This window comes from Micromonospora sp. NPDC049282, assembly GCF_043197045.1.
Classification (GTDB): Bacteria; Actinomycetota; Actinomycetes; order Mycobacteriales; family Micromonosporaceae; genus Micromonospora.
The window spans coordinates 1-57671 of record NZ_JBICSL010000022.1; the positions used below are offsets into that span (position 1 = coordinate 1).

Sequence of the window (57671 nt, forward strand, 5' to 3'; positions counted from 1 at the left end):
GCGGGGCGCGGGGGCCTCTACGCGGCGCCGGACCATGTGTAACGACCGGCCACCCACCGTCATTCCCGGGGGGCGCGGGTCGGCGGCGCGGGGGTACGCTCACCTTCCTCGGTCGTTCACCCGGTTACAACGCCGCGCACCCCCCGACGATTCCGCCGCCAGCATGCCGCCCACCACCGCCGAACCGGACATCGCACCCACCCGACGCGATGAATGGAACACCACAGGTGCCTCCAGACCTCCGCAAACACCCGCCACGCTCCACCGGGGATGTGGCCTCACCAACGGAAGGCGATCTTGCATCACGTGGGCCGCACCTGCAAGATCGGCGAGGTTCGGGCGAGGGCGTGGGCGAGGGCGGGGGTTCGCTCTCGCGCGTTGTGTCCGTGCGGTGGCAGACTGCGCCGTATGGGCGATACGACGGCGACCCGTCATCTGGTGCTCCTGCACGGCATGGGCGCCACCGGCGAGGTGTGGCTGCCGTGGGCGCCCCTGCTGGAACGCCGCTGGCCCGGCCGCTGGCTCGCCCCCGACCTGGCCGGCCACGGCTGGTCGCCGCCGCTGCCCGGATACTCGTTCGCGGCCCTGGCGCAGCGCGCCGCGGAGGGCCTCGGGCCGGTCCGACTGGGCCCGAACGACCGGCTGGTGCTGCTCGGGCACTCGCTCGGTGGCGTGGTGGCGCTGGCGCTGGCCGCTCGACAGCGGGGCCTGCCGGTCGACGCCGTGGTCGGGCTCGGCATCAAGGTGGCCTGGTCGCCGGCCGAGTTGGCGAAGTCGGAGGAACTGGCCGCCCGGCCGGTCACCTGGTTCGCGACCCGCGACGAGGCGGCCCGTCGCTACCTGCGGGTCGCCGGGCTGGCCGGGCTGTTCGCCCCCGACCATCCGGTGGTCGACGCGGGGCTGCGCCGGGAGGACGGCCACGGTCACCGGGGCCACCCCGGTGGCGACCAGCGGGGGGACGGCCGCTGGCGGCTGGCCATGGATCCCGGCGCGTTCGCGGTCGGGGAGCCCCGGCTGCCCGCCCTGCTGGCCGCCGTCGACGTGCCGGTGCTGCTGGCCCGCGGCGAGCTGGATCCGATGGTGACCGACGCGCAGCTCAAGGAACTGGGCGTTCCGGTGGCCACCCTGCCCGGACTGGGCCACAACGCCCACGTCGAGGACCCGGCCGCGGTGCTGGCGTTGCTCGACGCGTACCTGTGAGCGGTCAGACGGCCGCGCGTGGCGCGGGGACGGCGAAGTCCGGTTCCAGCTCGCGGCGGGCGGCGTCGAGGAACGCCTCGGCGTAGCGGTCGGCGGGGAAGTCGCCCAGGTAGCGGCTCCGGGCGGTCCAGCGCCCCGCGGCCTTCGGGTCGGTGTCGAGCAGCGCGGTGAGCACGTCGTCCACGTTGGACATGTCCCGGCGCAGCACGTAGCCGCAGGCCGCGAGCGGGAACCGCTCGACGAAGTGCTCGCCGTCCGCGCCGGTGTCGGTGACCGCGTACGGCTTGCCGGAGTAGAGCCAGTCGGAGATGACGCCGGAGACGTCGGAGACCAGCGCGTCGGCGCGGTTGACGCACTCGGTCAGCGTCAACTCCCGGGCCGCCGCCGCACCCCACAGGTGCGGCCGGCCGGTCTTCGCCCGGTCGGCGGCGAGCAGTTCGGTGAGCCGGGCGAGCTGCCGGGCCGAGGCCGGGTTCCGGTCGGTGTAGGGGTGGGCGCGCAGGATCACCGCCGCCCCGCGGTCGATCAGCCGGCGGATCAGCGTCTCCGCCACCGGCAGCGAGCAGTAGTTGGCGTCGACGTGGTGCCCGGTCCAGGTCGGCGTGTAGAGGACGGTCGGGTGCGCCGACGCGGGCGCCGGCTCCCGGCGTACCTCGATGGCCTCGACCTGGGGGCGGCCGACCACGACGAACTTCTCGGCGGGGATCTCCACGCCGGCCCGGGCGTACCTGTCGATCGCCGCCGGTCCGGCCACGAAGATCTTGTCGAAGATCGCGGACACCGGGTTGGCGCTGGGCGCCTTGTCGCTGTCGCCGTGGTGCAGCTGCACGTGGGTGAGCTGGTGGAACCGGATGCAGTGGGCGTTCTTCGCGCCGTGGTTGACGTAGAAGGCCACCCGCAGGCTGGGCACCAGGGCCTCGTCCAGGGCCTTCAGCGTCGGGCAGAGGACCACCGGCGCGCGGGTCGCGGCGGCCACCGTGGACAGGAACTCCGGCTCACGCAGCACCACCAGGAACGGCCGACCGATCCGCTCCAGGTAGGGCAACCACATGGTCACCTGGTATTCCGAGCCGGGCGGGGCGGAGAAGTGCAGCACGAACTCCGGCTGGTGCCGGCGCAGCGCCCGGCCGATCGGGCCGCCCCCGGCCGGCGGGCGGAACCGGCGCCGGGCCAGGTCGAGCGCGGTCGCGGCGCAGCCGGCGCCGACCAGCAGCGTGGCGGCCAGCGGCAACCAGGCCGGCAGGACGAGAGCGGCGGCGAGCGCGACCAGGGCGAGCAGCACCAGCAGGGCGTCGCCGAGCCGGGCGGCGACCGGCGGAGCCCAGGTGCGGACCGGCAGGTTGGCCGCCCGGATCTCCAGCGCGCCGGCCTGGCGCAGCGGGCCGACCAGCAGGACCAGGCCGAGCAGGACCAGCGCGGTGGCGGCCAGCGCCGGGTCGAAGCCGTCGTCGGCCCGGCGGGCGTAGCCGACCAGGATGCCGGCGGCCACCAGCACCGTCTCGACGAGACCGTCGGCGCTGGGCCGGACCCGGCGTTCCCAGGCGGTGGCGGCCAGCGCGGCGACCGCCACGGCGAGCCCGACGCCGGTGGCGCCGGTGAGCGCCACGACGAGGAACGCCAGCACCGCCAGCCCGCTCGTCAGCACTCGGGCGGTCAGCTTCCGGACCAGGTCACCACGCATCTGGCTCGTCCCGTCGATCAGGCGTTCACGTCGGTGGGCAACTGCTCCACCGAGTGCGCGCCGGGCTGGGCGGGCACCGCGGCCACCGGCTCCCCGGGGGCCCGGCGGACGTCGACCACCTGGCCGGTCAGCTCGGAGATGAGCACGTCCAGGGAGGCCTGGGCGACCGCCTCGGAGGCGAGCAGCGTGTGCTCCGGCTCCTCGCCGAACGCCTTGGTGCGCATCGGGGTGGCGGTGCGCTCCGGGTTGACGCAGTTGACCCGTACGCCGAACTCCGCCCACTCGTCGGCGAGCGCCTGGGTGAGGTTGACCAGCGCGGCCTTGGTGGCCGAGTAGAGCGCGTAGCGCGCCCGGCCGCGGGTGTAGGAGCTGGACGTGTAGAGCAGCAGCTGGCCCTTGGTCTGCTGGAGGTAGGGCAGCGACTGCCGGGCGATGGTGACCGGACCGACGAAGTTGACGTGCAGGAGACGGTCCATCGTCTCGTCGTCCATCTCGGCGAGCGCGCCCTTCTCCAGGATGCCGGCGGTGACCACCACGTGGTCGATCCGGCCGGTCGCCTCGAACGCGGTCTTCAGCGCGGCGGACACGTCCTCGGCGCGCTCGACGTGGGTGCCGGTGGTGGAGCGGCTGAACGGGAAGACCTGGGCGCCGTAGCGGCGGGCCAGCTCGGTGAGGTCGTGGCCGATGCCGTAGCTGCCGCCGAAGACCACGATGGTCCGGCCGGTCAGCTCCTCGGCGTAACTGCGATGGTCGGTCAGCCGGGGCGCCTGCGCGGCGGCGAGCTGGAAGAGCTTGTCGGCCAGGTGCACGTCGACCGGGTGGGTGACCTTGATGTTCTCGTCCGAGCCGTCGATCACCTTGATCGGCGTGCCGGGCAGGTAACGCAGCACCACGCCGCAGTCGTCGGTGGCGGCGAAGTCGGGGTCGCCCTCGGCCCGCCGGTAGGCCTCCCGGATGGTGCCGGAGCGGAACGCCTGCGGGGTCTGGCCGCGGCGCAGGCTGGACCGGACCGGGATGTCGGTGATGCACTCGTCCGCGTCGACCTGGATGATCGTGTCGGCCGAGGGGATCGCGACGTCGACCGCCGAGTAGCTCCAGAGCGCGTTCACGCACTCGCGCACGATCCGGGCGCTGAGCAGCGGGCGGACCGCGTCGTGGAAGAGGATGTTGACGTCGCCCTCGCCGACCGCGTCGAGCGCGATGCGGGTGGTGTCGTTGCGGGTGTCGCCGCCCTCGATCACCTTGGTGACCTTGCGGAAGCCGGCGCCGGCGACGATCCGCTCGGCGTCGGGCACGTGGCCGGTGGCCATCAGCACGATGATCTCGTCGATCTCCGGCGCGGCCTCGAAGACGGCAAGCGTGTGCTCGATGATCGGCTTGCCGGCGATCTTCAGCAGTTGCTTCGGGATGCCCAGGCCGAGGCGGGTCCCGGTCCCTCCGGCGAGGATCACGGCCACCGTGCGCGCGGGTCGCCAGGGTGCCGGGCTCGCCGGCGCGGCGTCCGGGGCGGTGGGGTGGTCCTGCGTCATTGCCGTTCCTCACTCTTCGTGGAAGGGGATCGGTGCGTCGGTGACCGGTTGGTGAACTTTGACCGACGGACCAGCAAACCTTAACGCGGACGGCGGAGCGCACCGCTTCGGGCGGGAGCCCGGGCGGTGCGCTCCGACGGGCTACTTCTGGTTCTCGTACGCGTCACAGACCTCGTCGGTGGGGCCGTCCATCTTCAGGACGCCGCTCTCCAGCCAGATGGTCCGCTCGCAGGTGTCCCGGATCGTGCCGATGCCGTGGCTGACCAGGAAGACCGTGCCGGCGCTGGCGCGCAGCTCGCGGACCCGCTCCTCGCTGCGGGCCCGGAACTTCCGGTCGCCGGTGGCCAGCGCCTCGTCGATCAGCAGCACGTCGTGCTTCTTCGCGGCGGCGATCGCGAAGCGCAGCCGGGCGCCCATGCCGGACGAGTAGGTGCGCATCGGCAGCGAGGCGAAGTCGCCGCGCTCGTTGATGCCGGAGAACTCGATGATCTCCGGGGCGAGCCGCTTGACCTCCTCCGGCGCCATGCCCATGGCCAGGCAGCCGAGCACCACGTTGCGCTCGCCGGAGAGGTCGTTGAGCAGCGCGGCGTTCACGCCGAGCAGGGACGGCTGGCCCTGGGTGTAGACCGCGCCGCGGGCCGGCGGGAGCAGCCCGGCGATGGCCCGCAGCAGGGTCGACTTGCCGGATCCGTTGCTGCCGATCAGGCCGATCGCCTCGCCCTGGTAGGCGGTGAAGCTCACGCCCTTGACGGCGTGCACCTCGCGGATGTTCGGCGCCTTGGTCCGGGAGGCGATCCGCTTGAGCGCGGAGACCGGGGTGGTGCCGCCGGTCGCGCCCTTGTGGATCCGGTAGATCACGTGCACGTCGTCCACCACCACGGTGGGGATGCGGCCCGAGTCGATCACCGGGCCGGCGTTCACCGGCAGGGTCTGCTCAGCCACGGCCGTACTCCTTCTCTCCGCGCCAGAAGTAGATGAACCCGCCGGTACCCACCACCACGGCCCAGCCCACCGCGAGCAGCCAGAGCTTGGTGGGGGAGGAGACCAGGTTCTGCTGGTGGGAGTCCAGCAGCGCGTGCCGGGCCAGCTCGATGAAGACCAGCGGGGGGTTGCACTCCAGCAGGTTCGCCGCCCACTCGGGCAGGTGCTGCCGGAACAACCTGACCGGGTAGAGGACGCCGGAGGCGTACAGCCAGGTCCGCATCACGAACGGCATGATCTGCCGCAGGTCGGTGACCTTCGAGCCGATCCGGGCCATCACCATGGACAACCCGATGTTGAAGATCGTCTGGAGCAGCAGCATCGGCACGATGAACAGCCACCGGAAGGTGAGCGGCTCACCGGTCAGCAGCACGATGGCGGCCAGCACGACCATGGACATGAGCAGCTGCTGGAGCTGGACCAGGGTGACCGTGATCGGCAGTGCCGCCCGGGGGAACTGGAGCGCCCGGATCAGGCCCAGGTTGCTGGTGATCGCGCTGGTGCCGTTCGACACCGCGGTCTGGGTGAACATGAAGATGAACACGCCGGTACAGAGGTACGCGATGAAGTTCGACACGTTCCGGTGCTGGGACAGGATCACGCCGAAGATCAGGTAGTAGACCGCCGCGTTGGTGAGCGGGGTCAGGACCTGCCAGAGCTGGCCGAGCTGGGTGTTGCTCAGCGAGGATGCGACCTTCGCCCGCGAGTACGCGGTCATGAAGTGCCGGTACGCCCACAACCGGCGGGCGTACTCAGCCAGTGGTGGGCGCTCGCCGGCGACCCGGAGCCCGTACCGCTGGGCCAGTTGGGCCCGGGTCAGTCCGGATTCGGGGTCGGCCACCGCGGTGTTGGCCATGATCAGGCGCTCCGATCTTTCGTGCCGATGGGGAGCAGTGCGGTGAAGACATCCAGCGTGGCCGGGCGGGGAGGAGCCGCCTCGCTGCTGCATGGAAGGTAGTCCACCGAACGTCGGGACGCAACCGTACCGTCGTTGCGCTACATTGTTCCACGTGACGACCGAGAAGAGGCGTGCCCCGGCCGGCGCGGCGGTGCTGCGCGGGGAGATCACCAGTGCCATCCGCGCCGCCGTGATGCAGGAACTGGCCGAGGTCGGCTACGGACGCCTGTCGATCGAGGCGGTGGCCCGGCGGGCCGGGGTGAGCAAGACCGCCATCTACCGCCGCTGGCGCTCCAAGCTCGACCTGGTCCTGGACATGGTCTCGGCGGTGGCCGGGCGCAACCTGCCCCTGCTGGACACCGGCAGCCTGATCGGGGACCTGGAGATCCTGCTGCACGTGATGGCGCGTGCGTTGCGTCACCGGCTGGCCGCGCAGATCATTCCGGACCTGCTCGCCGAGGCGGCCCGCAATCCGCAGATCGGGGAGAAGCTCCAGGCCGCGCTGGACGACTACCAGCAGGCCATCGGCCGGATCCTGATCGGCCGGGCGGTCGAGCGCGGCGAGCTCTCGCCGGACACCGACCGGCGGGCGGCGGTCGATCTGATCGTCGGGCCGATCTACTGGCGGATGGCCATCTCCCGGGCGCCGCTGAAGACCGCGGAGGTGCCCCGGATGGCCGCCGCGATCGTCGCGGCGCTGCGAGTAGCATGCGTGGGGCCCGTCCGCGACGAGGTGGAAGTGTGATCACGACGAGGTCGCCGGCGCCCACCCGCCGATCATGAACAGCGCGAAACATCCGGTCGGACACTGAGCGGGAAATCAGCGCCTGCCGCCCAGACCGTTACCATCCCCCGGAACGTCCCCCACAGTCACGCGTCGACAGGAGGAAGCCCCATGGTTGGGCCGCATCCAGAGTTCATTCCCCCAGCACGACCGATCATCGGCGAGGCCGAGATCGAGGCGGCTGTCCGGGTGCTGCGGAGCGGCCGGGTCGTGCAGGGCCCCGAGGTCGCGGCGTTCGAGGAGGAGTTCGGCGACCTGGTCGCCGGGCGGCACTGCGTCGCCGTCAACTCCGGCACCTCGGCCCTCCAACTCACCCTGATGGCGCTCGGGTTCGGCCCGGGCGACGAGGTCATCGTCCCCTCGTTCTCGTTCGCGGCCAGCGGCAACGCGGTCCGGCTGGTCGGCGCGGAGCCGGTCTTCGTGGACATCGAGCCGGGCAGCTTCTGCGTCGACCCGGAGGCGGTCGCCGCCGCGATCACGCCGAAGACCGTGGGCATCATGCCGGTGCACCTCTACGGCCACCCCGCCGCGATGGACCGGATCATGGAGATCGCGCAGCAGCACGGCCTGGCCGTCGTCGAGGACGCCGCCCAGGCCCACGGCGCCGAGCTCAACGGCACCCCGGTCGGCGCCTTCGGCACCGCCGGCTGCTTCAGCTTTTACCCGACCAAGAACATGCACTCCCTCGAGGGCGGCATGATCACCACCGCCGACGCCGAGCTCGCCCGCACCCTGCGGCTGCTGCGCAACCAGGGCATGGAGCAGCGGTACGCCAACGAGATCGTCGGCGCCAACATGCGGATGACCGACGTCGCCGCCGCGATCGGCCGGGTGCAGCTCACCCAGCTCGCCGACTGGACCGAGCAGCGCCGCGCCAACGCCAAGTTCCTCGACTCCGCCATCACCGGCATGGTCACCCCGCCGGTCGCCGACGGCGCGAAGCACGTCTACCACCAGTACACGGTGCGGGTCCGGGGCGACCGCGACGCCGCCCAGGCCCGCCTCACCGAGCTGGGCATCGGCAACGCGGTCTACTACCCGACCCCGATCCACCGGCTGAAGCCCTACCTGACCCAGGACGGCACGCCGGGCCCGTGGGACCTGCCGGAGACCGAGCGGGCCGCCGCCGAGGTGGTCTCGCTGCCGGTGCACCCGTCGCTGACCCCGTCCGAACTGGAGCGGATCGCCGAGGGCGCGAACCTGGCCGGGGGTGCCCGATGAGCAAGCTGCGGGCCGGCCTGATCGGCCTCGGCGCGATGGGGCGCAACCACGCCCGGGTGCTGTCGAACCTGGACGGTGTCGAGCTGGTCGGCGTCGTCGACCCGGCCGGCGACACGACCGGCACGCTGCGCGCGCCGGTCGTCGGTGAGGTGAGCGACCTCATCGCCCTGGGCGTCGACTACGCGGTGGTCGCCTGCCCGACCGCGCTGCACGAGAGCATCGGCCTGGAACTGGCCGCCAACGGCGTCTGCGCGCTGATCGAGAAGCCGCTGGCCCAGTCCGTCGAGGCCGCCACCACGCTGGTCGAGGCGTTCGAGGCCGCCGGCCTGGTGGCCGGGGTGGGGCACATCGAGCGCTACAACCCGTCGTTGCAGAGCCTGCGGACCCGGCTGGAGGCCGGTGAGCTGGGCGAGGTGTTCCAGGTCGTCACCCGGCGCCAGGGCCCGTTCCCGCACCGGATCGCCGACGTCGGCGTGGTGCTGGACCTGGCCACCCACGACATCGACCTGACCGCCTGGGTCACCGGCCGGGAATACACGTCCGTGTCGGCGCACACGGTCTCGCGCAGCGGCCGGCTGCACGAGGACATGGTGGCGGTGGTCGGTCAGCTCAGCGACGGCACGATGGTCAACCACCTGGTCAACTGGCTCAGCCCGCTCAAGGAGCGGTCCACGGTGGTCACCGGCGACAAGGGCTGCTTCGTCGCCGACACGCTCACCGCGGACCTCACGTTCTACGCCAACGCCGCCATCGACACCGAGTGGGAGGCGCTGCGCGCGTTCCGGGGCGTGGCCGAGGGCGACATGGTTCGCTTCGCCATTCCCAAGCGGGAGCCGCTGCTGGTGGAGCACGAGCGGTTCCGCGACGCGGTCGAGGGCAAGGAGAGCGACATCGTCACCCTCCGACAGGGCCTGCGGACCGTCGACGTGGCCGGTGCGGTGCTGCGCTCCGCGGCCGAGGGCGTCACGGTGGCCATCCCGCCGGTGGCCCGGAGCTGACCCGTGAAGGTTCTGATCGCCGGCGGCGCCGGCTTCATCGGCAGCACCATCGCCTCGGCGTGCCTGGACGCCGGCATCACCCCGGTGATCCTGGACAATCTCAGCACCGGGCGGGCGGAGTTCGCCCAGAACCGCATCTTCTACCGTGGTGACATCGCGGACTCGGCGCTGATCGACCGGATCTTCGCCGAGCATCCGGACATCGAGGCGGCGGTGCACTGCGCCGCGCTCATCGTCGTTCCGGACTCGGTCGAGCACCCGCTGCGCTACTACCGGGAGAACGTCGGCAAGACCGTCGAGTTCCTCGACGCGTTGGTCGCCAACGGGTGTGGCCGGTTCCTGTTCAGCTCCTCCGCGGCGATCTACCGACCGGGGGACGACTTCGCGGTCGACGAGAACTCCCCGGTCGCGGCCACCAGCCCGTACGGGGAGAGCAAGGCGATGGTCGAGCGGGTGCTGGCGGACAGCGCCCGCGCGTACCCGCTGCGGGTGATCTCGCTGCGCTACTTCAACCCGGTCGGCGCCGACCCGAAGATGCGCACGGGCCTGCAACTGCCGCGCCCGTCGCACGTGCTCGGAAAGATGATCGAGTCGGCCCGCACCGGCACCACGTTCCAGGTCACCGGCAACGACTGGCCGACCCGGGACGGCTCCGGCATCCGCGACTACGTGCACGTGTGGGACCTCGCGCAGGCCCACGTCGAGGCGCTGCGCCGGTTCGACACGGTGCTCGCCGGCGACCGCCGGTACGAGGTGTTCAACCTCGGCACCGGCGACGGCACGACGGTGCGGGAGCTGCTGGACGCCTTCAACACGGTGCTCGGCCGGCCCATCCCCACGGTCGTGGCGCCGCGCCGGCCGGGTGACTCGGCCGGCACCTATACCCGCAGCGACCGGGCCCGGCGGCACCTCGGCTGGGAGCCGACGCTCTCCCTCGCCGAGGGCATCCAGCACTCGCTCCAGTGGGCGGAGCTGCGGGACGAGTTGCTCGGTCCGGCGGACGACGCGGCCGGAGCGGCGCGCGTGCCCGCCCCGCGCTGAGCCGTACGGAAGAAGGGCCCCACCGGTTGCGAACCGGTGGGGCCCTTCTCGCCTGGTGCGGTCAGGAACCGAGCAGGAGCCGGTCGAAGTGGTGCTGCACGACCGACCAGTCCCACTCGCGCAGCGCGTACGCCGACGCGTCGCGGCCGGCGGCGCGCCAGGACTCCTCGGTCGCGGTGGTCTCCAGGATCCGCTCCACCGCCTCCTCCGGACTGCCGATGACCCAGCCCTTCGGGTAGAGCGTGCGGGCGCTGTTCGGCCGTCCGGCGAAGAACGGCCAGTCGCGCACCACCGGGACGGCGCCGCTGGCCGCGCCCTCCATGAGACCGCAGTGGCAGCCCTCGCGCACCGACGAGCTGATGATGACGCCGATGTCGCTGAGCATCTTCGGCACCTCGTTGGTGGGCCCGAGCCGGCGCACCGCGCCGTCCGCCTCGAACTCGCGCACGTCGCGGTTGAACGCCTCCAGGTATTCCCGGCTGGCCACGCTCACGTCGGGGTTCATGTCGCCGCCCACCAGCAGCAGCCGGTACCGCTCGTCGCGCCGACGCAGCAGCCGCAGCACCTCGATCGCCCAGCGCGGATCCTTGGCGACCTGGCTGATGCCGACCATGCCGAGCTGGAAGCGGGCCTCCGCCGGCTTGTCGATCTGGAACCCGCGCAGGTCCATCGCGTTGTCCAGCACGTGCATGCGCGGCCCGTCCGGGCCCTTCAGATAGGGCACCAGGGTGGTGGTGAGATCCCGGATGTGGTCGGCCACGAAGACCAGGTCGTCGATCCGGGAGAAGTCCACCATGTACGGCCAGCGCGACAACGCCTCGTAGCTGTGCAGGCGGACGATGATCCGGGTGGTGCCCGGGTCCACCATGGTGAACAGCGCCGCCGGAGCCACGCACCAGTCCACGAAGACCGTGTCCGCCCAGTCGAGGTACGGGCGCAGCCGCTCCTCGGCCTTGTCGCCGTAGGGCGTGGAGTCGGCCGACAGGCGGTGCTCCAGCATCGGCTTCGACGCCCAGGTCACGCTCTTGAGCGCGGCGTTCGCCGCCAGGTCGACGAACCGGACCTCGACCCCCGGGTGGGCGTCGTAGTAGGACCGGATCAGCTTCAGGAAGTTGTCGTTGGCGCTGGTGGCGATCAGCAGCCGCAGCGGTCGGTCGGTCGGCGGCGACGCCGCCGGCTGGAGCCGTCCCCGCGGACTCGCCACCGTGGTCGCCGCCAGCGAGCGGCGGAACGGTGCGACGAACCCCTCCGGGTCCTCGGCCAGCGGGGAGGTGAGCTGGTCGATGTGCAGCACCCGGTCGAAGGCCAGCGTCATGGCCCGGTTCAGCAGGTCCGCGGCGGCCACGTTCTCGTCCGCCCGGTGCCGCTGGTCGGCCACCTTGAGCAGGGCCTCGACCGCGCCGTCCAGATCGCGCGGCGGCATGCCGGCCTTGAGCTCGCGGCTCGCCGCCTCGCCGAGCATCCGGGCCCGCGCGGCGGGCTTGCGGAGCTTGCTCGCCGTGGCGGTGAGGACCATGGCCTCACCCTCGGGCCGGTCCGCCCAGGCCATGCCCTTGGCGACCTGCCGGGCGACCTTGGTACGCACCGAGTCCGGCATCTTCGGCGCCTTCAACGCGCTCAGCCAGAGCTGGGTGCCGGCCTTGCTGCGCATGATCGGTCGGGCGGTGACCGCGTTCACGGCGGCCCGCGGAGCACCGCTGATCAGCCGGTTGACGCTCTGCCGCACCAGGGTGGTGGAGGGGATGCCGTTGGCCAGGCGCTGGAGCGGACCGGTGCCGTGGCGGTCCTTGCGCTCGGTCAGCGCCTGCACCGCCGCCTGGATGCCGTAGCGGGCGTCGGCGGACCGGTTGCGCTGGGCGAACCGCCACACCGTGTAGACCGCGTGCGCGTCGAGCGCGACCAGGACGTCCGCGGTGCGGGCCTGTTCCCGGGCCCAGGGCTCCCGCCGGATCCGGCTCCACACCCGTTCCCCGGGCACCTGCCGGGCCAGGGCGCGTGTCGGCGAGTCCTTCGCGATGTCCGCCGGCAGCGCGCACACCCCGTCGAGGTGGAGGTCCTCCGCCATCTCGTCCTGGTTCAGGGCGCCGACCAGGTAAACGCGGGCGCCGGCCTCACGCAGCCGCTGCACCGCCGTGCTCAGAATTCCCGCCTGCGGGGCCACCCCCGTCACCAGCAACACGTCGCTCATGCGCGCACCCCACCGGATCGTTCGTCCTGCTCCATCGTCGCGCCTGCCTCCGACGGACGCACCACCGCGCCGTTGACCGGCAGGTCGTGCGGTTCCGCCAGGGCGTGCGCCGCCAGCTGCGCGACCGCGTTCCGCATCAGGATCTCCCGGGTGAACGGGTCGGCGTGGTGCCGGACCCCGGTCCGCTGCTCGTCGGTGGCCTCCACGACCATCCGGGCGGCCGCGCGGAAGCTCTCCACCAGGCGCAGCTCGTCCAGGCCGCAGGCGCCCGTCCACAGCGGGTGACCGTCGAGGACCCGGGAGGCGTCGTGGTCGACCTCGTGCACCGAGATGATCGGCAGGCCGGTAGCCATGTACTCGTAGACCTTGCCGGAGGTGACGTACCGGCCGCCGATCAGGATCAGCACGAGGGCGTCCCAGCGACCGTACGTCTCGGCGACCTCCGCCTTGCGCACCGGGCCGCCGAAGGAGACGCCGTCGGCCGCCGCCTCGCGGATCAGCTCGGTCAGCCCGTTCGCCTCCCGGTTGGCGCCGGCGCCGATGTGCCCACGGATCTCGAACCGGGCGTTGCGCAGCAGCGGCTCCTGCTTGCGTGCCTCGCGCCACGCGTCGAGCACCACGCCGAGCTGGTGGGTGGTGTAGTTGACCGTGCCCAGGTAGCCGAAGGTCAGACCGGCCTCCGGATCGGGCCGGCGAGGACGGACCGCCGGGACGCTGTCCCGGTCGTAGCCGTTGCGGACCACGTGCACCCGGTCCGCGACGTGCGGGTAGCGCGCCCGGTAGTGGTCGGCGATCGGGTCGTTGACCACCCAGAGCGACTGGCAGTGGTCCAGGATCCGGCGCTCCCAGAGCCCCGCCTCGGAGTCGGGGGTGAAGGCCTGACCGCCGTTGACCACGTCGATCGACCAGCCGTCGCGGAAGTCCACCGCGTACGGCACGCCGTGCTGCTCCCACAGCTTCCAGGCCGCGGCCAGGTTCACGTACGGCACGCAGCTGGCCAGCAGCAGGTCGGCCGGGTGCTGGCGGTGGACGTCGAGGACCGCCCGCTCCAGCGCGCCCCGCCAGCTGCCGAAGACCGGCTCCGGGAAGATCCGCTTCTCCCGCTTGCGCAGGTTGGTCAGCCACTTGGCCGGGCGCAGCGCGCGCTCCTCGCTGAACTGGCGGATGTCCGTCTCGAGGTCCTCCCGGGCCAGCGGCAGCTCCACCACCTTGATCTCGGGATCGACCTGGTCCAGGAGGCTGTAGTCGAGGCCCGAGTCCCGCTCCCAGGAGGCGGCCGTGATCGTCACCACGGTGACGTCCCAGCCGATCCGGCGGAACTGGTTGGCCGTCTCCCGCATCCGGTAGGCGCAGCTCTTGGCCGCGGGCGGGAACCCGATGGCCAGGTAGATGAGGTGCGGACGACGACCGCGGCCGGACGTGGGGCGGCCGTTCGCGGCGGAGTTCGACATGTCGAGGGATGGCGTCATGGTCGGGCGAACACCCCGAGTCTCTCGGTCGGCGGGCAGGGTCACTTCGCGGCGAGGGTCTCGACGACCCGCTGGGCCGCCCGGCCGTCGCCGTACGGCGTGCCCTGGGCGGCGGTGGGCGCCGGTCGGGTGGCGATCTCGATCCATTCGGCGCGGGAGTGGGCGGACGGATCCGGCACCAGGCGATTCCAGTCGTCGGCCAGGGTCTCGACCCACTCGGTCTCCGGTCGCAGCGTGGTGCACGGCCGGGAGAGGAGGTACGCCTCCTTCTGCAGGCCGCCGGAGTCGGTCACCACACCGGCCGACCCGAGCACCGCGGCCACCATGCCGGCGTACGGCAGCGGGCGGCCGACGTGCACGGCGCCGCGGCCCAGCTTCAGCCCGTGCTCCTCGGCCTTGGCCACCAGCCTCGGGTGCGCCAGCAGCGCCACCGGGACGGGCAGGTCGGCCAGGCCGTCGAGCAGGGCGGCGAGCCGCGTGCGCGAGTCGGTGTTCTCCGCCCGGTGCAGCGTGGCCAGGAGGTACGGCTCGTCGGCGCGGATCCCCTCCGGCAGCGCGGGCGCGGGGTGCCGGCCGGCCAGGACGGCGTCCCGGACACCGAGGCACACGTCGACCATCACGTCGCCGACCATGACGGACCGGGCGGCGAGCCCTTCGGCGGACAGGTGGCGCATCGCCTCGTCGGAGGGCGCGAGCAGCAGGTCCGCCGCGTGGTCGGTGAGGATGCGGTTGTGCTCCTCCGGCATCATCCGGTTGAAGGAGCGCAGGCCCGCCTCCAGGTGGGCGACGGGCAGGTGCAGCTTGACCGCGGAAACCGCACCGGCGAGGGTCGAGTTGGTGTCGCCGTAGACCAGCACCCAGTCGGGCTTCTCGGCCTCGAAGACCGGGTCCAGCGCGGCGAGGGCCTTGCCCGTCTGCACGCCGTGCGAGCCGGAGCCGATCCCGAGGTGGATGTCCGGGTCGGGGATGCCGAGTCCGGAGAAGAACACGTCGGAGAGGTCCGCGTCGTAGTGCTGGCCGGTGTGCACGATCCGGTGCTCGTGCTCGGTGCCGGCGAACGCGGCGGCGATGGGAGCGAGCTTGATCAGCTGAGGGCGTGCCCCGACGACGCTGATGACCTTCAACTGAACGACTCCTCGTGTGATCTCGTGAAAGGCAGCTGCGCGTCGGCAGGCGCTGTCCCTTGAGTCAGAGACGAATTCTGCCTCAGCCGGACGTGACCGCCAAATTCCCGCACCGAGCGCGAGGCAAGTGTCAACCACATGTCGCCTGGCCGTCACCTTCGCGCCGCGGCCGGTGTCGCGACGTCGGCCGTCGGTCGACCCGTAGGATTCGCCGGTGTGACGACGGCACATCCCACCGGCAAGCCCACGAGCAGCCCGCCCGCCGCCCCGCCGGAAGCTGTGGCCGGGAGCGGGACCGCCCCGAGCGTACCGCCGGCCGCGTTGGCATCGCCGACCCCGGCGGCCACCCGCGACCCACTGGTCACCGACGCCCCGCCTCCCCCGGACCGCCGGTGGTGGTCGGGGCGCCGCCTCGTCGACCTGATCGTCGCCGTGGCGTTCGTGGCCGGCGCCCTCTGGGTCACCGGACGGGGGTGGCTCGACGTCGACGGTCGGCTGCTCGGCAGCCGGCCGGACGACCAGGGGTTCAACGAGTGGATGCTGGCGTACGCCGCGCACGCGGTGAGCAACCTGGAGAATCCGTTCTTCACCACGCTGCAGAACGCGCCGGACGGCGTGAACCTGATGTCGAACGTGGGGATGCAACTGCCGGGCATCCTGTTGACGCCGGTCACGCTGCTCGGCGGCGCGCCGCTGTCCTACCTCCTGCTGATCACGCTGAACCTGGCCGGCACCGCCTTCGCCTGGTACTGGGTGCTCGACCGGCACCTGACCGGCAACCGGGCCGCCGCCGTGGTCGGTGGTCTGTTCTGCGGATTCGCCCCGGCGATGGTGACCCACTCCAACGGACACCCGCACATCACCGCGCAGTGGCTGGTGCCGTTCCTGGTGTGGCGGATCGTCCGGATGACCCGGTCGGTCGCTCCGGTCCGGGACGGCCTGATCCTGGGGGCGCTGGTCGCGACCCAGTTCTTCATCTCCGTCGAGATCCTCTTCCTGGTCGCCCTCGGCGCGCTGATGGCCACGGTGGCGCACCTGGCGCTGCGGCCCCGGGAGACGGTCCGGCTGGCCCCGCGGGCGCTCGGCGCGCTGGCGGTGGCCGGCGGGCTGGTGCTGCTGGTCACCGCCTACCCGCTGTGGATGCAGTTCGCCGGGCCGCAGCACCGGATCGGGCACCCGGGCGATCCGGACGTCTACACCCTGCGGGTGCGCTCGTTCGTGGCCTACGCGACGGAGTCGATCGGTGGCGGGCCCGACAGCGCCCAGGGGCTGGCGCCGAACACCACCGAGCAGGCCAGCTTCTACGGCTGGCCGGTGGTCGTGCTGGTGGCCGCGGCGGTCGTCGGGCTCCGCCGGGAGCTGGCCGTCCGGGTGCTGGCCGTGGTGGCGCTGGTCTCCGGCGTCTTCGCGCTCGGCTCGACGCTGAGCTGGGGGCCGGAGAAGAGCGACGTGCCCGCGCCGTTCGCGCTCCTGCGCGACCTGCCGATCGTGGATGCCATGGTGATCGCCCGGTTCGCGCTGATCACCACGGTCGCGTTCGGGCTGCTGCTGGCGCTCGCCGTGGCCCGGCTCGACGGCCTGGCGGCGCGGGTGCCGCAGGTGGCCGCGCCGCTGCGCCTGCTGACCGCGGCGGCGCTGGTCGGCGCGCTGCTGCCGATGCTGCCGACGCCGCTGCCGGCGAAGGGGCGGGTGCCGGTGCCCCGGTTCGTCACGTCCGGCGAGTGGCGCGGGCACGTCGCCGAGGGGCGGACGCTGGTGCCCGTGCCGGTGCACAACATGACCTCGATCAACTGGGGTTCCGCGGCGTTGACCGGCTTCGCCGTGCCGCAGGGCTACTTCCTCGGGCCGACCTCGCCGACCGACGACACCGGTCGCTGGGGCACCCCGCCGCGCCCGACCGCGGTGCTGCTCACCGCGATCGGCGCGGGTACCCGGCCGCCGACGGTCAGCGCCGCGGAGCGCGACCAGGCGCTGGCGGACGTGCGCTGGTGGCGGGCGGACGCGGTGGTGCTGCCCCGGCACGCCCACGAGGCCGAGCTGAAGGCGTTCCTGGACGCCTGCTTCGGGCCGGGGCAACGGGTGCGCGACGTGTGGCTGTGGGACGTGCGGCCGGTCACCCGGTGACCGGCGGCGGCGGTCAGGGCGAGGACGGCCAGACCAGCAGCAGGTAGCCACCGAGGTAGGCCGAGGCGGCGGTCATCCCGAGCAGGATGATCACCGCCCGCGCGGGGCGGGCGGTGGCGAGCCCGCGGGCCACGGGAAGCAGCAGCGCGAACGCCGGCACCAGGAAGCGCGCCTTGGAGTTGAAGTATCCGGAGGCGCCGATCGTGGTGATCAGCAGCAGCCCGCTGTACGCCAGCAGCGGCCAGGGCTGCCGGTCGACGACGCTCAGCGCCATCAGCACCAGGCTGGTCGCCAGCACCGCGACGATCAGGTAGAACTGGAGCTTGGCCGGCTGGTCCAGCGTGACCCCGGTGAACTTCAGGGTGCCCGCGCCGCCGTCGAAGGTCGAGTGCCAGCCCTCGGTCTGGATCCGGAACCAGCCGTCCACCCGCCCGGTCCGCCAGCCCACCCAGCCGACGTAGCCGAGCCAGCCCAGCGGCGCCAGCAGCAGGGCCACCGCCGGACGCCAGGTGCCCTGCCGCCGCACCAGCGCGATCAGCCCGGCCAGCATCACCACCGGGATGATCGCGGTCGCGGTGGGTCGGGTGGCCCCGGCGACGAGGCAGAGCACGCCGGCGGTGAGCCACCGGCCGGTCAGCACGGCGTACAGCGACCAGGCGGCCAGCGCCGTGAAGAGCCCCTCGGTGTACGCCATCGACTCGACGATCGCGTGCGGCAGCAGGCCCCAGACCACCGCCAGCAGCACCCCGGTGCGCCGGTCGTGCAGGTGGTTGCCGACCGCGAACAGTCCCCAGGCGGCGGCCAGCGAGGCCAACCAGGCCAGCGCGATCGCCGTGCCCCGGAACTGGAACGGGGACAGCGGCTCGGCGAAGCGGGTCAGCAGCGGATAGAACGGGAAGAACGCCAGGTTGCTCTGGAGGGTCTCCGCCCGGTCGTACCCGTGCTCGGCGATGGCCAGGTACCAGCTGGCGTCGGCCCGGTTGCCGACCTGCTTGGGGAACGACGCGTTCCGGGCGTGGCCCCAGATCGCCAAGGTGACCAGCCCGACGGCGCGGACGGCCGCGTAACCCACGAGCGCCGGCCAGGCGGCGAGCAGCGACCGTCGCAGCCGTCGCACCCGGGTCCGGTCGCCCGGCGACCCGGTCGCCCGCCCGTCCCGCTCCCCGGGGTCGGCCCCGTCGGTGGCCGCGTCCCTACCGATTGCCGATTCCGTCACCAACGTGCGCCCCTCGCAGGTGTTCCAGCCCTGGGTGAGACTAGCAAGCAGGCTGGTCGTGGCCGCGTCCACGCGCCCGTGTCGACCGGCCGATTCCGGCTCGCCGGAGCGCTCGCCGGATGCCCCGGGCGGTCGTCGCCGTGCCGTACACTCGCGGAGGTTCCGTCCGGTGCCGCGGCCGTGCGGCGCGGACGGCGCAGGCGAGGTCGCTCTCAGCGCGTCGAGGATCCTCGACGCGTGCGCCCGTTGCCGGCGGCGGATCCCCGCCCACAGGAACACGGCGATGGAGAAGAATCGGATGAGCACGCCGGACGTCAGCGTCATCGTCGCCGTCTACAACACGATGCCCTACCTGAGCGCCTGCCTGGACTCGCTGGTCGGCCAGACCATCGGCCGGGACCGGCTGGAGGTGGTCGCCGTCGACGACGGCTCCACCGACGGCAGCGGCGCGGAGCTGGACCGCTACGCCGAGCGCTACCCGGGGACGGTCCGGGTGCTGCACCAGGCCAACTCGGGCGGCCCGGCCGCACCGAGCAACCTGGCGCTGGACCACGCCCGCGGCCGCTACGTCTTCTTCGTCGGCTCGGACGACCACCTCGGGCCGGAGGCCCTGGAGCGCCTGGTCGACGCCGCCGACCGGTGGGACTCCGACGTGGTGCTCGGCCGGATGGTCGGCACCAACAAGCGTTACGTGCACCAGGCCGTCTACGCCACCACCCAGGAGCGACTCGACCTGTTCGACAGCGCGCTGCCGTGGTCGCTGTCCAACACCAAGCTGTTCCGGCGGGATCTGGTCGAGCGGCACGGCCTGCGCTTCCGCACCGACATGCCGATGGGCAGCGACCAGCCGTTCACGCTGGCGGCCTGCTTCCGGGCGAAGAAGGTCTCGGTCCTCGGCGACTACGACTACTACTACGCCGTCAAGCGGGACAACGCCCAGAACATCACCTACGCCAGCCGGTTCGAGGAGCGACTGCGCTGCGCCGAGGAACTCGTCGGGTACGTCGCCGGCCTGATCGGGCCGGGACCCCGCCGGGACGCGGTGCTGGTCCGCCACTTCAGCTGGGAGGTGGCGAAGCTGCTCCGGACGGAGTTCCTCGCCCTCTCGCCCGACGTGCAGGAGCACGTCCACGACCGGGTCCGCAAGCTGGCGGAGGCGTACCTGACCGAGGGCGTGCTCAGCCGGATGGCGCCCGAGGAGCGGCTGCGGCTGGCCGTGGCACGCGACGGCGGTCTCGACGCGTTGCGCGAGCTGATCGGGCAGCAGGCGGACAAGACGCTGCCCGAGGTCACGATCGCCGACGGCCGCTGGTACGCCCACCACGTCGGCTTCCGTGACCCCGCCTTCGGCTACCCGGACGACTGGTACGACGTCACCGACCGCGCCGCCACCCTGCTGGCCAAGCTGACCGCGACCGGGCTGGCCTGGGGGCGGGACGACGCCGGCGCCCGCGCCCTGGTGATCACCGCGCAGAGCCGCCGGGCCGAGCTGGCCGAGTTGAGCGCCGAGGCCCTGCGGGTCAGCGTGGGCGACCTGACGGGTGTGACGTCGGCGACGCCGGGCGGTCCCGGTACCGTCGTACGGACGGACTTCGCGGTGGACCGGCTGCTGGCGGTCGTCGCGGCGAAGGGGGAACGGCGGACCGTGCGCGCCGAGGTGTCGACCCTGGGCGGGGTCGGCTCGGCGCCACTGCGTACCGACCGTCCCGTCGCCGCGCCCCGGCGGCTGGCCCGGCGCGGCGTCCGGCTGCACCTCGTCACGCCCACCACGAACCACAAGGGCCAGGTGATCGTCGCGATCACGCCGGTGACCGCCGGTCGGTTCCTTGCCCGCCTGCGCCGAATCTGGCCCTCTGGAGGAAAGTAGTTCATGAACATCTGCGTCGTCGCGCTCGGAAAGATCGGCCTGCCGCTCGCCGTGCAGTTCGCCTCGAAGGGGCACCGGGTGCTCGGTGCCGACGTCTCCGAGCGGGTCGTCCAGCTGGTCAACGACGGTGCCGTGCCCTTCCCGGGCGAGGCCGACCTGGACGTGAAGCTGAAGGAGGCGGTGGCCGCCGGGCTGCTGTCGGCCACCACCGACACCGCCGCCGCGGTCGCCGAGTCGGAGGCGGTCGTGGTCGTCGTGCCGCTGTTCGTGGACGCCGAGGGCGTGCCGGACTTCGGCTGGATGGACGACGCGACCCGGGCCATCGCCCGTGGCCTCAAGCCGGGCACCCTGGTCAGCTACGAGACCACGCTGCCGGTCGGCACCACCCGCAACCGCTGGGCGTCGATGCTGTCCGAGGGCTCCGGTCTCACCGCGGGCACCGACTTCCACCTGGTGTTCAGCCCGGAGCGGGTGCTCACCGGCCGGGTCTTCGCCGACCTGCGCCGCTATCCCAAGCTGGTCGGCGGCATCGACGAGGCCTCCGCCGCGCACGGCGTGCGGTTCTACGAGGCGGTGCTCGACTTCGACGAGCGGGCCGATCTGGACCGGCCCAACGGCGTGTGGGATCTCGGCTCGGCCGAGGCGTCCGAGCTGGCCAAGCTCGCCGAGACGACCTACCGGGACGTCAACATCGGCCTGGCGAACCAGTTCGCCCGCTTCGCCGACACCGTCGGCGTCGACGTCACCAAGGTCATCGAGGCGTGCAACACCCAGCCGTACAGCCACATCCACTCGCCGGGCATCGCGGTCGGCGGGCACTGCATCCCGATCTACCCGCGGATGTACCTGTGGAACGACCCGCAGGCCACCGTGGTCCGCTCGGCTCGGGAGGCCAACGCCGCGATGCCGGACTACGCGGTCGACCTGCTCGCCGCCGCGTACGGCGACCTGACCGGGGTGGGCGTGCTGGTGCTGGGCGCCGCCTACCGCGGCGGGGTCAAGGAGACCGCGTTCTCGGGTGTCTTCCCGACGGTCGACGCGCTGCGCCGGCGGGGCGCGACCCCGTACGTCTCCGACCCGATGTACTCCAACGAGGAGCTGGTCGCGCACGGCCTGCCCGGCTACGACGGCGAGCCGCTCGGCGCCGCGGTGATCCAGGCCGACCACGCCGAATACCGCAACCTCACCCCGGCGGACCTGCCGGGCGTGACGGTGCTGGTCGACGGCCGGCGGGTCACCGACCCGGCCCGCTGGACGGGCGTGCGCCGGGTGGTCATCGGCGGCTGATGCCGGTTCAGGGTGGGCCCCGGCCGTCTCGGCCGGGGCCCGCTGCGTGATGTGCCCGGCGCGAAGCGGGACGAAAGCCGTCGTCCGTTGTTCACCCACCGGACACCCCGGTAATACTTGCGTCACTTGACCCGTTTAGGGTCGCAGCCGTCCGGATCGGGCCTCGTCGACACCGGCGGGCAGACAGGGAGCGTGTCGTTGTTCAGCAGAGTACGCAGCCAGCAGGGCCTCGCCGCGGTCGGCGCGACGTTCCTCGGGTACGGCGTCATGATCCTCGCCGGCGCCCTCGGCCTGGTGATCCCGTACGCCATCGCCGCGGTGGTCGTCCTGAGCGGTGAGCTGGCGCTGGCCACCCGGTTCGCCGCCACCGCCCAGCTCGTCGCCAAGGCCGGTGTCGGCCTGCCGTTCCGGCGGCTGGTCCGGGACCTGTCGGTGGCGCTGCTGGTGATCGCCGCGGTCCGCCCCGGCGTGGCCGGCACGGTCGCGGTGCTGCTGCTGCCGGCCGCGCTCTGGACCGTGGCGGTCGGCACCACCGCGGTCACCAAGTCGATCGAGGGACGGGTCGACCCTCCGGCGTACACCCGCAACATCGACCTCGGCGCGCTGCGCCGGGTCCCGGCCCCGCCGGCGTGGGCGCGGCGGCTGGCCGGGCTGCGGCTGCCGCTGCTCAACGTGCTGCTGGTGCCGGCGGCCGTGGTGGCCGCCGCGGTGGACCGGGTCGCCCCGGTGGTGGTCACCGGCGCGGTGACCCTGGTCGCCGGCCTGGTCACCGCCGCGGTGCTGGCCCTGGCCCTGCTGCGCGGCCGGGGGACCACCCCGGGCGTGCTGCCCGCCGTGCACGACTGGCTGGCCCGGGAGAAGCCCGAGGTGGCCCTCTACTTCGCCGGCCCGGCCAAGGACGTCTACCAGGCCAACATGTGGCTCGCGCCGATGGAGGCGACCGGCCGGCGCGCGGTGGTGCTGCTGCGGGCCGCGGACGCGTTCCACCAGCTGGCCGACACCCGGCTGCCGGTGATCTGCGTACCGGCCGGGGTCGACTTCATGAACCTCGACCTCGGCTCGCTCCGGGTGGCGCTCTACGCGGCGAACGTCGGCGCCAACATCCACCTGCTGCGCGAGCCGGGCGTGAAGCACGTCTTCGTCGGGCACGGCGACAGCGACAAGGCGGCCAGCGTCAACCCGTACAGCAAGGTTTACGACGAGGTGTGGGTGGCCGGTCCGGCCGGCCGGGAGCGGTACGCCCGCGCCGACGTCGGTGTGCTGGACCGCGACATCGTGGAGGTGGGGCGTCCGCAGCTCGCCGGCGTGCGCACGTTCGGCTCCGGCGCGGCCGACCACCTGTTCACCGTGCTCTACGCCCCCACCTGGGAGGGCTGGCTGGACGACGACCCCTACCACACCTCGCTGGTGCTGATGGGGGAGCGGATCGTGTCCGGGCTGCTGTCCGCCGGGAACCTGCGGGTGATCTACAAGCCGCACCCGCTGACCGGCACCCGCTCGCCGAAGGCGAAGGCGGTGCACGAGCGCATCGTGGCCCGGATCCGCGCGGCCGGCGGCGAAACCGACCCCGGGTCGCTCGACGGCGCCGCGCACCTGGTGGTCACCGGCCGCACGCCGTCGCTGTTCGACTGCTTCAACGTCACCGACCTGCTGGTCAGCGACGTGTCCAGCGTGGTCTCCGACTTCGTGCAGAGCGAGCGGCCGTACGTGGTGGCGAACCCGGCCGGGCTGCCCGAGGACGAGTTCCGCCGGCAGTTCCCGACCGCGCGGGCGGCGTACCTGCTCTCCGTGGACGGCGGCGAGCTGGCCAAGATCCTCGCGGTGACCCGGGGCGGGGACGACCCGATGGCCGAGGCGCGGCGGGAGTTGAAGGAATACCTGCTCGGTCCGGCCGGGGCCAACCCGATGGACCGGTTCCGTGACGAGATCGGTCGGCTCTGCGGCTGACCGACACGCCGACACGCGGGGGCGACGACCGGTCCGGTCGTCGCCCCCGTCGCGTACTCAGCCCTGGTGCGGCGGGTTGTCGACGTCCCGGGAGACGACCTCACCCTTCTCGTCGACCCAGCCCTTCGGCCGGGCCGGGTTGCCGGCCACCAGCTGGTAGGGCTTGACGTCCCGGGTCACCACCGAGCCGGCGGCGATCATCGCGTACTCGCCGACCTCGATGCCGCACACCAGCGTGGCGTTCGCGCCGATCGAGGCGCCCCGGCGGACCAGCGTCGGGGTGATCGTCCAGTCCGGATTCTGGGCCCGCGGCCGGAAGTCGTTGGTGAACACCGCGCACGGGCCGACGAAGACCTCGTCCTCGATGGTCACGCCCTGGTAGACCGAGACGTTGTTCTGGATCTTCACGCGGTCGCCGACGGTGACGCTCGCGTCGACGTAGACGTTGCGGCCGATCACGCAGCCGGCGCCGACCTGGGCGCTCGACCGGATGTGCGCCAGGTGCCAGACCTTGGTGCCGTCGCCGACCCGGGCGCCGGACTCCACGTCGGCCGTCGGGTGGACGAAGACGGAAGCGGACCGGTCGTTGCTGTCAGTCATCTCAACTCGCATCGTGCGGGGCGCGTCGCGCCGTCGGGCGGGGCTCGACGCAGCATAACGAGCACCTAGTCGAGCAGTTCGGCCACCGCGTCGGCGGCCGGCCGGTCCGCCGGCAGCGGATGCGCCGCGACCACCGCGTCGACCGGCAGCATCGCGTACAGGTGCGGGAAGAGCGCACCACCGCGGGAGGTTTCCCAGCGCAGCGCGTCGCCGAGCCGGCTCTCATCCACCGCCAGCAGGGTCAGGCCGGTGACCCCGGAGTAGACCCGGCGGGCGGTCTCCACCACCTGGTCCGGGCCGGAGAGATGGATGAAGCCGTGCTCACGGTCCATGGCGGTGCCGGCGAACCGGCCGTCCGCCCGTGCCTGCCGCCACTCGTCGTCGGCGAGAATCTTGTAGATCACCACCGCAGCGTAGAGCGCCCTCGCGTCCGGGCGGCGTCTCTGCCACCATTCCCAGGGCAACACCGCGAACGGACGGAGGCACGGGTGCGGATCCTCCTGGTCGAGGACGACCGTCGGGTCGCCGCGGCGCTGTCGTCCGCGCTGACCCGCCGTGGCTACCAGGTGGAACACGCCGCCACGGTCGCGGCCGCGCTCTCCGCCGCCCCCTGCGACCTGGTGCTGCTCGACCTGACGCTGCCCGACGGCGACGGCACCGACCTGTGCCGGGAGCTGCGCCGGCGCAGCAGCCAGCTCGGCATCATCGCGGTGACCGCCCGGGGCGAGGAACGCGACCGGGTGCTGGGCCTGCGGCTGGGCGCCGACGACTACGTGGTCAAGCCGTTCTCGATGGTGGAGTTGCAGGCCCGGATCGAGGCGGTGCTGCGCCGGGCGTCGCACACCGTCCCGGAACGCAACCTGATCGAGGCGGGTCCGGTCCGCATCGACGTGGGCGGCCGGACGGTCAGCGTGGCCGGGCGGGCGGTGACCCTGACCCGCAAGGAGTTCGACATCCTGCTCTCGCTGGCCCGCCAGCCCGGGGTGGCCGTACCCCGGGACCGGATCCTGCTCGACGTCTGGGGCACCGTCTGGGCCGACCGGCACACCGTCGAGGTGCACGTCGGTTCGCTGCGCGGCAAGCTCGGCGACCCGACGCTTGTGGAAACCGTACGCGGGGTCGGCTACCGGCTCCGCGGCGGGTGAGGAGGCCCGGGTGCGCCGCCGGTTGGTGATCAGCTACCTGCTGCTGATGGTGCTGGTCCTGTTCGCGCTGGAGACTCCGCTGGCGGTCACGCTGGCCTCCCGGGAGACCGACCGGGTCCGCGCCGACCGGCTCGCCGACGCCACCCGCTTCGCCTCGCTGGCCGGTCCGGCGCTGCGCGGCGGCAGCCCCGGCCCGCTGGGCGGGGAGCTGGCCGCCTACGACGACCTCTACCGCATCGGCGCGGCCGTGGTGGACCGCGACCGCCGCACCGTCGCCGCCTCGGGCCGGTGGGACCCGGGCGGGGGCACCGGGCCGGCGGTCGACACCGCGCTGTCCGGGCAGCAGTTCAGCGGCCCGGAGTCGATCTGGCCCTGGGAGGACGGGCCGCTGGTGACCGCGGTGCCGATCAACGACGGCGGCGAGGTGCTCGGCGCGGTGGTCACCACCACGCCGGCCGGCCCGGTGCGCCGCACCGTCACCGTGTGGTGGCTGATGCTTGCCGGCATCGGCCTGCTCGCGGTGCTGGCCTGCGTCTCCACCGCGTTCGGACTGGCCGGCTGGGTGCTGCGCCCGGTCACCGAGCTGGACGTGGCGACCCACGAGATCGCCGAGGGGCGCCGCACCGCCCGGGTCCGCCCCCGGCTCGGCCCGCCCGAGCTGCGCCGGCTGGCGACCAGCTTCAACGACATGGTCGACGCGGTATCCGACGTGATGGACCGGCAACGGGCCTTCGTCGCGCACGCCAGCCACCAGCTGCGCAACCCGTTGACCGCGCTGCGGCTGCGGGTGGAGGAGTTGGGGCCCAGCCTCACCGATCCGGACGGCCGGGCGGAGCACCGGCTGGCGCTGGAGGAGACCGATCGGCTGGCCACCGTGCTCGACGCGCTGCTCACCCTGGCCCGGGCCGAACGGGAGGAGAACCAGCGGGTCACCGTGGACGCCGGCGCGGCGGCCGCGTCCCGGGTCGTGGCCTGGCTGCCGCTGGCCCGACACCGGGCGGTCACGCTCCGGCTCGACGCGGGCGAGTCGCCGGCGTACGCGCGGACCGTGCCGACCGCCATCGACCAGGCGCTCGACGCCCTGATCGACAACGCGGTCAAGTTCAGCGGCGCCGGGGGAGAGGTGACGGTGACCGTACGCCCCGCCGACGGCGGCACGGAGCTGACCGTGCGGGACACCGGCCCCGGCATGACGGCCAGCCAGCTCGGCCAGGCCACCGAGCGGTTCTGGCGGGCGCCGGACGCGCAGAACGTGGACGGCGCGGGGCTGGGGCTGACCATCGCCGCGGTGCTCGTCGACGCGTCCGACGGCCGGCTCACCATGCGCCAGGGCGAGCCCCGGGGTCTGGTCGCCGAGCTGTGGTTCCCGGCGCCGCCCGACGACCCGGGCACGCCCGGCGCCCCCCACGCGGCTGACGAGCCGGCCGCGCCGCAGCGCCACGGCGAGCCGGTCGGCCGCTGACCCCGGTCAGGGTTTGGTGTCGCGGTACCACTGCGCCGCGCCCGGATGCAGCGGCAGCGGGGTGGTCACGATCGCCGACCGGGGGCTCATCCGGCCGGCCGCCGGATGCGCCGCGGCCAGTTCCTCCCGCCGGTCCATCAACAGCCGGGTCACGTCGCGCACCAGCGCGCTCGGCAGGTCGGCGTTGACGATCAGGTAGTTCGGGTTCGCCACCGTGCTGACCGGGTCCGCCCGGTAGACCGAGCGGGGGATGTCGCGGGTCACGTAGACCTGCCCGTACGAGCGCCGCAACGGCTCGGTCCAGTCGCCCAGGTCGACCATCCGCAGGGAGGTCCGCTGGGCCAGGTCGGCGACGCCGCGCACCGGCAGGCCGCCGGAGAAGAAGAACGCGTCGATCCGGCCCTCGCGCAGGGCGGCCACCGAGTCGTCCAACCCCAGGTGCTCCTGGCGGACCCGGGCGCCGCCGAGCTGCGCCACCGCGAGCAGCCGGGTGGCGGTGACCTCGGTGCCGGAGCCGTCGGCGCCCACCGAGACCCGCCGGCCACCCAGGTCGGCGAGCGTGCGCACCGGACCGCCGGCGGTGGCGACCAGGTGCAGCAGGTCGTCGTAGACCCGGGCCACCGCGAGCACGGTCGGGTGCTCCGGCTCGCGCGGCGGAAGCACGTCGGCCTGGGTGAACCCCAGCTCCGCGTCCCCGGCGCCGACCAGCCGGACGTTCTGCGCGGAGGCCGCGGTGACCAGCACCTCGGCCCGCACCCCGGGCAGCTCCCGGTTGAGCAGGGCGGCCAGCGACTGGCCGAAGGCGTGGTAGACGGCGGTCGGGCTGCCGGTGGCGATGCGGATCCGCACCGGCTCGGTGGGCTCGTCCCGGCAGCCGGCCACGCCGGTGACGAGCAGCAGCAGCAACGCCAGCGGGGCCGCGGTCCGGCGCCGTCCGCGTGCAGACCAGTGTCGGCTCACGGGCTGCACTCTGCGCCGCGTACCCGCCGCGGCGCAAGCCCGCCCTGCCGGCGGCGGTCAGCCCAGCGTGGCACTCTCGGTGATCCGGGCCCGGTGCTCACCGTTGGACACGCTCACCAGGAAGCAGCCCGACCCCGGCCGCAGCACCGCCGGCACCTCCAGCAGCGCCGCGCCGCGCACCAGCACCGCCGCCAGGTCACGGTCGGCCAGCCGGATGCCGAGGCAGTGCCGGCGTACGTGCCGGCCGCCGGCGAGCAGCGCCGCCCGCCAGGCCGAGGCCGCCAGCCGGGGACGCCAGAGCCGCCGTGCCGTCGAAGCGCCGGGCACCGGCCCGCCGAGCAGCTCCCGGCGGCCCTGTCGCCAGCCGGCATCCAGCAGGCTCGCGTACGCCGACCGGTGCTCCCGGGGCACCGACAGCCGGTGCAGCTCGTAGCGGCGGCGCAGGCCGCCCATGGTCAGCTCGTGCTCCACCGGCACGTCGAGCCGGCGCAGCAGCTGCCGCATCCGGTGCGCCGCGTCCTCCCGGTTGAACTCGGCGATCCCGCCCCGGTACGGACCCACGCCGAGCCGGCGGACGTCGGCGGCCGGCGGCGGCGTGCACCGCACGAGGCAGGCGACCTCGAACGCGTCGGCCAGGGTCAGCCAGTCCAGCGGCGGGGCCGGGGACGGCGGGCGGGGCCGGTCGAGCAGCGTGGTGGGCTCGGAGAGCATCGGCACAGCTCCTTGGTCGGCGTGGTGGCGCCTCTACCGTGGCCCCCCAGGCCGGGCCGGGGAACCGCTGCGCCCGAGCCTTGAGCAAAACTTGCGCTCAGAGGTCGCCGACGACCACATCGAGCTGCCGGGGCCGCCCGGCCGCCCGGGGCGCCTCCTCGACCGTGTACTTCAGCTCGCGCAGCGCCCCCACCAGCGCGTCCGCGCTGCGCGGCCGGACGCCGGCGAGCAGCAGGTCGCGCACCAGCCGGCCCTTGGTCGCCTTGTTGAAGTGGCTCACCACCGACCGCACCGGCGTCCCGTCGACCGTCCGCTCGTGCAGCACCCGCACGGTCACCGTGCGGTCGGCGACCGCCCCGCGCGGCGCCCAGGTGGCCGCGTACGCGCCGGAGCGCAGGTCCAGCACCGGACCGCTGCCCGCGGCCCCGGTCAGGGCCGGTCCCAGCGCCGCACGCCAGTACGCGGACAGCGCGCCGACCCCGGGCAGCCGCGCCCCGATCGGGCAGCGGTACGGCGGGACCCGGTCGGTGAGCCGGACCGCGCCCCACAGGCCGGAGCTGATCAGCACCGACCGCCGGGCGGCCCGCTCCGCCGCCGCGGGGAGCGTGGCCAGGTCGAGCGCCTCGTAGAGCACCCCGGTGTAGAGCCGGGCGGCCGGCGCGGTGGCCGCCGCCCCCAGCCGGGCGTTGCGCCGCAGCTCGCCGCGCTGCCCCTCGCTCAGGCCCAGCGCCTCGCGGGCCGCCGCCTCGTCCGGGCCGGCGCAGAGGTCGACGAGCGCGGTCAGCACCGCCTCCCGGGCCGGGTTCAGCTCGGTCAGCGACAGCCGCGACAGGTCCAGCCGCCGGCCGGTGCCGGCCTCGGCCTTGCCCTCGGACGGGGGCAGCAGGATGAGCACCGGCACAGCGTACGGGCCGGGTTCAGCGCCACGGCCGGACGGCGCGTTCCGGGTGGTACACGCGACTCCCGCCGATCTCGGCCAGCACCGCCGCGTCGGCCCGGTCGCCGAGCAGCCGCCGCAGCGCGCGTTCCGCCGGTGAGCCGACCGCCACCACGTACCCGGGCCGGGCCGCCCGCCCCACCCGCCGCCAGTACGCCGGGTAGCGGTTCTGCCCCGGCGTCAGGTTGCCGTCCAGCACCCCGCAGGCCACCGCCTCGCCGGTGTTGAAGATCAGCCGGTTGCAGGTCCAGTAGTCCCCGTACACCTCGTGCAGGCCGGCCCGCAGCACCGCGTCGGCGAGCCGGCGGGCGGACCGTTCCTCGGCCCGTATCCCCGGCATGCCGGCCAGGAACGCCAGCGTGCCGGCCAGCGCGGCGGCGGTCAGCCCGGCCAGCACCGCGCCGGCCGCGACGCCGCGCAGCCGGGTCGCCCGGGACGCGGTCGCCCGCAGCGCGGCGGCGGCGCCCAGCCAGAGCGGCCAGAGCGCGGCCGGCAACGAGATCTGCAACACCGACAGGTAGCGGGCGTTGCCCACGGGATCGGTCGCGGAGAGCGGGCTGCGCACGTACGCCAGCAGGGTCACCGCCGCGCCGGCGACGAGGGCGAGGATCGCGACGGCCCGGACCCGCGCGGCCGGGTCGACGGCCCGGCGGTACGCGACCACGCCGAGCCCGGCGGCGGCCACCAGCAGCACCGGGTAGAGCACCCCGAACCACCGCGCCCAGCCCGCGCAGCCGTCCATCGGGCACAGCCCGGAGGCCAGCGGCACCCCCTCCAGCAGCCCGCCGTGCAGCCGCTCGGCCACCGACGGGGCCACCCCGTCCTTCGTGCTGATCTCCCGGAACACCGACAGCGAGTCCTGCCCGGGCGGCGCCACGATGTTGTCCTTCACCACCGGCGCGATCCCGACTCCGAAGCCGGCGACCAGCAGCACGCCCGGCCAGCCGACCAGGTCACGGGAGGCGGCCGGCACCAGCGCCACGACGGCCACCAGCAGGTAGGGCGCGATCAGCCAGTCCGACCAGAGCGCCAGGCCGGCGAGCAGCCCGAACGCTGCGGTGGCGAGCCAGCGGTACCGGACCCGCCGCTCCCCGAGCGCGACCGCGATCAGCAGCAGGGCCAGCACCGCGGGCTTCACCTCGGGCCGGCCGCCGACCACGGTGAGCTGGTCGCGGACCACCCGCTCCGAACCCAGCGCCAGCAGCCCCACCACGAGCACGGCCAGCCAGGGGGAGAAGAGCCGGCGGGTCAACCGGTACGCCAGCCAGAGGAAGATCGCGTACAGCGCGAGCAGCGGCAGCCGCAGCAGCGGCCAACTCGGCCCGCCCCAGCCCACCAGCGGCGCGGCCAGGTACGACTCCAGCACGCCCATATAGCGCTGCCCGTAGAGGAAGACCGGCCGCTCGTGGCCGCCGGCGATGTGCAGGGCGGCCAGGCCGAACGTCGCCTCGTCGCTGTTCGAGGCGGGCACCGTGAGCAGGGTCAGCACCAGCCGGTAGCCGACCCCGGCCGCGCCGAGCAGCAGCGCCACCAGCGCCGGCGCGTCCGGGCTCCGCCTCGCTGTCGACACGACCCACGCCCCCGTCGTCGCCCCGAACGCAGTGTGACACGCCGGTCACCGGGCTTCGGGGCGGATCGGTCCGGATCACTCGCGTGGCCGGGCCCCGCCGGTTGTGGCAGGGTTGCTACGTGCCACCCACACCACCGGACCAGCTGGCCGTGCCGCAACTGCACCGGGCCGCGCGCCTCGAGGACGCGCTGCACGGCCTGGTGGAGCGCCGGCTGCGGCGCACCGGGTGGCAGCCCAACATCATCGCGTACGCCGGGTACGGCGCCCCGGGCTGGGCGCGGGTGCTCTGCCGGGTGCTGCTGGGCCGCCCGGACACCCGCCGCGGGCGGCTGGAGAAGGTGCGCGGCTGGCGCAGCTTCGCCACCCTTCCGGCCAAGCACGCCCAGGTCACCATCGAGGTCAACGGCGTGCGCCAGGAGGTGACCGCCGACCGCAGCGGCTTCGTCGACACCGTCGTCAAGGGCGACTTCACCCCCGGCTGGGGCTGCGTACGCCTGCGCGTGGCCGACGCCGAGCCGGTGGAGGCGCTGGTCCGCATCCTCGACCCGACCGTGCGCTTCGGCGTCCTCTCCGACATCGACGACACGGTCATGGTGACCGCGCTGCCCCGGCCGATGCTCGCCGCGTGGAACACGTTCGTCCTCGACGAGCACGCCCGCAACGCCGTGCCCGGCATGGCGGTGCTCTACGAGCGCCTGGCCACCGCCCACCCGGGCGCGCCGGTCTTCTACCTCTCCACCGGCGCCTGGAACGTCGCACCGACGCTGACCCGGTTCCTGTCCCGGCACCTCTACCCGGCCGGGCCGCTGCTGCTCACCGACTGGGGGCCGACCGCCGACCGCTGGTTCCGCAGCGGCCGCGAGCACAAGCGGGCCACGCTGGCCCGGCTGGCCCGGGAGTTCCCCGAGGTGCGCTGGCTGCTCATCGGCGACGACGGGCAGCACGACCAGGAGATCTACCGGGAGTTCGCCGCCGCCCACCCGGACAACGTCGCAGGCGTGGCGATCCGGCGGCTGTCGCCGACCCAGTCGGTGCTGGCCGGCAGCCTGCCCGCCCCGGCCGGCCGCTCCTCGTCCGGCCCGGCCGGCCAGAAGTGGCTGAGCGCCCCCGACGGCGCCGGCCTCTGGAAGCTCCTACGAGAAGCCGACCTGGTCTGACGCCTTCCGGACGCCCTCGCTGATCATGAAGTCGGCGCCGCGCTACTCCCATGTGGCGGACAACCCTCCCGCATACCGGGAGCGGAGAGATCTTGGAAGGAAAGTGCCCCTCCAGGGGCCAATTCCCTCCAAGATCTCGGCCGCCCTTCCGGCCCAGGCTTGGGCGATCATGAAGTTGGCCGGCAAGAGAGCCGGGGCGTTTTGTCGCCGCTAACTTCATGATCGACGGGCCGGGCGAGCTCTCCCTCGGATCGCGGGGGTGGACTGACGGCCCGGCGTGCCGGGCGGGACCACGTCGTGTCTGACGCCTTCCAGGTAGGGGGTGCCGGGGAAACTGACCCCGGATCCGTCGCGTACGTCTACAACCAGGGCGCCCGCTCCGCGAAGACGTCCGGACCTCCGACAGCTCGATGTGCGCCTTCGTACTACGTTTCCTGACGGCGCGGTCAGCGGCGGGTGCAGACGTGCGAGCGATGGGCGAGAGGTGGAGGCGTTCTTCGTGACAGGGTGGGCACGCCGCCCGGACTCCGGAGATGATCAGATTCACGGCTAAACGGAGCCGACGATTGGTGCAGGGGTGAGTGTTAGCGTGGGCGTTTCGGCGGGGCCGACGTGGCAGCGGCAGGTGGTTGCGTGGTAGGACAGGGGGATTTCCTCGCCGCCGGGACGCGGGAGAATCCGCAACCGGAATTGGGTATCATTGTTGGTCTGGGGATCATACTGATCTCCGTGGTCGGGATATTCCGGCGACAAATAGTCATCGGTAAGTCATTGATCTTTCCGGTTGCAGGACTTGTTGTCGGATCTCTCCTGCTCCTCGTCTCACTCATCAGCCTCGCCCGACATTAGGATCGAGTCCTGGTGGCCCACTCGGTAGGGGAACGATGACAGCAGTTTGTGCGACCGGAGTCGCCAATCTCTGACGCTACTTCTCGTTTCCCGCCGGGGCGGGGGATCCTTGTCGGTCCTGGCGGAGCCAGAGGACGCCCAGCGGGGGGACTCGCAGGGACACTGACGCGGGCAGGCCGTGCCACGGGACGTTCTCCGCGTGCACCTCGCCGAGGTTGCCCACGCCGGAACCGCCGTAGTGGTGGGCGTCGGTGTTCAGCACCTCGGTCCACGTACCGCCGGCCGGCAGGCCGATCCGGTAGTCCGCCAGCGGCGTCGCGGAGAAGTTCGCCACGCACACAAGCGTCCGGCCGTCCGGGGCGATCCGGATGAACGAGATCGCGTTGTGGGCGACGTCGTCGCCGGCGATCCAGCGGAAGCCGGCCGGGTCGGTGTCCTGCGCCCAGAGCGCCGGGGTGGCCCGGTAGACGCGGTTCAGGTCGGCGACCAGGCGCTGCACGCCGGCCCGGGCCGGGTCGTGGGTGAGGTACCAGTCGAGGCCGCGTTCCTCGCTCCACTCCCGGTCGTCGGCCAGCTCGCAGCCCATGAAGAGCAACTGCTTGCCGGGGTGCGCCCACATGTACGCCAGCAGCGCCCGCACGGTCGCCAGCCGCTGCCAGGTGTCGCCGGGCATCTTGCCGGCGAGGGACCCCTTGCCGTGCACTACCTCGTCGTGGCTGATCGGCAGCACGTAGTTCTCGCTCCACGCGTACGCCAGCGAGAACGTGAGCTGGTGGTGGTGGTGCTGCCGGTAGATCGGGTCCTTCGAGGTGTAGAGCAGGGTGTCGTGCATCCAGCCCATGTTCCACTTGAACCCGAAGCCGAGCCCGCCGTCCGAGGTCGGCCTGGTGACGCCGGGCCACGCGGTGGACTCCTCGGCGATCATCAGCACGCCCGGGTGGTGCCGGTAGACGGTGGCGTTGACCTCCTGGAGCAGCGCGATGGCCTCCAGGTTCTCCCGGCCGCCGTGCACGTTCGGGGCCCACTGCCCCTCGGAGCGGGAGTAGTCGAGGTAGAGCATCGAGGCGACCGCGTCGACCCGCAGCCCGTCGACGTGGAACTCGTCGAGCCAGTAGAGCGCGTTCGCGACCAGGAAGTTGCGGACCTCGTTGCGGCCGAAGTCGAAGACGTACGTGCCCCAGTCGGGTTGCTCGCCGCGGCGCGGGTCGGGGTGCTCGTAGAGCGGGGTGCCGTCGAAGCGGGCCAGGGCCCACTCGTCCTTGGGGAAGTGCGCCGGCACCCAGTCGAGGATCACCCCGATGCCGGCGGCGTGCAGCCGGTCGACCAGGTGGCGGAAGTCGTCCGGGTCGCCGAACCGGGCGGTGGGCGCGTAGTAGCCGGTGACCTGGTAGCCCCACGAGCCGCCGAACGGGTGCTCCATCACCGGCAGCAACTCCACGTGGGTGAAGCCCATCTCGGTGACGTACACGGTCAACTGCTCGGCCAGCTCGCGGTAGCCGAGGCCGGGCCGCCACGAGCCGAGGTGCACCTCGTAGACGCTCATCGGCTCCTGGTGCGGCTGCCGCGCCGCCCGGCGCTCCAGCCAGCCCGCGTCGCCCCACTCGTACCGGGAATCGTGCACCACCGACGCGGTGGCCGGCGGCACCTCGGTGCGGGCGGCCATCGGGTCGGCCTTGTCCCGCCACCGCCCGTCGGCGCCGAGGACGCGGTACTTGTAGCGGCTGCCGGCCGGCACGCCGGGCACGAAGATCTCCCACACCCCGCTGGACCCGAGCGAGCGCATCGGCCAGCCGTCGTCCGGACCCCAGCCGGTGACGTCGCCGACCACCCGCACACCGCGCGCGTTGGGCGCCCACACGGTGAACGCCACGCCCTCGTCGAAGACCCGGGCGCCGAGCGCCGCCCAGAGCCGCTCGTGCCGCCCCTCGCCGATCAGGTGCAGGTCCAGTTCGCCGAGCGTGGGCGGGTAACGGTACGGGTCGTCGAGCGTCGCGCCGTCCACCTCCACCCGGTAGTCGCGCACCTCGCCCGGGAGCACCGCCTCGAAGACGCCGGCGTCGTGCACCCGCTTCATCGGGTGCCGGTCGCCGTCGACCAGCAGGGTCACCTCGCCCGCGCCCCGGCGCAGCGTCCGGATCGTGGTGCTCCCGTCGGCCGGGTGCGCGCCGAGCACGGCGTGCGGGTCGTACGCCTCGCCGGCGATCAACTGGTCCATCGTGCGTCGTCCCTCTCGGCGGATGCGGTCGGTGCGGTGCCGCCGGAGAGGTCGGCGGGTACGTCCTCGACGGTCAGGTCGGGCGCGGCCGGGTGCGCCGGCTCCTCGGCGGCCGGCGACGCCGGGCGACGCACGGTGAGCACGTGCGCCGGTTGCAGGTACGGGTCGAGGCGCACCGCGTTGCGCTGCCCCCAGTCGTACTCCGCGCCGGTCAGCTCGTCGCGCACGGTGAACCGCTCGTGCCAGTCGAGGCCGAGGGCCGGCATGTCCAGCGTGGTGTTGCCCCACTGCACCGTGCGGGAGTCGAACGAGCAGACCACGATCACCGTGTTGCCGGTCTCCGGGTCGTGCTTCGACCAGCACAGCAGCGCCGGGTTGTCGATGTCGTGGAAGCGCAGGTTGCGGAGCTGGTGCAGGGCCGGGTTGTCCTGGCGGACCCGGTTGAGCGTGGTGATGAACGGCGCCAGCGACCGCCCGCGCGCCAACGCGCCGTCCCAGTCCCGGGGGCGCAGCTCGTACTTCTCGTTGTCCAGGTATTCCTCGGCGCCGGGGCGGGCGACGTGCTCGAACAGCTCGAAGCCCGCGTACATGCCCCAGGAGGGGGAGAGCAGCGCGGCCAGCACCGCCCGGATCTTGAACATCGGCGGCCCGCCGTGCTGCAACGAGGAGTGCAGGATGTCGGGCGTGTTCGGCCAGAAGTTCGGGCGCATCCAGTCGGCCGAGGCGACCAGCTCCTCGCAGTACTCCCGCATCTCGGCCGCCGTCGTCCGCCAGGTGAAATAGGTGTACGACTGGGTGAAGCCGATCTTGCCGAGCCCGTGCATGATCGCCGGGCGGGTGAACGCCTCGGCCAGGAAGAGCACGTCCGGGTCGACGCGCTTGACCTCGGCGATGAGCCAGTGCCAGAAGTCGAACGGCTTGGTGTGCGGGTTGTCGACCCGGAAGATTTTCACGCCCTCGCCGACCCAGTGCCGCACCACCCGCAGCACCTCGGCCCGGATGCCCTCCGGGTCGTTGTCGAAGTTCACCGGGTAGATGTCCTGGTACTTCTTCGGCGGGTTCTCCGCGTACGCGATGCTGCCGTCGGCCCGGGTGGTGAACCACTCCGGGTGCTCGGTCACCCACGGGTGGTCCGGCGCGCACTGCAACGCCAGGTCCATCGCCACCTCCAGGCCCTGCTCGGCGGCGGCGGCGACGAAGTCGCGGAAGTCCTCCGGCGTACCCAGGTCGGGGTGGATGGCGTCGTGGCCGCCCTCGTCCGCGCCGATCGCCCACGGCGAGCCGACGTCGTCCGGCCCGGCGGTGAGCGCGTTGTTGCGGCCCTTGCGGTTGACCCGGCCGATCGGGTGGATCGGCGGCAGGTAGAGCACGTCGAAGCCCATCGCGGCGACGCCGGGCAGGCGGTCGAGCGCGGTGGTGAACGTGCCGGAGCGGGCCGGCGCGTCGGCGGTGGCCGCGATCGCGCCCTCGGAGCGGGGGAAGAACTCGTACCAGGCGGAGAAGAGCGCCCGCGGCCGGTCCACCCACAGGCTGCGCTCGTCGCCGGTGGTGACCAGCTCGCGCACCGGGTGCTCCCACAGCAGCGGGGCCAGCTCCAGCGCCGCGCTCACCCGGCGGGGCAGGTCCGCCCTGTCGTCGCGCAGCGCCTTCGCGGCGGCCCGCACGCGCTTCCGCTCGATTTTGGGCACCAGGTCGAGCGCGGCGGTCAGCACCCGCGCGCCCTCGGCCAGGTCGTTGCCCAGCTCGGCCGCGCCCTGACCGGCGGCCAGCTTCTTGGTCACCGCGTTCTGCCACGTCAGGTAGGGATCCTGGAACGCCTCGACGGTGAACCGCCACAAGCCGACCGCGTCCGGGGTGACGGTGGCGTGCCAACGGTCCTGGCCGGGCTCGCCGGGGCGCATCCGCGTGAACGGCCGGGCCGCGCCGTCCGGACCGAGCCAGACCACGTTGCAGCCGAGCGCGTCGTGGCCCTCGCGGTAGGCCCGGGCCGACACCGGTACGACCTCGCCGACCACCGCCTTGGCCGGGTAGCGACCGCAGGCGACGACGGGGGAGACGTCTTCGATCGGGAACCGTCCAGTCACCCGCTCAACCTACTGCGCGAGATCGTCTCGCGCTCGGCGCCAACCCCTGATGCACCGGATCGCGCCGCGTGGGGCAGGGCCATTGGCCAGTTTCGGCCAATGATCGACACCAGTTCGGTGAAGTAGTGGTATCCCCGTGACCCGGATATGACCACTTCGCCGAGCTGGCATCCGAGCTCGCATCCCGGCCTCCGCACCCGGACGGCGACGGCGTGCCCGGCCCGCCTCGCGCCGAGCGTCCGGCGCTCACCCGGCGGCAGTACGCCTACGGCGTGCCAAGGCGTCGCCGTGGATCCAGCGAACCTTGCCGGCTCCATCCTTGGCCCGCGCGACGTCGAGGGACGCCTCGGCCGGGTCGACGCCGACGACGGTGTGGCCGTGCCGGGCGAGCAGGACCGCCAGCGACCCGGTCCCGCAGCCCACGTCGAGCACCGTGCGCGCGCCCAGCTCACCGGCGATGGCGAGGTAGGCCGCAAAGTCGTCCCGGTCTCCGTCGAAGGTGTCGTAGACCGGCGCGAGGCGCGGATGGGCGAAGATCGCATCGGGCATCCGGCGACCCTACGCGGGAGGCGGCATCCCGGGCGACGTAGTCAAGTTGCCGGCTTCACCCGAGATCTTGGAAGATTCGGCCCCTCTGAGGGCCGTTCGCTTCCAAGATCTGCCGTGGCGGGGCAGCCGCCGACGGTGTCAGCCGAGGTCGTACTCGGCCGGGCTGGTGTTGAGGACCCAGGCGAGCGGCATGGTCGCCCGTACGTCGTAGCGCTCGCCGTCCAGGCGGTGCATGGTGACCGTCTGTGCCGGGTCCTGCTCCACGATCCAGTACTGCGGGATGCCGGCGGCGGCGTACTCGCTCCGCTTGGTCACCGTGTCGATGCCCTCGGAGCCGGGAGAGACGATCTCGACGACGAGAAGGACGTCGGCGGTCGGCAGCCAGACGCCGTCGGCCTGGGCCTTGCTCCAGACCACCAGATCCGGGATGCGCCCGCCGACCCCGCCACGCCGGCCGGGGATACGCAGCCCGACGGCCTGGGCGATGTGGTCCGCCGGCACGCCGCCCTGGGCGAGCCAGAGCATGAGCCGGGTCGCGATGATGGCGTGGGCGTAGCCCGGCGGCGGCATGATCGAGAGCACGCCCTCGGGGCTGATCTCGTATCGATGGTGCTCGTCCGCGGCCATCATGGCGGTCAGATCGTCGAGCGACACGGTCGGGGGCATCGACCTGCCAACCGCGTCTGCGCTCATGCCGGCACCGTACCGGCCCCGACGCGACCACCGGCGGGACGACACCTGTTAACAAGGGGCCCCGCCTCTACCGGAAGCGTTAAGCGGGGGCCGCTCCTTGCACGGAGTGGTAGACGGCGAGCGTCTGTTCGACGATCGCCGACCAGGAGAAGTGCTCCACCGCGCGTCGCCGGCCGGCCGCGCCGAACGCCGCGATCCGCGCCGGGTCGGCCAGCAGCTCGTTCATCCGGGCGGCCAGGTCGGCCACGAAGCGCTCCGGGTCCAGCGGCGTGCCGGAGCCGTCACCGGCCTGCTCGATCGGCACCAGCAGACCGGTCTCGCCGTCGGCGACCACCTCGGGGATGCCGCCGGTGGCGGTGGCCACCACCGCCGTCTCGCAGGCCATCGCCTCCAGGTTGACGATGCCCATCGGCTCGTAGACGGACGGGCAGACGAAGATCGTGGCGTGCGTGAGCACCTGGATCACCTCGTGCTTGGGCAGCATCGCCGCCACCCAGACCACGCCCGAGCGCTTGGCCCGCAGCTCGGCGGCCAACTCCTCCACCTCGGCGGCGAGGTCCGGGGTGTCCGGCGCGCCGGCGAGCAGCACCAGCTGGGTGTCGGCGGGCAGCTCCCGGGCCGCCCGCAGCAGGTAGGGCAGGCCCTTCTGGCGGGTGATCCGCCCGACGTAGACCACGCTGGGCCTCCCCGGGTCGATGCCGAGCCGGTCGAGCACGTCGGTGCCGGAGTCCGGGGCGTACTGGACGGTGTCGATGCCGTTGTAGACCACCCGGACCCGGTCCGGGTTCACCTGCGGGTACGCGGTGAGCACGTCGCGGCGCATGCCCGCGCTCACCGCGATGATCGCGTCGGCGGCCTCGAACGCGGTCCGCTCGCACCAGGAGGAGAGCGCGTACCCGCCGCCGAGCTGCTCGGCCTTCCACGGCCGCAGCGGCTCCAGGCTGTGCGCGCTCACCACGTGCGGCACCCCGTGCAGCAGCTTCGCGGTGTGCCCGGCCAGGTTCGCGTACCAGGTGTGGCTGTGCACCAGGTCGGTGCCGGCCGTGCCGGCGGCCATCTCCAGGTCGACGCCCATGACCCGCAGCGCGGCGTTCGCGCCGGCCAGCGCGGCCGGCTCGGCGTACGCCGTCACGCCGGGCTCGTCGCGCGGCGCGCCGAAGCAGTGCACCCGCACCTCGGCGAGCCGGCGCAGCTCCCGGGCCAGGTATTCCACGTGCACGCCGGCGCCGCCGTAGACCTCCGGCGGGTATTCACGGGTGAGCAGGTCGACGCGCAACGGTGCCATGCCCGCACCCTAGTGCAGAGCACCGGGTGCGCAACTGCGCCGTCCGAGTGGTGAAGTCGCTTCGGGGTGGATAGCGTCTGACCATGGCTGCCAAGGTGCTCGCGATCGTCCTGGCCGGCGGGGAGGGCAAGCGCCTCATGCCCCTGACCACCGACCGGGCGAAACCGGCCGTCCCCTTCGGCGGGATGTACCGCATGGTCGACTTCGTCCTCTCCAACCTGGCGAACGCCGGCTTTCTCAAGATCGTCGTGCTGACCCAGTACAAGTCCCACTCCCTGGACCGTCACATCACCAAGACCTGGCGGATGTCGACGCTGCTCGGCAACTACGTCACGCCGGTGCCGGCGCAGCAGCGCCGCGGCCCGTGGTGGTTCGCCGGCTCGGCCGACGCGATCTACCAGAGCTTCAACCTGATCAACGACGAGCAGCCCGACCACGTGATCGTCTTCGGCGCCGACCACATCTACCGGATGGACCCCCGGCAGATGGTGGAGGACCACATCGCCTCCGGCGCCGGGGTGACCGTGGCCGGCATCCGCCAGCCGCTGTCGACGGCCGACCAGTTCGGCGTGATCGAGGTCGGCGAGGACGGCAAGCGGATCCGGGCGTTCCGGGAGAAGCCCACCGACGCGGTGGGGCTGCCCGACTCGCCCGGCGAGATCTACGCCTCGATGGGCAACTACGTGTTCAGCACCCGGGCGCTCTGCGAGGCGGTCGAACGCGACGCGGCGGACAAGTCCAGCAAGCACGACATGGGCGGCAGCATCATCCCGATGCTTGTCGAGCGCGGCGAGGCCAACGTCTACGACTTCAAGGACAACGACGTGCCGGGCAGCACCGACCGGGACCGCGGCTACTGGCGCGACGTGGGGACGCTCGACTCGTTCTACGACGCGCACATGGATCTGATCAATGTGCACCCGGTGTTCAACCTCTACAACTTCGACTGGCCGATCTACACCGAGCAGCCGCCGTACCCGCCGGCCAAGTTCGTCCACCAGTGGGGCGAGCGGGTGGGGCGGGCGGTCGGCTCGATGGTCTCGCCCGGGGCGGTGATCTCCGGCTCGCTGGTGGAGAACTCGGTCGTATCGCCCAAGGTCAAGGTGCACTCCTGGGCGCACGTCGACGGCGCCGTGCTGATGGAGGGTGTCGAGATCGGCCGGCACGCTGTCGTCCGCCGGGCGATCCTGGACAAGAACGTCTACGTTCCGGAGGGCGCCGAGATCGGTGTCGACCTGGAGAAGGACCGTCAGCGCTACACCGTCTCCGACAACGGCATCGTCGTCATCGGCAAGGGTCAGCGCGTCGAGCCCTGACCGGCCCCACCCACCTTCGAGGAGGATCCCGCAGTGGCCCACCCCCGTGCCGGGCAGCCCGCCGAGCCCGCCGACCTGGTCGACGTGCCCCGGCTGGTCACCGCCTACTACGCCGAGCACCCGGACCCGAGCGACCCGGCGCAGCAGGTTTCCTTCGGCACCTCCGGGCACCGCGGGTCGAGCCTGCGCAACGCGTTCAACTCCGACCACATCCTCGCGGTGACCCAGGCGCTCTGCGACTACCGGCGGGAGCAGGGCCTGGACGGGCCGCTGTTCCTCGCCCGGGACACCCACGCGCTCTCCGCGCCGGCCGAGGCCGACGCGCTGGAGGTGCTCGCCGCCAACGACGTCACCGTGCTGCGCGACAGCCGCGACGGCTACACCCCCACCCCGGCGCTGTCGCACGCCATCCTCACCCACAACCGGGGCCGAACCTCCGGGTTCGCCGACGGCATCGTGATCACGCCGTCGCACAACCCGCCGTCCGACGGCGGGTTCAAGTACAACCCCACCAACGGCGGGCCCGCCGACACCGACGTCACGAAGTGGATCCAGGACCGCGCGAACGCCATCCTCGCCGCCGGGCTCAAGGAGGTGAAGCGCATCCCGTACGCGCGGGCGCGCGCCGCGGACACCACCGGGGAGTACGACTTCCTCGCCCACTACGTCGACGACCTGCCCGCCGCGCTGGACATCGACGCGATCCGGGACGCCGGGGTGCGCATCGGCGCCGACCCGATGGGCGGGGCGAGCGTGGCGTACTGGGGGGAGATCGCCGAACGGCACCGCCTCGACCTTACGGTGATCAACCCGGAGGTGGACCCCACCTGGCGGTTCATGACCCTCGACGGCGACGGCAAGATCCGGATGGACTGCTCCTCGCCGAACGCGATGGCCTCGCTGATCGCCGCCCGTGACACGTACCAGGTCTCCACCGGCAACGACGCCGACGCCGACCGGCACGGCATCGTCACGCCCGACGGCGGGCTGATGAACCCCAACCACTACCTGGCGGTGGCGATCGGCCACCTGTTCCGTACCCGGGACCGGTGGAGCCCGGCCGCCGCGGTGGGCAAGACGCTTGTCTCCTCCTCGATGATCGACCGGGTCGCGGCCGACCTGGGCCGGACGCTGCTGGAGGTGCCGGTCGGGTTCAAGTGGTTCGTGCCCGGCCTGCTGGACGGCTCGGTGGGCTTCGGCGGCGAGGAGAGCGCCGGCGCGTCCTTCCTGCGTCGCGACGGCAGCACCTGGACCACCGACAAGGACGGCATCCTGCTCTGCCTGCTCGCCGCCGAGATCATCGCCACCACCGGGCGGACGCCGGGCGAGCACTGGGCCGAGCTGGCCGACCGCTTTGGCGCGCCGGCCTACGCGCGGATCGACGCCCCGGCCGGACGGGAGGAGAAGGCGGTCCTGGCGAAGCTCTCGCCGGAGCAGGTGAGCGCGACCGAGTTGGCCGGCGAGCCGATCACCGCGGTCCTGACCGCCGCGCCGGGCAACGGCGCCGCGATCGGCGGGCTCAAGGTGACCACCGAGTCGGGCTGGTTCGCCGCCCGGCCGTCGGGCACCGAGGACGTCTACAAGATCTACGCCGAGTCGTTCCAGGGGCCGGAGCACCTGGCCCGCATCCAGGAGGAGGCCAAGTCGCTGGTGGACGGCGTGCTCGGCGCCTGACGCGTCAGCGTGGCGGGGGCAGGTCCCGGCGGTTGAGCTGCTCCCGCAGCCCGCCCGGCAGCAACTCGCGGAGCTGGTCGGGCAGCAGCGGCAGGTCCAACAGGCTGAGCTTGAGCTGGTTGCGTTCCTGGTGGCGGCGCGGGTCGAGGCGGACCACCTGGCCGGCGTCGCGGACGTAGCGGACGTGCACCGAGCCCTCGGTCGCCGCCTCCCGGATCAACAGCCCGTCCATCTCCACCGCCACCGGCGCCGAGTCGGGACGCAACTGAAGGTGCACGCTCTCGTGCGGGGAGAGCAGCACCGAGCGGGAGATCCCGGCCATCGGGGCCGACGGTGTCACCACCAGCGCCTCTGTCGCCGGCGAGACCAGCGGACCGCCGGCGGCGTAGCTGTACGCGGTCGAGCCGGTCGGCGTGCTCACCACGAGCGCGTCGCACCGGTAGTAGCCGTAGCGCTGGCCGTCCACCGCCAGGGTGGCGGTGACGAAGCCTGCGCCGGGCTGCCGGACCAGCGCGATGTCGTTGAACGCCACCACGTCGTCGCCGCACACGTCGCAGGCCAGGCAGGCGTGCGACTCGACGGTGAAGTCGTGCGCCACCAGCCGTTCCAGCGCCCGGGGCAGGTCCGGTGGCTGGACCTCGACCAGGAAACCCACCCGGCCCAGGTGCACCCCGAGCACCGGCTTCGGGTCCCGCACGGCCAGCCGCAGCGCACCGAGCATGGTGCCGTCCCCGCCGATGCTGATCAGCGCGTCGCTGGCGGCCGCCAACTCGTCGGCGGTCACCGCCTTCACGGAGGTCGGCACTCGCTGCCGGTCCTCTTCGCGCACGGCCAGGGTCTTGCCGTGCCGGGCCGCCCAGCTCGCGATCATCTCCACCACCTCGGAGACGTCCCGGGTCGGATGCAGCACCAGCCCGAACACATAGCCCGCCACGGTTACACCTCACCACACAAATCCGCTTTTGGCGCACTAGCGGACACTAAGGTGTGAACATGCCGATACCGCACCTTGCCGCGCGGCTCGACACCGGACCGACCGTGCCGTCCCGCCAGGGTGCCCCGGCGGCCGTCCGGGTCCGCCCGGCCGTGCCCGCGGACGCGGCCTGGCTGGCCGAGGTCAGCCGGGCGTCGTTCGCGCCGCGCCTGCGCGACTACCTGACCTCCGCCCAGCCCGGCATCGACCGGTTCTGGCAGGTCGTGATCACCCATCCGGCATCGTTCCCCGGCCGCTGCTTCCTCGTCGCCGAGGCCGCCGACGGCGACCGGCTGGGCTTCGCCGAGCTGACCCTGACGGAGCGCGACCGGGCCCATCTCTCGTACGTCTGCGTGGTGGAGGCGGCGCGGGGACGCGGCGTCGCCCGCCATCTGCTGCGGGCGTACCTCGACCGCAGTCCCGACGTGCGGACCGTGCAGCTCGACGTCTTCGCCGACAACGCCCCGGCCCGCGCGCTCTACGACCGGCTCGGGTTCGCCGTCGAGGCGACCAGCACGTGGTGGGTCGCGGATCTCGCGCTCGACGGGATCGCCCCGGGCGACGACGTGCGGCTCGACGGGCTGCACGCGGCCCGGGCCTGGCTCGACACGTACGGCTTCGCCGAGTTCACGGTCGCCGCCGATGCCGGCCGGGTGCGGCTCGGCCGGCCGAGCGCCCGGGTGCTGCGGTGCTTCGACCCGGCGACGCTGCGGCAGCCGGCCCTCCTCGCCGCCGTGCGCCAGGAGTTCCCCGAGGTCGACCGGGTGCTGGTCATGACGCCGGGCGACGACGCGCCACCGAGCGCCGTCGGCGAACTCCGTGCCGTCAACCGCTCGCTCAGGATGTCCACCGCCGAGATCCGAACCCGCCTGGAGCACGCATGACGCAGACGATCCCCAAGACCGCCACCGACCCGGCGGGCTTCCGCACCCCGAGCCTGTTCTACGGCGCCGCCCGCGAGGGCATGCGGGACCTGCTCGCGCAGCCGCAGGTGTGGCGCGGCGAGCGGCGCGACATCCTGCTGCCGGCGTTCATCGGCTGGTCGGCCAACGAGGGCAGCGGCGTCTTCGACCCGGTGACCGAACTCGGGCTCGACCCCGGCTTCTACGACCTGACCGAGGACCTCGCCGTCGACCTGCCCGCGCTGAAGGCCCGGCTCGACGAGCGCCGGTACGACGTGGTCGTGGTCATCCACTACTTTGGCCGTACCGAGCGGGCGATCGGACGGATCCGGGAGCTGACCGACCGGCACGGGGCGCTGCTGCTGGAGGACCTCGCGCACGCGTGGTTCACCCACGCGCTCGGCGGCCCGGCCGGCCGCACCGGCGAGGTGGCGCTCTACTCCCTGCACAAGATGCTGCCGATGCCCGACGCCCGCGGCGGGATGGTGACCTACCGCGATCCCGCCCGGATCACCGGGCAGCGGGAGACCGAGCCGGCGTTCTCCCGGCACCTGCTCGACCACGACGCCGTGGGGATCGCCCGGCGGCGGCAGGAGAACTTCCGCGCGCTCACCGCGTTGCTGCGGGCGTTGCCCGAACGGGGTCGCGCGTTCGAGCTGATGTGGCCCGAGCTGCACGACGACGACGCCCCGCAGACGCTGCCGGTGCGGATCCTGGGCGCCGGGCGGGAGAACCGTGACCACGTGTACGCCGCGATGAACCGCGACGGGTTCGGCATGGTCAGCCTCTATCACACGCTCATCGAGCACCTGCGCGACCGTCCGACGATGGCGGACCTCGCCCGGCACATCATCAACTTCCCGGTGCACCAGGACGTCACGCCGAAGGACTACCCGGCCCTGGTGGGGAGCTTCCGCAGGGCGTTGGGCTCGCTGCCCGAGCAGGCGCAGGCCGGCGGCTCCCTGCACCTCACCGCACCGAGGTGAGGCGCCGCTCCTCGTCGAGGTCGAGCATCCGGGACGACGGGTCGACCGCCACCCCGGAGGCGCGGACGACCTTGCCGACCGTCCGGGCGATGATCCGCAGGTCGAGCCAGAGCGACCAGGCGAGGACGTACCGCACGTCGAGTTCGAGCCGGTCGGTCCAGGCCAGGTCGTTGCGCCCGTTCACCTGTGCCAGGCCGGTGATGCCCGGCTGGACCGCGAAGCGCAGCCGCTCCCGCGGGGTGTACCAGGGGTCGTAGCGGAGCAGCAGCGGCCGTGGACCGACCAGGCTGAGGTCCCCCCGCAGCACGTTGATCATCTGGGGCAGCTCGTCGATGCTCAGCCGGCGCAGCGTCCGGCCGACGCCCCGGCAGCGGACGCCGTCGGGGAGCAACCGCCCCTCCGCGTCCCGGTCGTCGGACATCGTGCGGAGCTTGACCACCCGGATGGTCCGTTCGTGGCGGCCGGTGCGCTCCTGACGGAAGAAGACCGGGCGGCCGAACTGGACCAGCACGAGCAGCGCGGCGACCGCCACGACCGGCGCGGTCAGCACCAGGACCGCCACGGCCACAACCACGTCGACGATCCGCTTGACGCGCCGGTCCGCGCCGGTCACCGCGAGACCTCCTCGGGCGCCGGCGCCGGGGCGTACTCGGGTGGGGCGTAATCCCCCGGGGGAGCGCCGACCCCGGCCGCGTGCTCGATCACCTCGGCCATCCGGACCGCCGAGACCCGGTTGTCGAAGTGCCGGTGCGACCGCTCGCGGGCCCGGAGCCCGCGCTCGGCGAGCCGGCCGGACCGGAACTCCGCGTACGCGTCCTCCAGGGCCCGTGCCAGGGCGGCCGGGTCGTCCCGGCGGACCACCCACCCGCAGGTGTCGTCCACCGTCTCGGGCAGCCCGCCGGCGTCGCTGACGATGCTCGGCACGTCCAGCAGCGCCGCCTCCGGCGGCGCGCCGTGCCCCTCGCTCAGCGACGGGCTCACGCTCAGGTCGGCGGCCCGGTAGTGGGGCCGGACGTCGTCGGCGGTGTCGATCCACCGGACGGAGGGATCCTCGGCGACGTGGAAGCGGCGGATGAGGTCCTGCCGGTGGTCCTCGCCGGCCTGGTCCGAGCCGCCGCCGACCAGCATCAGCACCGCCTCGGGGTGCCGGGAGCGGAAGTCCTGCCAGGCGGCGAGCAGCACGTCGTGGCCCTTGAACGCGCGGTCGCGGTGGGCGGCGAGCTTCCGGGGCGGGTACACGTACGCCACCATGATCACCAGGAACTGGTCGGGCGTCAGCCCGAGGTCCGCCCGGGACTTCGCCCGGGCCTCGGCCCTGGTCGCCGCGGTGTCGTCGGGCAGGTCGGCGGTCGCCCAGGCGAGATCGAGCCCGCTGGTGACGGCCGGCCGGCGGGAGGCCGGCACGCCCAGGGCGCGGTAGAGGTGGGAGGTGTACCGGGTGCCGCAGATGATGGCGCGGTCGAGCCGCCAGAGGAGCCGTTCCACCGCCCGGACCACCGGCGACTCCAGGAAGGCGGGCCCGGCGACGAACTGCACCCGGACCAGCGGCAGGCCGACGGTGGCCAGGCGCGCGGCCAGCGTGGCCGCGTACAGGTGGTGGTAGAGCACCTGGACGCGGAGCCGGCGGACCAGGCGGCGCAGTCGCCACAACTCGTACAGCGTGGTGGGACCGGGCCGGAAGCGGAACGAGAAGGGCGACGCCACCGTGCGGATGCCGGCCTCGGCCAGCCGGGCGTTCAGGCGGCCGCCCGGCGGGCAGATCACCACCACCTCGTGGCCGCGGTCCCGCAGGGCACACGCCTGCGGGATGGTCCAGAGCCCGCCGTAGTTGGTCTTGACGATGACGGCGACGCGCAGTGCCACGTGGTTCGCCTCCGAACGGTCATGGGCGGACCGACCGCGGGGGTCGGTCCGTAGCTCTACCGAGGGGAACGAGGTTTGCGGCATTTAGTAACCAACGTCGGATTCTCTCGTTGGCCCTGCGGGAGAGCATCCGCTACCGGTAGGAGCGCACGTGAGAGTCGTCGTCACGGGGGGCGCCGGTTTCATCGGTTCCAACCTGGTCCAGGCCCTGTCGGAAACGGGCCGGGTCACCGAGATCGTCGCCGTGGACGACCTCTCCACCGGGTCGGTGGAGAACCTGCGCGGGCTGCCGGTGGAGCTGCTGGTCGGTTCCGTGCTCGACCCCGAGCTGCTCGACCGGGCCATGGTGGGCGCGGCGAGCGTGGTGCACCTCGGCGCCCTCGGATCCGTTCCCCGATCCGTCGACGACCCGCTGCGCAGCCACCACGCGAACGCCACCGGCACCCTTACCGTGCTGGAGGCCGCCCGCCGGCACGGTGTCGCGCAGTGCGTGCTCGCCTCCTCGTCCTCGGTGTACGGCGCCAACCCGGTGCTGCCGCGCCAGGAGGGTCTGCGACCGATGCCGGTCAGCCCGTACGCGGTGTCGAAGCTGGCCACCGAGGCGTACGCGATCGCCTACGCCCACTGCTACGGCACGACGGTCCTGCCGTTCCGCTTCTTCAACGTCTTCGGCCCACGGCAGGCGGCGAACCACGTGTACGCGGCGGTGGTGCCCCGGTTCGTCACCGCGGCGCTGACGAACCGGCCGTTGCAGGTGCACGGCGACGGGACCCAGTCCCGGGACTTCACCTACGTGGGCGACGTGACCTCGGTGATCGTGGACGCCGTGCTGCGGCGGGTGGCGTCCCCGGACGTGGTGAACCTCGCCTTCGGCGCGCGCATCTCGCTGCTCGACCTGATCGCCGAACTGGAGACCGTGCTGGACCGCTCGCTGGAGGTGGTGCACGTCCCACCCCGGGCGGGTGACGTCCGCGAGTCCCAGGCCGACCACACGCGACTCCGCGAGTTGTTCCCGGCCGCCTCGCCGGCCCCGTTCGCCGAGGCGCTGCGCGCCACCGTGGACTGGTTCCGGTCGGGACGGGTCGCGGCGACGGCCACCACCGGACCGGCGGTCACGGCACACGCCGGGGACGGCGCGGTATGGGCGTCCTGAGTCCGGTGGCCGACCGGGGGGACGCGCGGTGAGGACGGCGCTGGTCTTCGGCGCGAACGGGTTCGTCGGCCGCCACGTGCGCGCCGCGCTCGCCGCCGAGCACCACGTCGTCGCGCCGCGTCGCGCCGAGTGTGACCTGCTCGTCGCCACCGTGGACCGGATGACCGCGTTGGTCGGGGCCCACCGACCTGCCGTCGTGGTGAACTGCACCGGCCTGCTGACCGGCAGTGACCACGACATGATGGCGGCGCACGCGCTGGTGACCGCCAAGCTCGTCGAGGCGGTGGCGACCGCCGCGCCACGGGCCCGTCTGGTCCGGCTCGGTTCGGCGGGGGAGTACGGCGTCGTGCCCACCGGCGCCGCCGTGCCGGAGACCTGGCCGGCCGAACCGGTGAGCGGCTACGGGTTGGGCCACCTGACCGCCACCCGGCTGATGCGACTCGCCGTCACGGCGGGCCGCCTCGACGGCGTCGTGCTCCGGGTGTTCAACCCGATCGGTCCGGGCCTGTCGCCGCAGAACGTCCTGGGCCGGGCCGCCCGCCTGCTGCGCGCCGCGCTGGCGAAGGGCGCCCCGGAGATCGTCCTCGGGCCGCTGGACGCCTACCGGGACTTCGTCGACGTCCGGGACCTCGCGCTCGCCGTGGCCACGGTCGCGGCGGCGCCGGCGGCGCCGACCGTGCTCAACGTCGGCACCGGCCGGGCCGTCCAGGTGCGCGTCGCGGTCCGGGCGCTCGCCGCCACGGCCGGGTTCACCGGCGCGGTCGTCGAGGCGACGCCGGACGACGCCGGACGACGCTCGGCCGCCGTGCCGTGGATGTGCGCGGACATCGCCGAAGCCGGCCGGCTCGGATGGCGTCCCTCCTACGAACTGACCGACTCGATCAAGGCGATCTGGGCGGAGGCACGAGAGGAGGCGCCATGCATGTGGTGATCATGGCGGGTGGGCTCGGCACCCGGCTGCGGCCGTACACGACCGCGTTGCCGAAGCCGCTGGTGCCGATCGGCGACAGCTACGCGATCCTGGAGATCGTCCTGCACCAGCTCGCCGCCCGGGGCTTCACCCACGCCACCCTGGCGATCAACCACCTGGGGTCGCTCATCCGGGCATTCGTCGGCGACGGCGCACGGTTCGGGATCCGGGTCGACTACACCGAGGAACGGGTGCCGCTGTCCACCGTCGGGCCGCTGTTCGGGCTCCGGGACCGGCTGCCCGAGCACTTCCTGGTCATGAACGGCGACATCCTCACCGACCTGGACTACGCCGATCTGCTCCGGGCCCACATGGCCTCCGGCGCTCCGGTCACGGTGGCGACCTTCCGACGCACCGTGAAGATCGACTTCGGGGTGCTCTCGGCCGCCGACGGCCGGATCGTCGACTTCGCCGAGAAGCCGACCCTCGACTATCAGGTCAGCATGGGGGTCTACGGCCTGTCGGCCAAGACGATCGCGTCCTACCCGGTCGGTCAGCCGTTCGGCTTCGACCAGCTCATGCTCGACCTGATCAGGCAGGGCGACCATCCGGCCGACTACCCCTTCGAGGGGCACTGGCTCGACATCGGACGGCCCGAGGACTACGACGAGGCCAACCGGACCTTCCAGGACCTGCGGCCGCTCCTCCTGCCGCCGAGCGTCGTCGCCCCGGCGTGAGCCGCTCGCCCCACCCAGCGGTGCCGGGTGCGCCGCTGTCGTCCCGTTTCCGTCCAGAGGAGTAGACGTGTACCACAGGATCGGAGTCGTCGGCCTCGGCTACGTCGGCGTGACGCTCGCCGCCGCCCTCGCCGACACGGGATACGAAGTGCACGGCGTGGACACCCAGCCCGCCGTCCGCGAGTCGTTGCGGGCGGGCCGGCCGCACCTCTTCGAGCCCGGCATCGAGGAGGTGCTCCGCCGGGAAACCGGCCGGTCGCTGTTCGTCACCGACCGCCTGCCGGCCCACCTCGACGCGGTCGTGCTGTGCGTCTCCACCCCGGTCGACCCGGCCGACCACCGGGCCCGGCTGGAGAACCTGGCCCAGGCCGCGACGGCGGTGGCGGCGGACTGCCGGCCCGGGACGCTGGTCGTGGTGCGCAGCACCGTGCCGGTGGGCACCAGCCGCGACGTCGTGCTGCCCGCGCTCGCGGCCGCGTGGGGCGGCGACGTGCGGCTGGTGATGGCGCCGGAGCGGACGATCCAGGGGCAGGCGCTGCGCGAACTCGTCGAGCTGCCGCAGGTCGTCGGCGGGCTCGACGCGGCGAGCCTGGAGGCGGGGCTGGAGTTCTTCGCCGGGCTGGCCCGCCGGCTGGTGCCGGTGTCCAGTCTGGAGGCGGCGGAGCTGGTGAAGCTCGCCAACAACTGCCACACCGACCTGATCTACGCGTACGGCAACGAGGTGGCCCTGATCGCCGAGACACACGGGCTGGACCCGCTGGAGGTCATCCGGGCCACCAACCTGGACTATCCCCGCCCCGACCTGAGCCGTCCCGGCTACGTCGGCGGCGGCTGTCTCTCCAAGGACCCGTACCTCATGATCGCCAGCGCCCGCGAGCGCCCGCCGTTCCTGGTCGGCGCGGCGCGGCGGCTCAACGAGCAGCTGCCCGTGCACGTCGCCGAGCGAGTGGTGCGGCTCCTGCGGCAGGAGCGCGGGGACGACCTGCGCGGCACCCGGCTGGCGGTGCTCGGCTGGGCGTACAAGGGCTGGCCGCCCACCGACGACATGCGGGGCACGCCGATCACCGGCATGCTGCCGGTCTTCGCGGCGGCGGGCCTCGTGGTGCTCGGTCACGACCCGATGGTCACCGACGAGGTGATCCGGCAGCACGGGGGTGAGCCGGTCAGCACGGACAAGGCGTTCGCGGAGTCGGACGCGGTGCTGGTGCTCAACGACCACCCGGACTACCGGGCGCTGCCGGTCGCCACGCTGCTGCCCGGCACCGGCGTCCGGCTGGTCTTCGACTCCTGGCGGGTCCTGGACGAGGCGGCGGTGCGGGCGGCCGGGGTCGGCTACGCCGGAATCGGCTACCTACCGTCGAGCGGCGCGCCGCCGGCGCCCCGGGCGTCGGCCGCGCGGGAGGTGTCGGTCTGATGCGGGCACTGGTGCTCGGCGGGGCCGGATTCATCGGGTTGCACCTGGCCGAGCGGCTGGTCGCCGACGGCCACGACGTCGTGCTGGTGGACGACTTCTCGCGCGGGCGCGACGACGAGCGGATCGCCGCGCTACGGGGGACGGGCGCGGTGGACGTGCTCTCGGCGGACCTGACCGACCCGGCGGCGTGGCCGGGGTTGCCGCGCGACGTCGACCACGTCTACCTGCTCGCCGCCGTGGTCGGAGTGCGCAACGTGGAGGCCGATCCGGCCCGGGTGCTGCGGGTCAACACGCTCACCGCGGCGCACCTGGTGGACTGGCTCCACCCGGGCCTGCGGGTCTTCTTCAGTTCCACGAGCGAGGTGTACGCCGGCGGCGTCGACGCCGGGCTGGTGCCCGTGCCCACACCCGAGGACGTGCCGGTCATGATCGCCGACGTCGCGTCGCCCCGGCTGGCGTACGCGATCAGCAAGCTGACCGGCGAGGCGCTGCTGCTGCACGGGGCGCGGGCCCGGGGCTGCTCGACCGTGATCGGCCGGTTCCACAACGTCTACGGCCCCCGGATGGGCGCCGACCACGTGATCCCGGAGATGGCGCTGCGGGCGATGGCCGGCGAGGACCCGTTCCGGATCTGGGGGGCGGACCAGTTCCGCGCGTTCTGCCACGTCGACGACGCGGTGGAGGCGGTCGTCCGGCTGATGGCCACCCCGGCGGCCGACGGGCAGATCGTGCACGTCGGCAACGACACCGAGCAGACCAACATCGGCGACCTGGCGAAACTGGTGCTGCGCCTGACCGGCGTGGCCCCGGCCGTACGGCACCTGCCGGCGCCGTCCCGGTCGGTGCACCGGCGGTGCCCGGACCTCGGCGCGCTGCGGCGGCTGACCGGCTTCGAGCCGAACGTGCCGCTGGAGGAGGGGGTACGCCGCACGCTCGACTGGTACCGGACCTGGCGGGACGCCTCCGTCCCGCCCGCGACCAGCCGCGAAGACGTCGCCGGCGGACGATGACGGCGGCACCGCGCTCGCCGGCGGGACCGGCCGCCACGGCGCCGGCCGGCCTCGAACCGCCGCCCGGCGCCGGACCGGACACGACCCGCAGTCGGCGGCTCGCCGGGGGCATCGCCACCACCGCGTTGGCCCGGGCGGTGGCCCTGGCCGCGCCGATCCTGCTCATCCCGGTGTCGCTGGCCACGCTCGGACCCGCGCGGTACGGGCTGTGGATGTCCGTGCTGGCGCTGACCGGCATGGTCACCTTCGCCGATCTCGGGCTCGGCGCGGGGCTGATGACCAAGCTCGCGCCCTGCTATGCCAACGGCGACACGGCGCGGGCCCGTAGCTACATCTCCACCGCGTACGCGCTGCTCGGCGCCGTGGCGGCCGGCCTGTGCGTCCTGCTCTGGCTGGGCGCCGGGCTGGTGCCGTGGACGGCGGTGTTCAACGTCACCGGGGAGGTCGCGCCGGGGGAGACCAGGAGCATGGTCCTGATCTGCCTGACCGGGTTCCTGCTGAACATCCCGCTGGCCCTGATCGTCCGGGTGCAGTACGCCTACCAGCGGGTCGCGTCCTGCGCGCTCTGGCAGGGGGCGGGGTCCCTGGCGACCGTACCGCTGGTGCTGCTCGCGACGCACGCCCCGGATGCCCCGGTCGCGGTGGTCACCGCGACGGCGTTCGGTCCGCTGGCCACCAACCTCGCGGTCAGCGTCTGGATCTTCGGCTGGGGGATGCCCGAACTCCGGCCGAGGCTGGGCGCGGTCGACCGTCGTCTCAGCGTCACCCTGCTCCGGTTGAGCGGGCTGTTCTTCGTGGTGGTGGTGCTCTACGCGATGGCGACCAACGCGGACAACCTGATCATCGCGCACGCGCTGGGGCCGCAGAGCGTCACCGCGTACGCGTTGCCGGCGAAGCTGGTCTCCCTGGTCGGCATGCTGGTCTCCATGATCAGCATGCCGCTCTGGTCGGCGAACGGCGACGCCTTGGCGCGGGGCGACCTGGCCTGGGTGCGCCGCACGGTCCGGCGGATGGTGATCCTGTCACTTGTCGCCACCGCCGTCCCGACCGCCGTCCTCGCGCTGCTCGGCGACTGGTTGTTCGCGGTCTGGCTGCCGGTGCCGCTTGGCGACAGCCGGTGGTTGCTGGTCGGGCTCGGGCTCTACTTCGTGCTGGTCGGGACATTCTCGGTGGTGCTCATGGTGCAGAACGCCGCCGGCGTGGTGCGTCCCCACCTGATCGGCCAGATCATGTTCCTCGGGCTCTCGGTGCCGACGAAGTGGTACGTCGCCGGCCGGTACGGGCTCGCGGCCGTCCCGTTCGCCGGCTGCGCCGCCTACGCGCTGGCGGTCGGCCCCACCCTGCTCTACGGCTACCGGCGTGCGCTCGCCGGCCAGCGGCCGACGCCCGCCGACGTGCGCGGGCCGAGCCCGGCCGCTAGCCGGTGAGCCCGTGCTCGGCGGTGCCGACGACCTGGGCCGGGATCGCCGGCCCGTGGTCCGGTGAGCCGGACGGGTCCAGCCAGCGGCGGTGCCAGAGCTCGAACTGCACCAGCGCCCAGATCCGGTGGCTCTCGTCCTGACCCTGCTCGTGTCGCCGAAGCAGGGCGGTGACGGCCTCCGGCCGGAACAACCCGCGGGACCGCGCGGTGGTGTCGGTGAGCAGGCTCCACGACATGTCCCGCAGTTCCCCCCGCAGCCACCGGCCCAGCGGGACGGCGAAGCCCATCTTCGGCCGGTGCACCAGCTCCGCCGGCAGCCACGGCTCCACCGCCCGCTTGAGGAGGTACTTCGTGGTGCCCCGGCGAACCTTCAGCGACGTCGGCAGGTGCGCCGCCCACTCCATCAGGTGGTGGTCGAGGAAGGGGGAGCGTGCCTCCAGGGAGTTCGCCATGGTGGAGATGTCGACCTTGGGCAGCAGGTCGCCGGGCAGGTACGTGTTCACATCGGCGTCGATGAACCGCCCCAGCCGGTCCGCCGCCCGGGACGACTCGTACGCCTCGGCGAGCGGCGCCCAGCTGTCCCAGCCGGCGACCTGCTCGCGGAGGTCGTCGGTGTAGAGCGCGCGCTGCTGCTCGGGGGGATAGGCGGTCATCATCGCCCGGTAGCGGGCCAGCGGCTCCTGCCCCACCAGATGGAGGAGCCGGCCGAGGCCACGCACCCGGGAGCCCGGCGTGGTACGCCGGACCAGCGCGGCGCCGACCCGACCCAGTGCCGCCGGGCTCGCCCAACGCGGCACCCGGTCCAGGGCCTGGAGCAGCGCGTACCGCTGGTATCCGCCGAAGCACTCGTCGCCGCCGTCGCCGTTGAGCACCACCGTCACGTGCTGCCGGCTCATCCGGGCGACGTAGAAGCTGGGGATGGCGGAGGAGTCGGCGAACGGCTCGTCGAAGTGCCAGGACAGCGTCGGCAGCAGGTCCACGCAGGACGGATCCACCACCAGCTCGTGGTGGTCCGTCCCGTACCGCTGGGCGACCAGGCGCGCGTGCGCGCGTTCGTCGTAGCGCGACTCCTCGAAGCCGATGCTGAAGGTCTTCACCGGGCCGCTGGACTGCCGTGCCATGGCGGCGACCACGGCCGAGGAGTCCACGCCGCCGGAGAGGAAGGCGCCGAGCGGCCGCTCGCTGACCATGCGGACCCGGACCGCGTCCAGCAGCCGGTCCCGCAGCTCGGCGGCCGCCTCGTGCTCGTCGGCGACCGGCCGGGGGGTGCAGTCCAGCCGCCAGTACCGGCGTACCTCGACGGTGCCGTCGGTCCAGGTGAGCAGATGTCCGGGCGGGAGCTTGGAGACGCCCTGGTAGATCGACCACGGCGCGGGCACGTAGTGGTAGGTGAGGTAGTGGTGCAACGCCACCGGGTCGACCCGCCGGTGCAGCGACGGGTCCCGCAGCAGCGACTTTGCCTCGGACGCGAAGGAGAGGGCAGCGCCGTTCGACCACCAGTACAGCGGCTTCTTGCCGAGCCGGTCGCGGCCCAGCAGCAGCCGCCGGCGGCGGGCGTCCCAGACCGCGAACGCGAACATGCCGCGCAGCCGGTGCACCAGCTCGTCGCCGTGTTCCTCGTAGAGGTGCACCAGACACTCGGAGTCCCCCTCGCTGGCGAAGCGGTGCCCCTTGCCGATCAGCTCCGCCCGCAGCTCGGCGAAGTTGTACAGCTCGCCGTTGAAGACGGCCACCACGGTCCCGTCCTCGTTCCGGACCGGCTGCTGGCCGCCCGCGACGTCGATGATCGCCAACCGCCGCATGCCCATGGCGCACGTCTCGTCGGCGTGCAGCCCGGCGCCGTCCGGCCCCCGGTGCACGATCTCGTCGCACATCCGGCGGACCAGGTCGGCCGCCGGCCGCTCCGGTGACACCACACCCGCTATCCCGCACATGCCGGCACCGTCCTCCCGTGGTCGCGACCGGTTCGATGACCCGCCGCGGCGGGCCCGCCTCGTCGATTCGTCATGGTTGTCCGGCACGCTCCGTCGCCGGGGCGGTCATCCGGTGGTCGGACCGTCCGGCCGGGCCCTCCGGACGTCCCTGGTACAGGTGGACGTGGGCGTCGACGGCGGAGCGCAGCGAGAAGACGCTGGCCCGGAACGCGTGCCGGGCGGCCTCGCGGTCCCGGTCCGTGCGGCCCGCCCGGACCAGCGGCGCGATCGCCGCGGCCCACTCCGAGGGCGGGGCGTCCCGGGGCACCAGGCTGACCCCGGGCAGCTCCGCGGCGATGAAGCGCACGCCTGGCAGGTCCGACCCGACCACGGGCGTGCCGACCGCCAGCGCCTCCAGCACCACGCCCGGCAGCCCTTCCCGCGCCGACGGCAGCAGCACGACGTCCGCCTGCCGCATCACCGCGCCGACGTCGTCGCGGGGGCCGAGCAGGTGGACGCGGCCCGCCACGCCGACCGCCCGCGCCTCGGCGCGGACACGTTCCTCGTCGTCCTCCTGACGGAGGCCGACCAGGGCGGCGTGACCGTCCGCGCCGGCCGCCCGCAACGCCGCCACGATCCGTGGCACCAGCCACCGCCGCTTCGCCGGTGAGGGGCGACCGACGTGCAGGCAGACGACCTCGCCCGGGGCGGCGCCGACGGCGGCGCGGAGGTCGAAGCCGGACGGGCCGTCGAGCCGGTCGACGTCGAGGCCGTTGGGCACCACCCGGCACCGCGGGTCCGACGTCCAGTCGGGCCGGTACCCGTGGGACAGGGCGCCGGGCGCCACCCCCACGATGTCCGTGGCGCACCACCTGATCAAGCCGCGCATGATCCACCGTTGCGCCCGCCGGCGAAGCGTGTTCCCGTGCTCGTCCCCGTCGCTGCGGAAGTGCGCGATGCGGACCGGCACCCGGGCCAGCCGGGCGAGCAGGAGCAGCGCGCCGGAGAACGTCGCCACGTGGGAGTGCACCACCCGCGGTCGCAGCCGGACGAGGAACCGGACGAAGCGCAGCGGGAACCGGACGTCCAGCGGCAGCGGTCGCACCCGCGCGCCGAGGCGCTCGACCGTGGGCGCCAGCACCCCGGAGCGACCGGCCAGCGTGACGAAATGGACGTCCGCGCCGGCCGCGGCCAGGTGCGGCAGCAGCTCGACGGCCCGCAGCTCCGCGCCGCCCACGTCGAGGACGCCGAACACCTGCACCACGGCGTACCGGTTCGGCGCGGGCGGCGCGGCAGATGTCGGTCCGGCCCCTGAGCGGGTCATGTGTGGTCAGTCCCCCGAGGATTGTGCGGTCGTGGACCGGCCGGTCCGGGCGTGCGGCGGGCTAGCGGAGCACGCGCTCCCGGTCGACCGGATCCGGTCGTGGTGGCCGGTGAGGCTGCGGCACGGTGGGGCCCAGGGCCGGTGGCCCGGCGGGGGACCGGCTACTGCTGAGCAGGAGCAGCAGCACCACCGGCACTGTGAACATCATGTTGAAATCGATCATGTTGCCGAGGTCGGCGTTGACGGCGATCGTCAGCCCCCACGCCATCGCGGCGAAGATCTGCGGCGTCAGCGCGGTACCGTC

The 57671-nt window shown here is 73.1% G+C and carries 47 protein-coding genes (1 of these 47 running past the window's edge); 22 read left to right on the top strand and 25 right to left on the bottom strand.

The window, feature by feature from the left end; all coding sequences use genetic code 11:
• The first annotated feature begins 408 nt into the window (after nucleotides 1-408).
• The gene (locus tag ACGFI2_RS26875; protein ID WP_393521921.1) at nucleotides 409-1200 is read left to right on the top strand and encodes an alpha/beta fold hydrolase; all 792 of its coding nucleotides are present in this window, start codon (nucleotides 409-411) and stop codon (nucleotides 1198-1200) included.
• A 4-nt stretch (nucleotides 1201-1204) separates the two neighbouring features.
• Here the strand turns inward: ACGFI2_RS26875 and ACGFI2_RS26880 are convergent, their stop codons facing one another.
• The 4 genes from ACGFI2_RS26880 to ACGFI2_RS26895 form a co-directional block, all read right to left on the bottom strand.
• Complete coding sequence (locus tag ACGFI2_RS26880) at nucleotides 1205-2881, bottom strand: CDP-glycerol glycerophosphotransferase family protein (RefSeq protein ID WP_393521923.1); 1677 nt, start codon at nucleotides 2879-2881, stop codon at nucleotides 1205-1207.
• A gap of 17 nt (nucleotides 2882-2898) precedes the next feature.
• Complete coding sequence (locus ACGFI2_RS26885; protein ID WP_393521925.1) at nucleotides 2899-4410, bottom strand: D-ribitol-5-phosphate cytidylyltransferase; 1512 nt, start codon at nucleotides 4408-4410, stop codon at nucleotides 2899-2901.
• 141 nt (nucleotides 4411-4551) lie between these two features.
• Nucleotides 4552-5352: an ABC transporter ATP-binding protein gene (locus ACGFI2_RS26890; protein WP_393521927.1), complete on the bottom strand. Its 801-nt coding sequence runs from the start codon at nucleotides 5350-5352 to the stop codon at nucleotides 4552-4554.
• On the bottom strand, nucleotides 5345-6247 hold the full coding sequence (locus ACGFI2_RS26895; protein WP_393521929.1) for an ABC transporter permease: 903 nt from the start codon (nucleotides 6245-6247) through the stop codon (nucleotides 5345-5347). Before ACGFI2_RS26895 ends, ACGFI2_RS26890 begins: the two co-directional genes overlap by 8 nt.
• A gap of 154 nt (nucleotides 6248-6401) precedes the next feature.
• Here ACGFI2_RS26895 and ACGFI2_RS26900 point away from each other — a divergent pair, with 154 nt between their 5' ends.
• From ACGFI2_RS26900 to galE, 4 genes are all read left to right on the top strand, one after another.
• Complete coding sequence (locus ACGFI2_RS26900; RefSeq protein ID WP_393521931.1) at nucleotides 6402-7034, top strand: TetR/AcrR family transcriptional regulator; 633 nt, start codon at nucleotides 6402-6404, stop codon at nucleotides 7032-7034.
• 150 nt (nucleotides 7035-7184) lie between these two features.
• Nucleotides 7185-8294 carry a DegT/DnrJ/EryC1/StrS family aminotransferase gene (locus tag ACGFI2_RS26905; RefSeq protein WP_393521933.1) on the top strand — a complete coding sequence of 370 codons (1110 nt, stop codon included), beginning with the start codon at nucleotides 7185-7187 and terminating at the stop codon, nucleotides 8292-8294.
• On the top strand, nucleotides 8291-9292 hold the full coding sequence (locus ACGFI2_RS26910) for a Gfo/Idh/MocA family protein (protein ID WP_393521935.1): 1002 nt from the start codon (nucleotides 8291-8293) through the stop codon (nucleotides 9290-9292). Before ACGFI2_RS26905 ends, ACGFI2_RS26910 begins: the two co-directional genes overlap by 4 nt.
• Nucleotides 9293-9295: 3 nt before the next feature.
• Nucleotides 9296-10333 carry a UDP-glucose 4-epimerase GalE gene (gene galE, locus ACGFI2_RS26915; protein ID WP_393521937.1) on the top strand — a complete coding sequence of 346 codons (1038 nt, stop codon included), beginning with the start codon at nucleotides 9296-9298 and terminating at the stop codon, nucleotides 10331-10333.
• 61 nt (nucleotides 10334-10394) lie between these two features.
• Here the strand turns inward: galE and ACGFI2_RS26920 are convergent, their stop codons facing one another.
• From ACGFI2_RS26920 to wecB, 3 genes are read right to left on the bottom strand one after another with little or no spacing between them, the layout of a single operon-like run.
• Nucleotides 10395-12521 carry a glycosyltransferase gene (locus ACGFI2_RS26920; RefSeq protein ID WP_393521939.1) on the bottom strand — a complete coding sequence of 709 codons (2127 nt, stop codon included), beginning with the start codon at nucleotides 12519-12521 and terminating at the stop codon, nucleotides 10395-10397.
• Nucleotides 12518-13990 (bottom strand): glycosyltransferase, encoded by a 1473-nt coding sequence (locus ACGFI2_RS26925; RefSeq protein ID WP_393521941.1) that lies wholly within the window; start codon nucleotides 13988-13990, stop codon nucleotides 12518-12520. Before ACGFI2_RS26925 ends, ACGFI2_RS26920 begins: the two co-directional genes overlap by 4 nt.
• A 41-nt stretch (nucleotides 13991-14031) precedes the next feature.
• Nucleotides 14032-15114, bottom strand: coding sequence for a non-hydrolyzing UDP-N-acetylglucosamine 2-epimerase (wecB, locus tag ACGFI2_RS26930; protein ID WP_393521943.1), 1083 nt, complete (start codon nucleotides 15112-15114; stop codon nucleotides 14032-14034).
• 216 nt (nucleotides 15115-15330) lie between these two features.
• Between wecB and ACGFI2_RS26935 the strand changes: the two genes are divergently transcribed.
• Entirely contained in the window at nucleotides 15331-17238 is a 1908-nt protein-coding gene (locus ACGFI2_RS26935) for a hypothetical protein (RefSeq protein WP_393521945.1), read from the top strand.
• A gap of 13 nt (nucleotides 17239-17251) precedes the next feature.
• Here the strand turns inward: ACGFI2_RS26935 and ACGFI2_RS26940 are convergent, their stop codons facing one another.
• Nucleotides 17252-18526, bottom strand: a complete 1275-nt coding sequence (locus ACGFI2_RS26940; protein WP_393521947.1) for a hypothetical protein — start codon at nucleotides 18524-18526, stop codon at nucleotides 17252-17254.
• A gap of 226 nt (nucleotides 18527-18752) precedes the next feature.
• Here ACGFI2_RS26940 and ACGFI2_RS26945 point away from each other — a divergent pair, with 226 nt between their 5' ends.
• From ACGFI2_RS26945 to ACGFI2_RS26955, 3 genes are all read left to right on the top strand, one after another.
• Complete coding sequence (locus ACGFI2_RS26945; RefSeq protein WP_393521949.1) at nucleotides 18753-20321, top strand: glycosyltransferase; 1569 nt, start codon at nucleotides 18753-18755, stop codon at nucleotides 20319-20321.
• A 3-nt stretch (nucleotides 20322-20324) separates the two neighbouring features.
• Entirely contained in the window at nucleotides 20325-21608 is a 1284-nt protein-coding gene (locus ACGFI2_RS26950) for a nucleotide sugar dehydrogenase (RefSeq protein ID WP_393521951.1), read from the top strand.
• 198 nt (nucleotides 21609-21806) lie between these two features.
• Entirely contained in the window at nucleotides 21807-23555 is a 1749-nt protein-coding gene (locus tag ACGFI2_RS26955; protein WP_393521953.1) for a CDP-glycerol glycerophosphotransferase family protein, read from the top strand.
• A 57-nt stretch (nucleotides 23556-23612) separates the two neighbouring features.
• Here the strand turns inward: ACGFI2_RS26955 and ACGFI2_RS26960 are convergent, their stop codons facing one another.
• Both ACGFI2_RS26960 and ACGFI2_RS26965 read right to left on the bottom strand, forming a co-directional pair.
• Nucleotides 23613-24155: an acyltransferase gene (locus ACGFI2_RS26960; protein ID WP_393521955.1), complete on the bottom strand. Its 543-nt coding sequence runs from the start codon at nucleotides 24153-24155 to the stop codon at nucleotides 23613-23615.
• 65 nt (nucleotides 24156-24220) lie between these two features.
• Nucleotides 24221-24559, bottom strand: a complete 339-nt coding sequence (locus ACGFI2_RS26965; RefSeq protein ID WP_393521957.1) for a DUF952 domain-containing protein — start codon at nucleotides 24557-24559, stop codon at nucleotides 24221-24223.
• Nucleotides 24560-24643: 84 nt separating this feature from the next.
• Between ACGFI2_RS26965 and ACGFI2_RS26970 the strand changes: the two genes are divergently transcribed.
• Nucleotides 24644-25300 (top strand): response regulator transcription factor, encoded by a 657-nt coding sequence (locus ACGFI2_RS26970; RefSeq protein ID WP_393521959.1) that lies wholly within the window; start codon nucleotides 24644-24646, stop codon nucleotides 25298-25300.
• Between the two features lie 10 nt (nucleotides 25301-25310).
• A complete protein-coding gene (locus tag ACGFI2_RS26975; RefSeq protein ID WP_393521961.1) occupies nucleotides 25311-26762 on the top strand; it encodes an ATP-binding protein in 1452 nt (483 codons plus the stop codon).
• Between the two features lie 6 nt (nucleotides 26763-26768).
• Here ACGFI2_RS26975 and ACGFI2_RS26980 read toward each other — a convergent pair whose 3' ends face one another.
• From ACGFI2_RS26980 to ACGFI2_RS26995, 4 genes are all read right to left on the bottom strand, one after another.
• A complete protein-coding gene (locus tag ACGFI2_RS26980) occupies nucleotides 26769-27722 on the bottom strand; it encodes a TAXI family TRAP transporter solute-binding subunit (protein WP_393521963.1) in 954 nt (317 codons plus the stop codon).
• Between the two features lie 57 nt (nucleotides 27723-27779).
• Nucleotides 27780-28433 (bottom strand): hypothetical protein, encoded by a 654-nt coding sequence (locus ACGFI2_RS26985; protein ID WP_393521965.1) that lies wholly within the window; start codon nucleotides 28431-28433, stop codon nucleotides 27780-27782.
• Nucleotides 28434-28530: 97 nt separating this feature from the next.
• Entirely contained in the window at nucleotides 28531-29334 is an 804-nt protein-coding gene (gene yaaA, locus ACGFI2_RS26990; protein WP_393521967.1) for a peroxide stress protein YaaA, read from the bottom strand.
• Between the two features lie 16 nt (nucleotides 29335-29350).
• Nucleotides 29351-30940: a hypothetical protein gene (locus ACGFI2_RS26995; RefSeq protein WP_393521969.1), complete on the bottom strand. Its 1590-nt coding sequence runs from the start codon at nucleotides 30938-30940 to the stop codon at nucleotides 29351-29353.
• Nucleotides 30941-31059: 119 nt separating this feature from the next.
• Here ACGFI2_RS26995 and ACGFI2_RS27000 point away from each other — a divergent pair, with 119 nt between their 5' ends.
• On the top strand, nucleotides 31060-32097 hold the full coding sequence (locus ACGFI2_RS27000; protein ID WP_393521971.1) for an App1 family protein: 1038 nt from the start codon (nucleotides 31060-31062) through the stop codon (nucleotides 32095-32097).
• A 925-nt stretch (nucleotides 32098-33022) separates the two neighbouring features.
• On the opposite strand, the gene glgB is transcribed toward ACGFI2_RS27000, so the two are convergent.
• The 5 genes from glgB to glgA all read right to left on the bottom strand — a co-directional run bounded on the left by glgB (nucleotide 33023) and on the right by glgA (nucleotide 39772).
• Nucleotides 33023-35161, bottom strand: a complete 2139-nt coding sequence (gene glgB, locus ACGFI2_RS27005; RefSeq protein WP_393521973.1) for a 1,4-alpha-glucan branching protein GlgB — start codon at nucleotides 35159-35161, stop codon at nucleotides 33023-33025.
• The gene (locus tag ACGFI2_RS27010) at nucleotides 35149-37245 is read right to left on the bottom strand and encodes a maltotransferase domain-containing protein (RefSeq protein WP_393521975.1); all 2097 of its coding nucleotides are present in this window, start codon (nucleotides 37243-37245) and stop codon (nucleotides 35149-35151) included. Before ACGFI2_RS27010 ends, glgB begins: the two co-directional genes overlap by 13 nt.
• Before the next feature lie 246 nt (nucleotides 37246-37491).
• Nucleotides 37492-37794 carry a class I SAM-dependent methyltransferase gene (locus ACGFI2_RS27015; protein WP_393521977.1) on the bottom strand — a complete coding sequence of 101 codons (303 nt, stop codon included), beginning with the start codon at nucleotides 37792-37794 and terminating at the stop codon, nucleotides 37492-37494.
• A gap of 138 nt (nucleotides 37795-37932) precedes the next feature.
• On the bottom strand, nucleotides 37933-38487 hold the full coding sequence (locus ACGFI2_RS27020) for a Uma2 family endonuclease (protein ID WP_393521979.1): 555 nt from the start codon (nucleotides 38485-38487) through the stop codon (nucleotides 37933-37935).
• Nucleotides 38488-38566: 79 nt separating this feature from the next.
• Complete coding sequence (glgA, locus tag ACGFI2_RS27025; protein ID WP_393521981.1) at nucleotides 38567-39772, bottom strand: glycogen synthase; 1206 nt, start codon at nucleotides 39770-39772, stop codon at nucleotides 38567-38569.
• Nucleotides 39773-39855: 83 nt separating this feature from the next.
• Between glgA and glgC the strand changes: the two genes are divergently transcribed.
• Nucleotides 39856-41088: a glucose-1-phosphate adenylyltransferase gene (gene glgC / locus ACGFI2_RS27030; protein ID WP_393521983.1), complete on the top strand. Its 1233-nt coding sequence runs from the start codon at nucleotides 39856-39858 to the stop codon at nucleotides 41086-41088.
• 33 nt (nucleotides 41089-41121) lie between these two features.
• Entirely contained in the window at nucleotides 41122-42762 is a 1641-nt protein-coding gene (gene pgm, locus ACGFI2_RS27035) for a phosphoglucomutase (alpha-D-glucose-1,6-bisphosphate-dependent) (RefSeq protein ID WP_393521985.1), read from the top strand.
• Between the two features lie 4 nt (nucleotides 42763-42766).
• On the opposite strand, the gene ACGFI2_RS27040 is transcribed toward pgm, so the two are convergent.
• Nucleotides 42767-43696 carry an NAD(+)/NADH kinase gene (locus ACGFI2_RS27040; protein ID WP_393521987.1) on the bottom strand — a complete coding sequence of 310 codons (930 nt, stop codon included), beginning with the start codon at nucleotides 43694-43696 and terminating at the stop codon, nucleotides 42767-42769.
• Nucleotides 43697-43755: 59 nt separating this feature from the next.
• Between ACGFI2_RS27040 and ACGFI2_RS27045 the strand changes: the two genes are divergently transcribed.
• Nucleotides 43756-44619, top strand: a complete 864-nt coding sequence (locus ACGFI2_RS27045; RefSeq protein ID WP_393521989.1) for a GNAT family N-acetyltransferase — start codon at nucleotides 43756-43758, stop codon at nucleotides 44617-44619.
• Nucleotides 44616-45623 (top strand): DegT/DnrJ/EryC1/StrS family aminotransferase, encoded by a 1008-nt coding sequence (locus ACGFI2_RS27050; RefSeq protein WP_393521991.1) that lies wholly within the window; start codon nucleotides 44616-44618, stop codon nucleotides 45621-45623. Before ACGFI2_RS27045 ends, ACGFI2_RS27050 begins: the two co-directional genes overlap by 4 nt.
• Here ACGFI2_RS27050 and ACGFI2_RS27055 read toward each other — a convergent pair.
• On the bottom strand, nucleotides 45607-46236 hold the full coding sequence (locus ACGFI2_RS27055) for a sugar transferase (RefSeq protein ID WP_393521993.1): 630 nt from the start codon (nucleotides 46234-46236) through the stop codon (nucleotides 45607-45609). The two genes, ACGFI2_RS27050 and ACGFI2_RS27055, sit on opposite strands and share 17 nt — an antisense overlap.
• Nucleotides 46233-47486, bottom strand: coding sequence for a glycosyltransferase family 4 protein (locus tag ACGFI2_RS27060; RefSeq protein WP_393521995.1), 1254 nt, complete (start codon nucleotides 47484-47486; stop codon nucleotides 46233-46235). Before ACGFI2_RS27060 ends, ACGFI2_RS27055 begins: the two co-directional genes overlap by 4 nt.
• Nucleotides 47487-47637: 151 nt before the next feature.
• On the opposite strand from ACGFI2_RS27060, the gene ACGFI2_RS27065 reads away from it, so the two are divergent.
• The 6 genes from ACGFI2_RS27065 (at nucleotide 47638) to ACGFI2_RS27090 (ending at nucleotide 54137) form a co-directional block, all read left to right on the top strand.
• Nucleotides 47638-48639, top strand: a complete 1002-nt coding sequence (locus ACGFI2_RS27065) for an NAD-dependent epimerase/dehydratase family protein (protein WP_393521997.1) — start codon at nucleotides 47638-47640, stop codon at nucleotides 48637-48639.
• Between the two features lie 28 nt (nucleotides 48640-48667).
• Nucleotides 48668-49570 (top strand): NAD-dependent epimerase/dehydratase family protein, encoded by a 903-nt coding sequence (locus ACGFI2_RS27070; RefSeq protein ID WP_393521999.1) that lies wholly within the window; start codon nucleotides 48668-48670, stop codon nucleotides 49568-49570.
• The gene (locus ACGFI2_RS27075; RefSeq protein ID WP_393522001.1) at nucleotides 49558-50286 is read left to right on the top strand and encodes a sugar phosphate nucleotidyltransferase; all 729 of its coding nucleotides are present in this window, start codon (nucleotides 49558-49560) and stop codon (nucleotides 50284-50286) included. The genes ACGFI2_RS27070 and ACGFI2_RS27075 overlap by 13 nt, the downstream gene beginning before the upstream one ends.
• 67 nt (nucleotides 50287-50353) lie before the next feature.
• On the top strand, nucleotides 50354-51700 hold the full coding sequence (locus tag ACGFI2_RS27080) for a nucleotide sugar dehydrogenase (protein ID WP_393522003.1): 1347 nt from the start codon (nucleotides 50354-50356) through the stop codon (nucleotides 51698-51700).
• The gene (locus ACGFI2_RS27085; RefSeq protein WP_393522005.1) at nucleotides 51700-52710 is read left to right on the top strand and encodes an NAD-dependent epimerase/dehydratase family protein; all 1011 of its coding nucleotides are present in this window, start codon (nucleotides 51700-51702) and stop codon (nucleotides 52708-52710) included. Before ACGFI2_RS27080 ends, ACGFI2_RS27085 begins: the two co-directional genes overlap by 1 nt.
• Complete coding sequence (locus ACGFI2_RS27090) at nucleotides 52707-54137, top strand: lipopolysaccharide biosynthesis protein (protein WP_393522007.1); 1431 nt, start codon at nucleotides 52707-52709, stop codon at nucleotides 54135-54137. Before ACGFI2_RS27085 ends, ACGFI2_RS27090 begins: the two co-directional genes overlap by 4 nt.
• On the opposite strand, the gene asnB is transcribed toward ACGFI2_RS27090, so the two are convergent.
• The 3 genes from asnB to ACGFI2_RS27105 all read right to left on the bottom strand — a co-directional run.
• Nucleotides 54127-56064, bottom strand: a complete 1938-nt coding sequence (asnB, locus tag ACGFI2_RS27095) for an asparagine synthase (glutamine-hydrolyzing) (protein WP_393522009.1) — start codon at nucleotides 56062-56064, stop codon at nucleotides 54127-54129. The genes ACGFI2_RS27090 and asnB overlap by 11 nt on opposite strands.
• Before the next feature lie 70 nt (nucleotides 56065-56134).
• Entirely contained in the window at nucleotides 56135-57367 is a 1233-nt protein-coding gene (locus ACGFI2_RS27100) for a glycosyltransferase (RefSeq protein WP_393522011.1), read from the bottom strand.
• 61 nt (nucleotides 57368-57428) lie between these two features.
• Nucleotides 57429-57671 carry the final stretch of a hypothetical protein gene (locus tag ACGFI2_RS27105; RefSeq protein ID WP_393522013.1) on the bottom strand. It continues 1335 nt past the right edge of the window, so only the last 243 of its 1578 coding nucleotides appear in the window; its start codon lies beyond the right edge, outside the window; the stop codon is at nucleotides 57429-57431.

Coding starts and splice junctions, on each gene's coding strand:
- ACGFI2_RS26875 (WP_393521921.1), top strand. CDS start 409: ATGGGCGATACGACGGCGACCCGTCATCTGGTGCTCCTGCACGGCATG.
- ACGFI2_RS26880 (WP_393521923.1), bottom strand. CDS start 2,881: ATGCGTGGTGACCTGGTCCGGAAGCTGACCGCCCGAGTGCTGACGAGC.
- ACGFI2_RS26885 (WP_393521925.1), bottom strand. CDS start 4,410: ATGACGCAGGACCACCCCACCGCCCCGGACGCCGCGCCGGCGAGCCCG.
- ACGFI2_RS26895 (WP_393521929.1), bottom strand. CDS start 6,247: ATGGCCAACACCGCGGTGGCCGACCCCGAATCCGGACTGACCCGGGCC.
- ACGFI2_RS26905 (WP_393521933.1), top strand. CDS start 7,185: ATGGTTGGGCCGCATCCAGAGTTCATTCCCCCAGCACGACCGATCATC.
- ACGFI2_RS26910 (WP_393521935.1), top strand. CDS start 8,291: ATGAGCAAGCTGCGGGCCGGCCTGATCGGCCTCGGCGCGATGGGGCGC.
- ACGFI2_RS26920 (WP_393521939.1), bottom strand. CDS start 12,521: ATGAGCGACGTGTTGCTGGTGACGGGGGTGGCCCCGCAGGCGGGAATT.
- ACGFI2_RS26925 (WP_393521941.1), bottom strand. CDS start 13,990: ATGACGCCATCCCTCGACATGTCGAACTCCGCCGCGAACGGCCGCCCC.
- ACGFI2_RS26945 (WP_393521949.1), top strand. CDS start 18,753: ATGAGCACGCCGGACGTCAGCGTCATCGTCGCCGTCTACAACACGATG.
- ACGFI2_RS26950 (WP_393521951.1), top strand. CDS start 20,325: ATGAACATCTGCGTCGTCGCGCTCGGAAAGATCGGCCTGCCGCTCGCC.
- ACGFI2_RS26960 (WP_393521955.1), bottom strand. CDS start 24,155: ATGACTGACAGCAACGACCGGTCCGCTTCCGTCTTCGTCCACCCGACG.
- ACGFI2_RS26985 (WP_393521965.1), bottom strand. CDS start 28,433: ATGCTCTCCGAGCCCACCACGCTGCTCGACCGGCCCCGCCCGCCGTCC.
- glgB (WP_393521973.1), bottom strand. CDS start 35,161: ATGGACCAGTTGATCGCCGGCGAGGCGTACGACCCGCACGCCGTGCTC.
- ACGFI2_RS27015 (WP_393521977.1), bottom strand. CDS start 37,794: ATGCCCGATGCGATCTTCGCCCATCCGCGCCTCGCGCCGGTCTACGAC.
- ACGFI2_RS27020 (WP_393521979.1), bottom strand. CDS start 38,487: ATGAGCGCAGACGCGGTTGGCAGGTCGATGCCCCCGACCGTGTCGCTC.
- glgA (WP_393521981.1), bottom strand. CDS start 39,772: ATGGCACCGTTGCGCGTCGACCTGCTCACCCGTGAATACCCGCCGGAG.
- glgC (WP_393521983.1), top strand. CDS start 39,856: ATGGCTGCCAAGGTGCTCGCGATCGTCCTGGCCGGCGGGGAGGGCAAG.
- ACGFI2_RS27045 (WP_393521989.1), top strand. CDS start 43,756: ATGCCGATACCGCACCTTGCCGCGCGGCTCGACACCGGACCGACCGTG.
- ACGFI2_RS27050 (WP_393521991.1), top strand. CDS start 44,616: ATGACGCAGACGATCCCCAAGACCGCCACCGACCCGGCGGGCTTCCGC.
- ACGFI2_RS27075 (WP_393522001.1), top strand. CDS start 49,558: ATGCATGTGGTGATCATGGCGGGTGGGCTCGGCACCCGGCTGCGGCCG.
- ACGFI2_RS27085 (WP_393522005.1), top strand. CDS start 51,700: ATGCGGGCACTGGTGCTCGGCGGGGCCGGATTCATCGGGTTGCACCTG.
- ACGFI2_RS27090 (WP_393522007.1), top strand. CDS start 52,707: ATGACGGCGGCACCGCGCTCGCCGGCGGGACCGGCCGCCACGGCGCCG.
- asnB (WP_393522009.1), bottom strand. CDS start 56,064: ATGTGCGGGATAGCGGGTGTGGTGTCACCGGAGCGGCCGGCGGCCGAC.
- ACGFI2_RS27100 (WP_393522011.1), bottom strand. CDS start 57,367: ATGACCCGCTCAGGGGCCGGACCGACATCTGCCGCGCCGCCCGCGCCG.